This is a genomic window from Kitasatospora sp. NPDC005748, assembly GCF_040630735.1.
In the GTDB taxonomy this organism is placed as follows: domain Bacteria; phylum Actinomycetota; class Actinomycetes; order Streptomycetales; family Streptomycetaceae; genus Kitasatospora.
This window is the reverse complement of the sequence record NZ_JBEXYD010000068.1, coordinates 1-40,394: the sequence shown is the minus strand read 5'-3', so window position 1 is coordinate 40,394 and position 40,394 is coordinate 1. Positions and strand designations below refer to the sequence as shown.

Genomic DNA, 40,394 nt, shown 5'->3' with positions numbered 1-40,394 from the left:
TCGCTGCGGTCGGGGGAGAGTTCGCTCGCGCTGGCGGGTGGTGTGACGGTGATGTCGACACCGGGTACCTTCATCGACTTCTCGCGGCAGCGCGGTCTTGCGGCCGACGGCCGGTGCAAGGCGTTCGCGGAGTCCGCGGACGGAACCGGCTGGGGCGAGGGCGTCGGCGTCCTGGTGCTGGAGCGGCTGTCGGACGCGCGCCGCAACGGTCACAAGGTGCTCGCGGTCGTGCGGGGTTCGGCGGTCAACCAGGACGGTGCGTCCAACGGTCTGACGGCGCCGAACGGGCCGTCGCAGCAGCGGGTGATCCGGGCCGCGCTGGCCAACGCCGGGTTGTCCGCGGCCGAGGTGGACGTGGTCGAGGGCCACGGCACCGGGACCAGGCTGGGCGACCCGATCGAGGCGCAGGCACTGCTGGCGACCTACGGCCAGGAGCGGCCGGCCGACCGGCCGCTGCTGCTGGGCTCGGTGAAGTCGAACATCGGTCACGCGCAGGCGGCCGCCGGTGTGGCGGGTGTCATCAAGATGGTCGCCGCGATGCAGCACGGGAGCGTTCCGGCGACGCTGCACGTGGACGAGCCGTCCTCGCACGTGGACTGGGCGGCGGGCGCGGTCCGGCTGGTCACTGAGGCGCAGCCGTGGCCGGAGACGGGTGAGCGGCCGCGTCGGGCGGGCGTGTCGTCGTTCGGGTTCTCCGGGACCAACGCACATGTGATCATCGAGCAGGCTCCCGAGCAGGACATTCCGCGCCCCAGGGCGGACCACCGGACGCTCCCGGTGGTGCCGTGGGTGGTGTCGGGGCGGTCGGCGGAGGGTCTTGCCGGTCAGGCGGAGCGGTTGGCGGACTTCGTACAGCAGTCTGACGCTGATCTTCTGGACGCTGGTTGGTCGTTGGCGGTGTCGCGGGCGGCGTTGGAGCAGCGGGCGGTGGTCCTCGGTGCGGACCGCGAGGAGCTGCTGGCCTGTCTTGCGGCGCTGGCCGAGGGCCGTGAGGTTCCGGGTGTGGTGACCGGAGCCGTGGGCGGTGCGGGCAAGGTCGGGTTCGTGTTCACCGGCCAGGGTGCGCAGCGCGTTGGCATGGGGCAGGGCTTGTATGCCGCGTTCCCGGTGTTCGCCGCCGCGTTCGACGCGGTGTGCGCGGGTCTGGCCGAGCACCTGGACGGTTCCCTCGCCGCCGTCATCCGGGGTGAGGGCCCGATCGATGAGACGGGGTGGGCGCAGCCCGCACTGTTCGCCGTTGAGGTGGCCCTTCACCGTCTGCTGGAGTCGTGGGGTGTGAGTCCGCAGGTGGTGGCCGGTCATTCGATCGGTGAGCTGGCGGCGGCGCATGTGGCGGGGGTGTGGTCGCTGGAGGACGCCTGCGCTGTAGTGGCCGCACGCGGCCGGCTCATGCAGCAACTACCGTCCGGTGGTGCGATGGTCGCCGTCGAGGCCACGGAGGAGCAGGTTCTCGAAGCGATCGCGGGCCGGACTGGTGTCGGTATCGCCGCGGTGAACGGCCCCAAGGCTGTGGTGATCTCGGGCGTCGAGGACGAAGTACTGCAGGCCGCCGCACAGTTGGCCGCGTCCGGCGCACGGACGAAGCGTCTGCAGGTCTCGCACGCGTTCCACTCGCCGCTGATGGAGCCGATGCTGGAGGAGTTCACCCGCGTCGTCGCCGCCGTCAGCTACCGCGTGCCCAAGCTGACGATGGTCTCCGCCCTGACCGGCCTCCCGGTGACGGACGAGGTCACGGACCCGGCCTACTGGGTGAGGCACGTCCGCGAGGCGGTCCGCTTCCACGACGCCGCGCAGTGCCTTCGCGCCGCCGGCGTCCGGACGTTCGTCGAGATCGGGCCCGACGGTGTGCTGTCCGGCATGGGCCCGCAGACCCGCACGGACGACCAGGGCGAGCCCGAAGTCTGGCTGCCGCTGCTGCGCCGGGGCCGTGACGAACCCCGCGCCCTGTTCACCGCCCTTGCGAAGCTCTTCGTGCGCGGTGTGCCGGTCGCCTGGGAGCAGGTCTACGCGGACACCGGTGCCCAGCAGGTCGACCTGCCCACCTACGCCTTCCAGCGTCAGCGCTACTGGTTGACCGCGACGGCGGGCAGCCGCGCCGAGGACCTCGGTCTGGAGAACCCCGGACACCCGCTGCTCGGCGCCGCCGTCACCCTGCCGGCCACCGGCGGCGTCGCCCTGACCGGGCAGCTGTCACTGGCCGCGCAACCGTGGCTGGCCCAGTCGCTCCTCAGGGACCGGGTCATGGTCCCCACGGCGGCGCTGGTCGAGATGGCCGTGCGCGCGGGCGACGAGGTCGGCTGCGGACGGGTCGAGGAACTGACCGTCGAGATGCCGGTCGTGCTGCCGGAGCGCGGCGGCGTGCGCGTCCAGGTGACCGTCGGGGAGAGCGGTCCCGCCGGGCGCCGGGAGGTCGCGCTGTTCGCGCGGGCGGACGACGGGGAGTGGGTGCGGCACGCGTCCGGCACCCTGGCCCCGGACGAGCCCGGCGAGCCGGCCGGCCACTCCGGAGCGGACACGGCGGCGTGGAGCGTGCAGTGGCCGCCGGTGGGTGCCGAGGCGGCCGACGTGGACGCGATGTACGCACGGCTGGCGGCGGCCGGGCTCGGCTACCGGCAGGCGGTCCGGGCCGCGTGGCGGCGCGGCGACGAGGTGTTCGCCGAGGTGGCGTCGGCCGAGGGGACCGAGGTGTCCGGGTTCGGGGTGCACCCCGCCCTGCTGGACGCCGCGCTGCATCTCATCGGCCTGGAACAGGCCGCCGAGGAGGGCCCGCTGCTGCCCCTCGGGTGGGCCGACGTGACGGTCCACGCCTCGGGCGCCCCGGCGGCGCGCGTACGGGTGGCGCCGTCGCCCTCGGGTGAGGGCGTCTCGGTGGCCCTGGCCGACCAGTCCGGACAGCCGATCGTCTCGGTCGGCTCGGTGGTGCTCGGAGCGCCGGCCGTCGGCTTGCTGGACCGGGCCGCGGGGGCGGTCGGTGACGGACTCTTCCGGGTGGACTGGGTGCCGGTCGCCGCGCCGGAGACGGCCGGCGAGCCGGGTCGGGCGTGGGCGGTGCTGGGCGACGACGGTGGCCTGGCCGTGCCCGGCGCCGCGGCGTACGCGGACGTGGCGGATCTGGTCGCCGCGGTGGAGGCGGGGGCTGCGGTCCCGGATGTCGTGCTGGTCTGCGGCGTTCCCGGAACAGCATCCTTCGGAACAACCACCGGCGAAGGCGCGGACGACGTCCCGGCCGCGGCGCGGGCCGCCGTGCTGCGTGTGCTGGCAGTGCTCCGGGACTGGCTGGCGGCGGGCTCGCTCGACGGGACGCGGCTGGTCGTGGTGACCGAGCGCGGTGTGGATGCCGGCTGCGGCGCGAGCGTGCGACTGGACAGCGCGGGCGTGGTCGGACTGGTGCGGGCGGCGGCCGGTGAGCATCCGGAGCGGATCGTGTCGGCGGACGTGGCGGAGCTGGCGGGCTCCGGGCCGCTCGTCGTGGCCGGAACGGCGCTGGGGGAGGCCGGGTTCGCGGTGCGGGACAGCACCGTGCGAGTGCCGCGCCTGACGCGTGCGGCCGATCAGGACCGGCAGGAGCCGGGCGAGCAGGCCTCCAACCGGAACGACCGGAACGACCAGAACGACCGGAACGACCGGAACAACCGGAACAACCAGAACGGCCGGGACGACCGGCACCGGCTCCACGCCACCGACCGCCCGCGCACCGTCCTCGTGACCGGCGCCTCCGGTGCGCTGGGCGGTCTGGTCGCCCGGCACCTGGCGGCGAGCGGACAGGCCGGACGGCTCCTGCTGGCCTCCCGTCGCGGCCCGGCCGCCGCCCAGCTGTCCGCGCTGGCGGCCGAGTTGGCCGGTGCCGGGACGAGCGTGCGGGTGGTGGCGTGCGATGCCGCCGACCGCGCGCAACTGGCGGGCGTACTGAACGGCGAGCCGCTCACCGGGGTCGTCCATACGGCGGGCGTTCTCGACGACGGTGTCGTGGGCTCGCTCACCGACGACCGCGTCGAGCGGGTCATGCGGCCGAAGACCGACGCCGCCTGGCACCTGCACGAGCTGACCCGCCACCTGGACCTGGACACCTTCACCCTCTTCTCCTCGGTGGCCGGTGTCTGGGGCACCCCGGGGCAGGCCAACTACGCGGCCGGCAACACCTTCCTGGACGCGCTGGCCGCCCACCGGCGGCACGAGAGCCTGCCCGGTGTGTCGCTGGCGTGGGGCCCCTGGGAGCAGGGCATGGCCGGTGAGCTCACCGAGGCCGACCGCCGTCGGATGGCCCGGCAGGGCCTGAAGCCGCTGTCCGCCTCCGAAGGGCTCGCGCTGCTCGACGCGGCCGCGCACGCCGTCGACCCCCTGCTGGTCGCGGCCCGGCTGGACCTGCCCGCGATGCGTCGCCCCGGGAGCGTCGTGCCGGCGCTGGTGACCGGGCTCGTCCGCCCCGGTCGGCGCTCGGTGGGGCGCGGGGCCGGTCCGGAGGGCGGGAGGAGCCTCCTGAACCAGCTGGTCGCCCTCCCGCCGGAGCAGCTGGAGGGCGCGGTCCTGAACCTGGTGCTGACCCAGGCGGCCCTGGTGCTCAGCCGGCCGGGCTCCGAATCCATCGAGGCCAGCCGGTACTTCCGTCAGCTCGGCTTCGACTCGCTGACGGCGCTGGAGTTCCGCAACCGGATCAGCGGCGCCCTCGGGCTGCGGCTGCCCGCGGCGGTGGTCTTCGACTACCCCACCCCCGCGGAGCTGGCCCGGTACCTCCGGGACCGGGTCGCCGAGCAGGAGATCGACTACGAGCCGGTGCTGGGCGAGCTCGACCGGCTCAAGTCCCTGCTGACCGCGATCGCCCGGCGGGGCGGCGGCCAGAACGCGAAGATCACGAGCCGTCTCGAACTGCTCCTGGAGGAGTTCCGCGGTGCGGACGCGAACGGCGCGCCCTCCGACGAGGACATCATCGGGGCGACGGACGACGAGATCTTCGACCTGATCGACAAAGAGCTGGGGATCTGAGCGGTCGGGCAGCAGCGGGAACGCCGGCGGACCCAACGGACTGGTAACGGGTAGAGGAGTGACGTGATGATTTCCGCGGAAGGGCGTACGCCTGCGGATCCGGCTGACGACGCGGGAGTCTCCCCCAGGGAAGAGGCGCTGTGGCTGCTGGAGTCGCTGGTGCCGGGCACGCCCGTGAACAACGTGTCCGCGGCGTTCGCCGTCGCGGGCCGGCTGGACCCGTTGCGGCTGGACGCGGCGCTGGCCGTCGTGCTGCGGGGCCACGCGGCCCTGCGCACCGTCTACCGCGCCGACGGCACCCGGCTGACCAAGCGGGTGGTCGCCGCGGCCGACTTCCGGCTGGAGCTCGCCCAGGTCGTGCTCGCGGGCGAACCCGGCGAGGCCGACCTGGCATCGGTGGCCGCCGTGCCGTTCCGGCTGGACGGGGGGCCGATGCTGCGGGCGGTGCTCCTCCGCTCGCCGGAGTCGGACGTCCTCTGCGTCACGGCGCACCAGTTGGTCTTCGACGAGGTGTCCGTCCCGGTGTTCCTGGCGGACCTGGCATCGGCCTACGAGAACGCCGACGCCGCCGCCGACACCGACAGGAACGCAGCGCCCGCGTCCGTGCCCGGCTGGACCGAGCCGGACCCGACCCCGGAGAGCCTCGCCCACTGGCGCGCGGAGCTGGCGGGCGCGAGCACCGGCACCATGGAGCTGGCCTGCACCGAGCCCGAGCCGGACCGCCCGACGCTGGCGGCGGCGCAGCTCGACCGCACCCTGCCGCCCGGTACGGTGGCCGGGGTCCGCCGCCTCGCCGAGGACCTCGGCGTCCCGGAGTCCGCCGTCCTGCTGGCCGCCTACTACGTGCTGCTGGAGGCGTCCGGCGCCGGGCCCGACCTGCTGGTCGGGTGCCCGGTCGATCTCCGGCCGCCGCACGCCGCCCGCACGATCGGGTACCACGTGACCCATGTGCCGCTGCGGCTGCGGCTGGACCGCGCGGAGAGCGTCCGCGCGCTGGTGCGCCGCAGCGGCGAGCGGCTGCGCACGGGCGCGGCGCACGCCGACGTGGCCGTGGACGCCCGGGCGGACCTCATGCCCGCGGCGCGGACCGGCCGGTGGTCGCTGCCCTTCCGGCACGTGTTCGACCACCGGACGGCGAGCGGCGCCGCGCCGGCCCTGGACGGGCTGCCGGTCAGGCCGTTCGCCGTCGGGAGCGGCTTCGGCAAGTTCGACCTCCAGCTCTGCGCCACCTCGACGGCGGACGCCGTCTCGCTGCGGGCCGTGTACCGGACGGAGCTCTTCGAACGGGCCCATGCCGAGCTGCTGTTGGGCCGCTTCGAGGCGGTGCTGGCCTCCTTCGCCGAGGACCCGGACCGCGCGGTCGGCGACGTGCGGTGCTGGAGCGACCGGGACCACGCGATCATCGGCGCGGCGAACGACACCGCCCGGCCCGTGCGGCCCGGCTCCGTCCTGGAAGCCGTCCACGCCCAGGTCCTGCGCTCGCCCGACGCGGTCGCCGTCGTCGAGGGCGACCGTTCGGTGCGGTACCGGCAGCTGTGGAGCGCGGCGCACGCGATGGGCGCCCTCCTCCGGGGCGCCGGGGTCCGGGCCGGCGACGTGGTGGCGACGGCCCTTCCGCGCGGGCCCGAACTGGTCGCGTCCGTCCTGGGGGCGTGGCTCGCGGGTGCGGCGTACCTGCCGGTCGACACGGCCCACCCCGAGGAGCGGATCCGCCACCAGCTCTCCGACTCCGGCGCGAAGGTGCTGGTCGCGGGCCCGGCCGGGGCAATGGACGGGACCGGTGGCCCGGAGCAGGCGGCCGGGACCGGCCCGGTGGTGCTGACCGCGCCGGCCGTCGAGGACGCGCCGGACCGGGTGCCGGCCGAGGCCCGGCCCGCGGCGGTGGATCCGGCGGCCTGCGCGTACCTGATGTACACCTCGGGCTCGACCGGCCTGCCCAAGGGCACGCTGGTCGACCACGCGGCGCTGGCCAACGTGGTCGCGCACTTCGCCGAGCAGTTCGGCGCGGCGGCCGGGGACACGACGCTGTGGACGACCACCTTCGCGTTCGACATCTCCGGCCTCGAACTGTTCGTGTCGCTGAGCTCCGGTGGCCGGCTGGTGGCCGCCCCCGACCGGGCCAGGAGCGACGGCCGGGTCCTGCGGGAGCTGATCGAGCGGTACGGGGCACGGTTCGTCCAGGCGACGCCGACCACCTGGCGGCTGGTGATCGACCGGGTGGCGGACTGCCTGCGCGGCCGCGGCGTCGTCGTGGGCGGCGAGCCCGTGCCGCTGTCCCTCGCCCGGCGGCTGGTGGCGGCCGGCTGCGTGCTGCACCACGCCTACGGGCCGACCGAGACGACCATCTGGTCGACGTCACGCGTCGTCACCGAGGCGCCGGCCGGCCGCCTGGACGTCGGCGCGCCCATCCGCAACACCCGGGTCCACGTGCTCGACCGCCACGGCCGCGAGCTGCCGGTCGGCGTCCGCGGCGAGCTCTGCATCTCGGGCGTCGGGGTGGCGATCGGGTACCACGGCCGGCCGGACCTCAACGCCCAGCGCTTCGGCGAGCACCCCGGGTTCGGCCGGTTCTACCGGACGGGCGACGTGGCCTGCTGGCGCGCGGACGGCCTGCTCGACCTGTTCGGCCGCAGCGACCGGCAGGTCAAGCTCCGGGGCAACCGCATCGAACTGGGCGAGATCGAGGCGACCCTGCTGGCGCACCCCGAGGTCGGCGGCGCCGCGGTGGTCATGGTCGGCGACCCGAGCGCGGACGCCGTGCTGATCGGCTGCCTGGAGCCGGCCGCCGGGCCGATCGACACCGGGAGCGTCTGGGCGCACGCCCGCGCCCGGCTGTCCCGGTCGATGCTGCCGGGGGACCTCGTGACGGTCGACTCGCTGCCGGTCAACGGCAGCGGGAAGGTCGACTACCCCGCGCTGCAGCGGATGGTCGAAGCCCGGCGCGCGGCCGCCACCCGGTCCGGCCCGGACCGCCCGGAGCGGCGCGACGTCGACGACCTGACGGCCGAGCTGACGGGGCTGTGGCGGAGCATCCTGCGGGACGAGGCGCTCGACGCCGACACCGACTTCTTCGCCAACGGCGGGAACTCGATGCTCGCCGCGCTGGCGATGCAGGAGTTCCAGAACATCAGCGGGGTGTCGGTCAGCCTGGCCGAGGTGTTCGAGCGCCGTACGCCGCGCGAACTGGCCGCCGCCGTCCGGGACTCGGCACGGGCGCAGGCGCCGGCCGGCTGACCGTCCCGCGCACACGGCAGCGGCCCTGCGGGAGGACATCCCGCAGGGCCGCTGCCGTGTGCTGTCCGGCTGTCCGGCTGCCCGGTGCTCAGTCCTCGCCCTGCCCGTCGGCGCCGAGGTAGGTGAGGACGGCGCGGACCCGGCGGTTGGTGTCGTCGTCGTTGGCGAGCCCGAGCTTGGCGAAGATCGCCGTCGTGTACTTGCTGATGGAGCCCTCGCTGAGGAACAGCTGGTTGGCGATCGCCGTGTTGGAGAGCCCCTCGGCCATCAGCGCGAGGACGGAGCGCTCCCGTTCGGTGAGGGTGGCGAGCGGGTCGGCCCGCATCGGCCGGCCCAGCAGCTTGGCGACCACCGTGGGGTCGAGCGCGGTGCCGCCGTCGGCCACCCGCTGGACCGCGTCCATGAACTGGTTGGCGTCCAGGACACGGTCCTTGAGCTGGTAGCCGATGCCGCCGTGGCCGTCGGCGAGCAGCTCGCGCGCGTACAGCTGCTCCACGTGCTGGGAGAGGATCAGCACCGGCAGGCCGGGGACGACCCGGCGGGCGGAGAGTGCGGCCTGGAGTCCTTCGTCGGAGAACGTCGGCGGCAGCCGGACGTCCACGATCGCCGCGTCCGGTTTGTGGGTGACCAGCGCGTCGAGCGCGGCCGGCCCCGAGTCGACGGCCGCGACGACGGTGTGGCCGTACGCCTCGACGAGGCGCACCAGCCCGTCGCGGAGCAGGAAGAGGTCTTCGGCTACGACAATTCGCACGGCACCGCCACGGTGATACGAGTGGGTCCACCGGCCGGGCTGTCGATCTCCAGACGTCCGCCGAACGCCGCCATGCGGCGCTCGATGCCACTCAGCCCGGACCCTGTGGATGCGGCCGCTCCGCCGATTCCGTCGTCGCTCACGGTAGCAGTCAGCAACCGTGCCGCGTAGTTCAGTTCGACCTTGACCCGTTCGGCGCGGGAGTGCTTCGCGACGTTCGCCAGCAGTTCCGCGACGGAGAAGTAGACGGCCGACTCGACGGGGCGTTCGGGCCGGGCCGGCACCTCGCTGAAGACGTTGACCTTCACCGAGGAGTCCAGGGCCAGGGCCCGCAGGGCGTCGACCAGTCCGCGTTCGGCGAGGACGGGCGGGTTGATGCCGCGGACGAGCGAGCGCAGCTCGGCGAGCGCGGTGGCGGAGGTGGCCCGGGCCTCGGCGAGGATCGCCTTCGCGGCGTCGGGGTTGGTGTCCACCAGCTGCTCGGCGGCGCCCATCGACATCCCCATGGCCACCAGCCGGGCCTGGGCGCCGTCGTGCAGGCCCCGTTCGATGCGCTCCAGCTCGGCGGCCTGGGTCTGGGTCAGGTCGGCGCGGATGGCCTCCAGCTCCTCGACCCGCCGCCCGAGCCGGGTGCTCGGGACCGGCCCGAGGAACCGCCGGGCCATCGGGCCCAGGATCCGCCAGGCGAAGGGGGCGCCGACCAGGCCGGCCACGATCACGGCGACGCCGTAACCGGTGAGGGCGGGCGTCAGCGCCATGTAGCCGCCGTAGCCGAGCGCGAGCAGCGGCAGGGCCGCGACCGGGAGTACGGTGACCGAGGCGACCAGGGACCAGACGCCGTCCCAGTGCAGCTGCGGGTCGTGGAACCGGGCGTGCACCTTGGCCCGCCGGCGGGCCTCCCGCTCGGACTTGTGGTACTCGTGACCGTCCCACCAGAAGCCCGTGGCCATCCTGGTGACCGGCGGGACGGGGCGGTAGGCCACCCGGATCTCCAGGTCGAGCCACTTCTTCGCGCAGTGGCGCGCGCCCCTGGCGAGGGCCCGGCTGGTCAGCGGGTGGACCACCCAGAGCGACACGGCGACCCAGAGGACCACCACCAGGGTCTCCCCGAGGGTGGCCAGCGCGCGGACGGCCAGCGGGGCGGACAGTCCGTCGGACCAGGAGTAGGCGAGGGCGGAGCCGGCCACCGCGACGGGCACGGCGACCAGGGCCATCACACAGGTGAGGCCGGTCAGCACGACGGACCGGTACAGCCCGAGCCCGATCCCGGCGCCCCACCGCAGGGGATTGCCTCCGAGCGGTATCCGCATCTGCCAGTTCCTTTCGCAAGGGTGATCATTGTGTCAGCCGGGCGCCGGTTCCTCAGGCGGTACCTGCGAACGTACGCCGGGCGGGTCCCCCACCGGGGCTGCCGGTACGCCACGCGCGCGGGTGTCCCGCGCGCACCGGGGGCCCGGACGCCGGATGGCCGGATGCCCAGGGGGGTCCGGCCATCGGAGGGGCGGAGCAGGTCCTCAGCACGTCACTTCTTGTCGGGGGCGGGGAAGACGGCGCTCAGCGCGGAGCCGCGGGTGAGGACGGCGACGCCGATCAGGGCCAGCGCGGACAGGCCCTGGAGGACGGCGTACCAGACCGGGCAGAGGCCGGGGATCAGGTCGACGACGATGATCGCGATCGGCATGATCGTGGAGAGGGTGCGCACCCGGTCGAAGGCCTTGTAGGAGCCCTGGGCGGCGCGGGCCGTCATCCGGTGCAGCAGGAAGGTGATCAGGAAGAGGATCGCGCCGCGGATCCACATGAACGGCGAGGCCTCGTGGCCGGTGAACGCCATGACGGCGACCGTGCCCAGGACGATGGCGCCGACGGCGCCGAAGAGCGTGATGCACTTCTTCACGGTGTCGAATGCGTCCTGCGTGCGGGACTCGCCGAGCTGCGCCGCCGAGGCCGTGATGTCGCTGGTGTTCGCCATGGTTCCTGCTCCTTCGTGTCGTTGTGCTAACGACATTACGGATCGCCGGCCCGCCCCGACATGGGTCTGTCCGTACGGGTGGGTGGGTCTGGACCCACTCCCCGCGGAGCCCTCCCGAGCAGGCCGTTCGACTGTTCAACTGCCGCACGGCCAAGGGCGATTGGGATTGTTACGATCATGCGCAAGGCCAGGGCCGGGTGCGCTCCCCCGAAGCACCCGGCCCTTCCCTCTTCCGGCCGGGCCGACCCGGCCCCGGGGGAGAGCGGAACCACCGCGCGCGCCTCGTCGAGGGACGTCGAGGAACCGAGACCGGAGAAGAACAGGAATCCCGAACCCCAGAGAAGTGAGGGTGATCATGAACGACAACGGTGCACCCAACGTGTTCCTCACCGGCGCCCCCGTGCTCACCGGTGCGGAGCGGCTGCGCCATGTGGCGGATACCGGTGCGACCAAGGTGAAGGTCCCGCTCGGTAACCGCTACGAGCACTTCGAGGCCAGTTCCGAGACCACTCTCGTCGACGACCGCGAGCTGCGGGTCTTCGTCTGGACCCACAGCACGTACGTGGCCGAGTAGCGCGACCGGGACGCCGAACGACCCGCACGTCGACGGCGTACGGCAGAGCGGAACCGTGCACCGGAGCCGTGCACCGACCGGGACCGTCCGGTCGGTGCACGGCTCCGGCGTGTTGGGGGTCCGCGGGCGGCCGGCGTCGATCGGCCGGCGAACGGTCGGCGAGCCGGCGGCGGAGCGCGGCGGGCGCGAGGGGCCCGGCGGGACGGACGGCGAAGGCCCCGCAACCGCCCGGACGTGTAGGGCGGTTGCGGGGCCGGAGGGCCATGGAGGCCCCGGGGGGCGGGAGTCGCCGGGTGGTGCGGCCGGACCGTCAGCCGGCGGTCCGGGCACCCGCACCCCGGAAGTGCTCGACGAGGACCTGCATGACGTCCTTGCTCCGCTCGCTGATGAAGAAGTGCCCGCCCTCGAACACCCGCAGGTCGAGCTCCGCCGTCGTGTGCTCGGCCCAGGCCTTCGCCTCGTCCAGGGTGGTCTTGGGGTCGTTGTCGCCGGTCAGCACGGTGATCGGGCTGTTCACCGTGATCCCGGGCGCGCAGCGGTAGCCCTCGACCGCCGTGTAGTCGGCCCGGAGGGCGGGCAGCGCGGCCCGCATCATCTCCTCGTCCCCGAGCAGGGCCGACGCGGTGCCGCTCAGCCGGCGGACCTCGGCCAGGATGGCGTCGTCACTGCGGAAGGTGTTCTCCTGCCGGACCGTCGACGGCGCGCGGCGCCCGGAGGCGAACAGCCGCACCGGAGCGTGCCCGTCAGCCTCCAGCCGACGGGTCAGCTCGAACCCGATGACGGCCCCCATGCTGTGGCCGAGGAAGGTGAGCGGGAGTTCCGGCTGGCGCCGGAGCACCTCGTAGAGGCGGTCGACGAGGACCGCCAGGTCGTCGATGGCCGGCTCCATCCGCCGGTCCTGCCGTCCCGGGTACTGGATGGCGAGGACGTCGACCGCGGGGCTCAGTGCCGCCGAGACCGGAAGGTAGAAGGAGGCCGAGCCGCCCGCGTGCGGGAGGCATACGAGTCGGGCGGTCGCGTTTTCGGCAGGGTGAAAACGTCGGCACCACAGTTCATCTCCGGGCGAAGGCCGAGACATGCCACTCCAGAAGGTCGTCATACCGGATTGTCAATTGAACCCGAACATAGCGAATTGCCGGAACGGCGGCAAGGAGATCGGCGGGCCCGGCCCCGCGTTATCCGCTCAACTGGCGAGCGGGCGGCAGTTGAACGGTGGCCGGGCGGCCGGCCGACTGGTATTCCTTTGGACCGAGGGAGCGTGGCTGCCTGTTGCGTTGCCCCGATGATCCCGGTTACTGTTCCAAAATACGCGGCGACATTGAGAGGTGACGTACGTGGGACACAAGTTCTCTCTGGTGCTCAGTCGGGAGATCTCCGACGAGGAATCGACGATCCTGCAGGACGCGGGTTTCGCCGGCGCGACTTTCTCGACCGATGCGCTTCCGACCAACGCGGAGGTCCCGGTCACGAGGATCGAGTTCGACGACGAGGTCGCGCCCTCCCTGGCCGAGGCCATCGAGTCGGCCCTGGAGACGGTGAAGACGGTTCCGGACCTCACGGTCCCGGGCCTCAGCGTCCCGGCGGTGCCGCAGGCGCCGGTCGAGGAGGCGGCCGCCGAGGCGGCCTAGCCTGTCGGCACGAGACGAAGAAACCGCCCAGGTGGCGGTGGGTGTGAGCGCGGCGGAGCTCCGGCCGAGGGTGAACTTTCGAGTCACCCCGACCGGAGCTTCGCCGCGTTTTCCGTGCGGCCGGCGGTCGGCCGCCGCGGCCACCCCGTGGAGCACCTCCGGCCACGCCGTGGAGCACCCCCTGCCACCCCGTCGAGCACCTCCGGCCCTCCCCGGGCAGGGGCCGGCCGCGGCCGGAGCAGGCCGGCAGGAGGGGGGAATCGGGGGGCCCTTACATCCGGTGAGGGGACCCCTATATCCCCAGGCGGAAGCTTCCGGGGCGGTGTCCGGGGCTGCTAGCGTGCGGTTCTGGTTAATCCGATCGAACGCTATTGACTTTTGGGGGTCGGTGCGACGTTCCTCCGGCTGCCGACCTGCCGGAACAGACAGCTTCCGCTTCCGCTGCAAATGACTCGACCGAGTTGTCATGGGGGTGCAGTATGGGACTTCTAGCCCACAGTGTCATGCCGCTCAGAATTGATGAGCACTGGATTGGCGAGTCGGAAATCGTCTCGGTTCCGATCATGCAGATCCTGCCCGGGGACTCACCGCGTCTGGAGGGTGAGGACAAGATTCACGTCCTGCGGCTGGCGGCGATCGAGAGTCCGCTGCCGCCGATTCTGGTCGACCGGCGGACGATGCGGGTGATCGACGGAATCCACCGGCTGATGGCGGCCTCCCTCAAGGGGCGCCACGCGATCGACGTCAGGTTCTTCGACGGCAGCAGCGAGGAGGCGTTCCTCAAGGCGGTCGAGTCGAACATCGAGCACGGCCTTCCGCTGTCGCAGGCCGATCGCAACGCGGCCGCGCTGCGGATCCTCAAGTCGCACCCCACCATGTCGGACCGCGCCGTCGCCAAGTCGACCGGACTGGGCGCCAGGGCGGTCGCCGAGCTGCGCCGCTCCTCCGACTGCGTGCCCGCCTCGAACTTCCGGGTGGGGCGCGACGGCAAGGTCCGACCGCTGAACGGCGCGACGGGGCGGCTGCGGGTGGCGGAGCTGATCAGGGAGAACCCCGAGGCCTCGCTGCGCCAGGTGGCCCGGTCGGCCGGCGTCTCGCCCGCGACGGCGCTCGACGTGCGCCGGCGGCTGGAGCGCGGGGAGGGTCCCGTGCCCTGTCAGCGGACCCCCGCCGGGACCCCGGCGGGCTCCGCCCGGGAGCAGCAGCCGGACCGCACCCCGGTCGTCGTCGGTCCGCCCTCGACCGTCACGCTGGAGAAGCTCATGCGGGACCCGTCGCTGCGTCAGAACGAGCTGGGCCGACGGCTGCTGCGGATGTTCAAGGAGAACGTGCTGGGCGCCAAGGAGATGTCGGACATCTGCGCGTCCGTGCCCTCGCACTGCATCGAGCTGATCGTCCAGCTCTCCCGTCAGAACTCCCAGATCTGGGAGGACTTCGCCCAGGAGCTGAACCGGCGGGCCCAGGTCGTCGCCGCCGAGTAGGGCGGCACCGGGCCGGACGGTGTCCGGGGGCGCCGCGGTCCGCGCGCCCCCGTGCGGGCTCAGGCGGAGCGCCTGCTGATCAGACCGAGGAACGCCTCCAGGGCGTCCTGGTCGACGCGGAGGTTCTCGGCCAGGACCTGGTGCCGCGCCAGCAGCGAGGTGACCTTCCCCAGTGCCTCGTCCGTGCCGGTCACCACGACGTGGTCGCCCTGGCGGTTGACGCCGCTGACCTCGGGCAGCCGCGCCAGCAGGCGGTGGTCGAACGGGGCGGACGGGCGGAACTGGATCCGCTGCCCGCTCCGGACGCGCTCCAGCAGCCTGGCCGGCGTGTCGGTGACGGTAAGCCGGCCCCGGTCGATCAGCGCGACCCGGTCGCACAGGCGCTCGGCCTCCTCCCAGGAACCGGTGACCAGCAGGATGGTGACGCCACTGGCGCGAACGGCCTCGATCAGCTCCCAGGTGTCTCGCCGCGACCGCGGGTCCAGCCCGGTGGTCAGCTCGTCGAAGACCGCCACCTTCGGGTTCCCGACCTGCTCCAGCGCGCTCGCCAGCACCTGGTCCGGCCGCTGGTCCGGCCGACCGGACGCCGGACCGGCCACCTCGGTCCCGTTCCCGGTGGTCTCGGTCCCGCTCCCGGCGGTGAAGCCGAGCGCGTCCATGAGCCGCTGCCAGTCGCCGGGGTCGCGGTAGAACGAGCTGAAGAGCGACAGCGCCTCCGCGATCCGCGGGTGGTCGGGTGCCCGGTCGTCCTGGAGGCGGGCGTCGATCTGCCGCGTCACCCCGGTCCGTTCCGGCCGGGGATCGCGGCCGAGCACCTCGATCCGGCCGCCGTCCCGGTCCCGGAGCCCTTCGAGGCATTCCAGGATCGTGGTCTTGCCCGCACCAGCCGGCCCGAGAATCCCGAAGATCTCACCTTCCTCGACGGAGAAGGAGACGTCATCGACCGCGACCCGGTCACCGTACGTCTTGTGCAGGTTCCGCACCTCGATCACCACGGACATCGGTTGTCCTTTCGAATGCTGGCTGCGCGTGCCGGTGTCGGCCCGGACTGGAAAACCTACGGTTCGCCCGGCCGCCCGGCCACCCCGCTATGCCCCGTACGCAGTGGGCCTACCCCCACCGGCTTTCCTGACTGTTCGATTTCAAGACGCCCCAGGGATATCCCACCGAATCGATTCCGTGCACAAGACGACCGGTGGAATGGGCAGGAGGAGGGAAAACGATCGGAAATCGCCGAATCCGGGGGAGGGGCGAGTGTGCTCCCGGCGGATCGGTCGAACGGACCGGCGAGCGGAACGACCTCGGTGCACGAACCACGGGAAGGCGCGGGACCGGACACCGGGCGCCGGCCGTGCGGTGGCGAACCCCTGACTTCGCGACGGGCACCCCTGTTCCGGGGCCCGCGAACAGGGGTCGGGGCCGCCGCTACCCCTAAGGGGTGGCCGAGTGGCTCTTGGCCGCCGCCCGTGCGCCCTACTGTCGGAGCCGAAGGTCCCGGAGCGACCACCGCAGTGGACGGCGTCGAGCGGACGCTACCGAACCGACCGCCGGAGGAGCCGTGAGCAGCATGCCGTCCCCAGCGGCCGAGCGGCCGACGGGCCTGCCCGCCGTCGCCCGGGCGCGGGGGCACGCGACGGCCCTCGGCCGGCTGGCGGTGCTGGCCGTCCTCGTCCCGCCCGCGCTCGGACTGCTCGTCACGACCCTGCTCGGCTTCGTGCTCTGGTTCTGCCTCGGGGTCTTCCCGCTGTTCCCCGCGGTCACCGGACTCACCAGGGCGGCGGCCGGCCTCGCCCGGCGGCTGGCCGGGGCGTGGTCCGGGGTGCCCGTGCCGTCGCCCTACCTGCCGCGCCCGGAGCCGGAGCGCCCGCCGCCCCTCCGGAGGACGACCGCGGGGGAGCACCAGCGGTGCGGCCGGCCCACCGGGGACACCCGCACCGTCCGCTGGCTCTGGACCGACCCGGCGACCTGGCGGGACTACCTCTGGGTGCTGCTGAACCCGCTGATCGGCGGCGCGACCGCCGCCGTCCCGCTGCTCCTGGTCGGCTGCGGCCTGGCCGGCCTCGCGCAGCCGGCCCTGCACACCGCCCTCCTCCCGCTGGACGGCGCCGACACCGCGCTCCTCGGCTTCGCCTTGGCGGCGGCCGGCCTCGGTCTGGCGGAGCGGGTGCTGCGCCTGCACGGCCGCTGGACCCGCGCCCTGCTCGGGCCCACCGAGCGGGCTGTGCCGACCTCCCTGCTCGGGCCCACCGAGCGGGCCGCGCCGACCGGCCGGGGCGAGCCGCCGGTCGGGGGCCGCCCGGACCTCGGCGAGGTCCGGGCTCCCGAACTGCGCCGGATCGAACGCGACCTGCACGACGGCGCCCAGGCCCGGCTGGTCGCGGTCGGCCTGCGCCTCGGCGCGGTCGGGGCGCTGATCGACCGCGATCCGCAGGCGGCGAAGGAGCTGGTGTCGGAGACCCAGGCGAACGTCGTCCGGGCCCTCCAGGAGCTGCGCGACCTGGTCCGGGGCATCCACCCCCCGGTCCTCGCCGAGCGGGGACTCGTCGCCGCGGTGCGCGCCCTCGCCCTGGACGTCCCGCTGAAGGTCGAGGTGCGGGCCGACGTCCCCGGCCGGGCCGAGGCGCCGGTCGAGTCGGCCGTCTACTTCGCCGTCAGCGAGGCGCTCGCCAACGCCGTGAAGCACGGGGGTGCCCGGCGCGCCAGCGTGGAGTTCTCGCACGCCGCCGGGCGGTTGCGGGCCGAGGTGGCCGACGACGGCCACGGCGGCGCGGACCCCCGGCTGGGCAGCGGGCTGCGGGGCATCCAGTGCCGGCTCGCCGCGTTCGACGGCACGCTCACCCTGAGCAGCCCGCCCGGCGGCCCGACCCGGCTGACCATGGAGCTGCCGTGCGCGCTGTCCGCGCCCGGGGCCGCCACCTCGGGCGGGGCGGGCCGCCCCTGCCGCTGACCGCCCACGGGGTTCGCGGCCGCCCCGGGCACCGATCGCGAGAAATCCCGCACCTAAGCGGGGCTTTAGCGGTCCGCGCGACCATCGGGGCGTACGACGGGCCCGGTGTGCGGGACCCGCAGGACCGGAGACGACCCGAGGGGGTGTCATGTCACATTCCGTCAGCTTCCCGGGGCGCGCGCGGGCCCGGGCCGTCGTGCGCCGCGCTCCGGGGCGTCGACGGACCCCGCCCACCGCACGATCACCCGTCACCGCGTCCCCACCCGTCACCGCGCCCTCCCGCAGGCGCGCGGCCCCGCAACGACCCACCCAGTTCTGGAGCGACGAGCATGACCGACCCGGGAAACTCCACGATCGGACCGCCGGTCGGCCGGCCCAGGCGGGTGGCCGCCCTCGGCGGGTCCTGGGACGGGGTGCGCGCCGACCTGGCCGCGTACGGCACCGCCGTGGTCCACGCCGATCTCGCCGACCTGGTGCCCGTCCCGCCGGGCGGCGGGGAACCGCGCGGGCCGCTCGACCGGGACCGGTCGCGCTACCTGGACCTCGCCCACCCCGAGGTGCGCCACCGCCACGCCGCCTCCAGGGCGCTGCTCGAACACGCCGCCGCCGCCCTCCCGGACGGTGGCCCGGACGCCCCGGAGCTGGCGTACGGCCCCACCGGCCGGCCGTACCTGCGCGGCTGCGACCGGGTGGACATCAGCCTCAGCCAGGCCGACGGCCTGCTGCTGCTGGGCATCACCACCCGGGGCCTGATCGGGGTGGACGCCGAGCCCGCCGAGCGCCCGATGCACCAGGGCGGCCTGAGCCGCCAGGTGTGCACCGCGTACGAGCTGATCACGCTGGCGGCGCAGGCCGAGGAGGAGCGCAACCCGGCCCTGGTGCGGCTGTGGACCCTCAAGGAGGCGTACCGGAAGGCGACCGGGCAGGGCATGCGGTTCGACTTCACGGAGTTCGGCTTCGGTCCGGACGGCCGGCCCGTCCCGGTGCGGCGACCCGACGGCAGCACCGGGACCGGCGAGGAGTGGGGGTTCCACACCTTCGAACTGGACAGCGGGTACCGGGTCGGCGTCGCGGTCTACGACGCCGGGCCCGACTCCCTCGAAGACATGAATATGACAACCGGGCCCGATCACGACCGCGCGTGATGCGAGCCCGTGACCGGTCAGGCGGGCGGCTTCGGCGGCGGTTCGGCGCCCGCCGGACCCTTCCCGAGCAGACCCGCCATCGCCACGTTGTACCCGGCCTGGAAGCGGCTGGTGGCCTCCAGCTCCTCGGTGATCTCCGATATGTGACGACGACAGGTGCGCACCGACATGCCCAGCCGGCGTGCCACCATCTCGTCCTTGTAGCCCCGGGCCATCAGCCGGATGATCGACTGCTTGAGGTCGTCCGTGGTCGGGGTGTCGTAGACGAACGGGGTCGCGCTGTCCCACAGGTGCTCGAACACCGCGCAGAGGAAGGCCACCAGGGTCGGCTCACGGACGATCGCCGCGCCCGTCGACTCCTCCTCGTCCGCGGTGCGCACCGGCAGGAACACCGTCTCGCGGTCGTAGATCAGCATCCGGTCGATCACTTGGTCCGCGGTGCGGATCTCGGCACCCATCGCGGTGACGTCACGGACGTACGCCTTGGTCGGGAGGTCGCTGCGGGCGGTGTGCTGGTAGATGGTGTGCATCCGCACCCCGCGCTCCAGCATGCCTTCGGCGGACTTGCGCGCGGCCGGCAGCAGCGTGGAGGGGCGGGCGCCGCCCGGCTGGACGGTGAGCACCTCCTTGCGACAGGTCTGCCCCAGGTGGTCGAGCATGTTCTGGATCGCGTCGACGTCGGTGACCACGTCGAACGCCTCGAACCGGTTGCGCAGCCGGCGGCCCTCGAAGTACAGGGGGCTGAGCGACAGCAACTTGCTGCGGACGTCGGTGACCGCCTGCCGCAGGTCGCGGATCTGATGCTCCGCCGGCCCGACCAGGTCGGCCGCGGCCACGTCCGGGCTGACCGGCACCAGGACGTTCGGGTCGCCCGGTCTCGGCTGCAGCAGGTGCATCAGCCGCAGCACCTGCTCGATGCGGCTGACCTCGGCCTCGTCCAGTTTCAGCACGGCGGCGATGGCATTCCGGTCGAAGCGGCCCGACTCGACGGCGTGTCCATAGGCGCTCGCACTCAGATCGTCTAGTTCGGCGAAGCCGGTCTGAAGCTGTGGGTGTCCGAACACTCTGAAGCCCCCGTCGGAATGCGAAGTTCCTGCCATGCAACTTTACGCCATGGTGATCCGCTCGGACCGGGCGTCGTCCGCGCGGCAGAGTAGAGCCCAGGCAAGCGGTGAAAGGCTGTGCGGCCGTCGCCCTGCCGGAGTTTCCGACCTGTTCCGACTGCTTGGGGGACAAGATGAAGGTCTCGACCATCAGGATTCGGGTGGCGGCGAAGAGCGCCCTGCTCGCGGTGGGTGTCGCAACCCTGCTCGGGCTCGGCCACAGCTCGGCCTCCGGCGTCGGTGTCACCGGCCCCGGAGACGACCGTTGGGGGATCACCCACCTCATACCGTCCCCCGTCGCGAGCGACGACTGGGGCCTGAAGAAGGAACTGCTCATCAAGGCCGCCGACGCGCGCCTGGGCTTCAAGGTCACCGCGACCGAGGACGACGACCGCTGGGGCTGATCCCCCGCGAACACCCGTCGGACCGGCCGGGGGTGCGGGGCGGTGCCCGGACGCCCCCGGCCCGGCCGGCGGCCGCCCGGCGGCACCCCGCCCGCCGGCTGACGGCCCACCGGGGCGGGCGCGGTGAGTCGTTCCCCGCCCGCCGATCACGACCCGCTCCGAGCGCCCCGAGGTGTGTACTCCCTCGCCCCGGCGCTCGCGCCGCCGCCGGTGCCCTTCCCGGCCCGCGGCCCGCGGCCCCCGCTCCGCTCTCCGGTCCCGGCCCGCCCGTCACGCACCGGGTGGCCCGGCGGCCCGCCGTCGAACTCCGCGCTGCCGCGGCCCGACCGGTCGTCGCCGCCGACGTGGGCCGGCCCGCCGGCGCGCGGCCCGGACCTGACGGCCACTCGCCCCGGACGCGGCGCCCGGCAGCCTCCCGCCCGCCGGTGCGCCGGCGCCCGGGTGCCACCCCTTCCCCGACACCCGCCGGAACCACCGCGTCCGGTCGCGGCAAGTCGGTCCGCGCGCAGACCGCTCCGCGCGCAGGCCGGTCGGCTCGTAGGCCGATCGGCGGGCAGGCCGGTCCGCACACAAGTCGGTCCGCACACAAGTCGGTCCGCGCGCAGGCCGGTCGGGCCCCCGCCGTACCCGACCCGACCCCTCGTCACCCCGCCCCGGACAGCCGCCGTCGAGGCGGGGGGAAGTTGTTGCCGTGCAGCTTTCGGACGGCCCTCGGCGGCCCGTCCGGGCGGTCCCGCCTGCCTAGACTCGAACCGCCGGCGGATCACTTTCCGGGTGGCAAGTCTCAACCGCGCCCACGACTCTCCGGCGATCGCCGTGAGGCGGGCGCGCCGACCGTGACGCGGACGAAGCCGGGGGCCGAAAGTGCTGATGGACCGTGAACGAGAACTGGCCGTACTGGACTCCGCCCTCGCGGACAGCCTGCAGGGGACCCCCAGGATCGTCCTGATCGAGGGCGCGGTCGGCTGCGGGAAGAGCGAACTCGTCGAGACGGTCGCCGAACGCGCGGCCGCCTCCGGCGCGGTGGTGCTGCGCGCCATCGGCACCGCCGTCGAGCACGACCTCCCGCTCGGTGTGCTGGGCCAGTTGCTCGCCGCCGCCCCCGCCGGATCCCTGCCGGACCCGGCGGGGGCGCCGGACCCGTCCCGGATCGACGTGATGCAGTCCCTGTGCGCCGCCGTGCACCGGCTGGCCGAGACCACGCCGGCCGTGATCTGCATCGACGACCTGCACCACATCGACGACCTGTCCTGCCAGTACCTGCTCCACCTGGTCCGCCGCACCCGCGCCGCCCGCGTCCTGCTGGTCTGCACCGAGTCGGTCCACGAGCGCGGCGACGACCCCGTCTACGGCACCGAGTTGCTGCGCCAGCGCAGCTTCGTCCGGATCCGGGCCGAGCGGCTGCGCCCCGAGGCCGTCGACCGGCTGGTCCGCACGGAACTCGCCGCCTCCCCGGCCGACGGCAGAACCCCGCCGCCCGCCGACGCCGCCGGCGGCAACCCGCTGCTGCTGCGCGCCCTGATCGAGGAGCACCGGGCCGGCGGCCGCGCCCCCGAACTCGGCGGCGCCTTCACCCAGGCCGTCCTCGCCTGCCTGACCCGCTGCGGACCGGTCGCGCGCCGCCTCGCCGAGGTGGTCGCGGTCCTCGGCGAGCTCGGCTCGCGCGAACTGGCCGTCCGCCTGCTCGGCGGCACCGACGGCGCCGTCGTCCGGGGCAGCGCCACGCTCGGCGCCGCCGGCATCCTGGACGGCTACCGCTTCCGCCACCCCGTCGCCCGGCAGGCGGTGCTCGACCGGATGGACCCGGACGACCGGGCCGCCCTGCACCGCCGCGCCGCCGAACTCGCCTACCAGGACGGCGCCCCGACCACCGCCGTGGCCGCCCAGCTCCTCGCCGTCGGCCCCACCGAGCTGCCGTGGGCGGTGGCGGTGCTCTCCACCGCCGCCGAGCAACTGCTCGCCGACGGCGCGACCGACCGGGCCGCCGCCTGCCTCGAACTCGCCCACCGCGGCCGGGCCGACGACGAACAGCGCGCCCAGTTCCGCACCATGCTCGCCGCCATCACCTGGCGGACCAACCCCAGTGCCGCCGAGCGCAGCCTCGCCGGACCGCTGGAGACCCTCAGGGCCGGCCGGCTCGGCCCGGCCCGGCTCGGACCGCTCGCCCGGCTGCTCACCGAACAGGGCCGGATCGACGAGGCCGGCCAGGCCCTGGAACGGCTGGCCGCCGCCCGCGAGGCCGAGCGCGCCGGACAGCCCGCCCGGCTCGGCCGCGGCGCCGACCCGCTGGACGGCCTCTCGGCGTTCCCCCGGTGGGCCGGCCCGGCCCCGTCGGCCGCGGGCGCCCGGCCCGGCGAACCGCTGCCCGCCCGCACCCAGGGGCCCGCGACCCTGTGGGCGGTCCCCGAGTACACCGCGGACGGGGCGGCCGGGGCCGCGGCCGAGACCTTCCTGCGCGGCGCCACGCTCGGCGACGGCACCGCCGCCCCGATCGTGCAGGCCGTCCGGGCACTGCTCGCCACCGACGGCCCGGCCCGCGCCCTGCCCTGGTGCCAGGTGTTCCTGGAGGAGGCCGTCCGGCGCGGCGCACCCGGCTGGCAGACCACCTTCACCGCCCTGCACGCCGAGGCCCTGCTCCGGCAGGGCGACCTGGCGGGCGCCCAGCGGCGGGCCGAGGCCGCCCTGGCCTTGCTGCCCGAACGCGGCGGCAGCGTCTACGCCGGGGGCGTGGCGGCCACCCTGATCCGGGCCGCCACCGCCGCCGGCCGCCACGACACCGCCGCCCGCGAACTCGGCCGCCCGCTGCCCGAAGGCCTGACCGGCAGCATCCACGGCCTCGCCCACCTGCGGGCCCGCGGCGAGTACCACCTCGCCACCCACCGCTTCCACGCCGCACTCGGCGACTTCCTCGACATCGGCCGCAGCCTGAAGCGCTGGGGCCTGGACCGGCCGCTGCTGATGCCCTGGCGCAGCGGCGCGGCCGAGGCACTGATCCGGCTCGGCGAAGTCCCGCAGGCCGCCCGGCTCATCGCCGAGCAGCTCGCCCACCGGGACGCCGCCCACCCGTGGATCTGCGGCCTCACCCTGCGCGTACGGGCGGGCCTGTGCGAGCCCCGCGAGCGGCACGCGCTGCTCGCCCGCGCGGTGGACGAGCTGCACGAGGCCGAGGACCGCTACGAACTCGCCCGCACGCTCGCCGACTTCGCGCGGGTGCTGAAGGAACTCGGCGACACCAACCGGGCCGGCATGGTCGGCCGCCGCGCCTGGCAACTCGCCAAGGAGTGCGGCGCCCAAGCCCTGTGCGAGCAGATCGCCCCCGGCCCTGGCGGACCCGGCGGGCCGTCCGAGGACACCCGGTGCGGGGGCGTCGACTTCGCCGAACTCCACGCCAGGCTCAGCGACTCGGAGAAGCGGGTGGCGATGCTCGCGGTGCACGGCCACACCAACCGCGAGATCGCGATGAAGCTCTACATCACCGTCAGCACGGTCGAGCAGCACCTCACCCGGGTCTACCGCAAGCTCAACATCACCTGCCGGCGGGAACTGCCCGCGGAACTCCACCTGCTCGGCTCGGGCGGCCGGGTGTGACGGCCCGGCGGACCGGGTGACGGGAGTCCGGCACCGCGGTGAACAGCCAGGACCGGCGGCGGGAGACCCCCGGGCCCGCGGCGTCGGCCGGACCGGCCGACCGCCGGACCGGCCCGGTGCGACGCCGCGCCTACCCACGGAGACACCATGACGACGCACACCGGTCCGCCGGACGCGGCCCTGCCCGAGGTGCTGCGCACCGGCATGCTGGCCCGGGTCGAGAAGCGGCTGCGGGGTCAGCTCCATGCCGAGCACGCTCGCTGCCGGGCCGTCGACCCGCCGGCCGCGGGCATGGTGGAGGCGCTGGCCGACCTGGTCGCCGCCGGTGGCGAACGGATCCGGCCGACCGTGCTGCTCACCGGCTACCTCGCGGCGGGCGGCGATCCGGCGGGCGGCCCCGCCGTCGACGCGGCGGCGGCCCTCGAACTCCTCGACACCTGCTACCTGATCCGCCGCGACGCCCGGGAGAACGCCCCGCTCCGGCAGGGCGCGCCGACCCTGCACGTCCGGCACGCGGCCGAGCACGAGCGCAACGGCTGGTGCGGTGACGCCCAGGGGTTCGGCGTCGGCATGGCCTCCCTGATCGGGGACCTCGCGACGGCCCTCGCCGACCGGCTCGCCGCAGGCCTGCCGGACGCCGCCCGGCAGGTCTGGCACGACCTGCGGATCGGCCGGCTGGGCGGCAGTTACGTCGACTCCGAGCTGTCCAGCAGCTACCTCGCCGACCCGTGGCCGGCCGGCTGCCTCGCGGGCTGCGCCCGAGGCTGCGGCACCGGCTGGTACGCGCTCCAGCACCCGCTGCTGATGGGTGCCGCGCTGGCGGGCCGCGGCGACCTGGCGGTGGTGTACCAGGACTACGCCCGCCTGCTGCACGCCGCCTGGCGGGTGCGCGGCTTCCTCAGCGGCAGCGGGGACCGCGACTGGTACGGCGACCTGCTGCGGGAGATGCTGCTGGGCGGCGAGGACCCGGACCGCGCCGAGCGCACCATCGGCCACCTCCTCGACCGCACCCGGCGGGTCGTCGCCGCAGCCCCGCTGACCATCGCCTGGCGCACCGAACTCGCCACCCTGGCCACCCGCCTGGCCGGACCCTGACCGGCCCGGCCGGCGTGTGATCTCGCCCGCCCGCCGCCGGGGCACTCGGCCCGGTCCCGACGGTCGGCGCTCCGATGCCCCTCGTACCTCGGACCGGCCGGCCCACCCCGCCGGGCCCGGCCGCCCTTCGGCTACCCCTTCGGCTACCCCGCCGGCTCGGCCCGGCGGCCGGGGGCGGGCAGGCGCCAGACGCCGGGGCGGACCTCCAGGTGGTCGCCCGGGCCGGGCCGGGCGGTGCGCAGGGCGCGGTGGGCGAAGGACTCCAGCCGGCGGTCGTGGAGGGTGCGGGCGAGGTCCAGGCAGTCGGTGAACCGGGCGTGTGCCCGGGCGTGGTCACCGGCCGCGAGCGCGTGGAGTCCGAGGGCGCGCAGCACGTCGAACCGGGCCCGCGGGTCGGCCGGTCCGGAGTCGTCGGCGAGCGCGGTGGCGTGGGCGGAGGCGAGCAGGGCGTCGGCGTCGGCGCCGTCCCCGGCGTCCATCCGCAGTTCGGCCAGGCCGACCAGGGCCCGGCTCAGCTCGGCCCGGTGACCGGTCTCCTCGGCGACCCGGCGAGCCAGCCCGTAGTACTCCCCGGCCTCCTCCGGGCGCCGTTGCTGCCAGGCGAGATCGCCGAGCGAGCGGAGCGTCCGGGCCTCGGCCCCGCGGTCGCCGCCGCGCCGGGCCGCGTCCAGGGCGAGCGCGTGCGTCTCGGCCCAGGCGTCCCAGGCGGCGTGCGTCTCCAGGTGGCCGTCCAGCGCCGCCACCAGCCGGACGACGGCGGCCGGCCGCCCCGCCCGGTGGGCCTGCCGGACGGCGCGGACGAGCGCCTCCCGCTCACGGGTGAACCAGCCGGCGGGCTCGTGCGGCTCCTCCCCGGTGGGCCGGGCGTGCGTCAGCGCGGCGGTGACCCGCTCGGCCGCGCGGGCGTGCTCCGCACAGAGCCGCTCGATCGCGTCCCCGATGTCCTGGGGGTCCTCCTCCTCCGTGAGCCGTTCGACGGCCAGGACCCGCAGCAGCTCGGGGAGGTGGTGGCCGGTCCGGTCGGTGGCCAGCAGCCGGTCGTCGAGCAGCCCGTCCAGCAGGCGAGCGGTCTCGGCGGGGGAGCGGCCCAGCACCGCAGCGGCCGTCGCGCGGTCGAACCGGCCGGCCGGTAGCAGCCCGAGCAGCCGGAAGGCTTGCCGCAGCTCCGGCCGGGCGTCCCGGTAGGCCCGCAACAGCGGCTCCCGGACGTCGAGTTCGCCGATCCGCAGCTCGCCGAGCCGGTACCGTTCGTCCCGCAGCCGGTCCACCAGGCAGGCGACCTTCCAGTGCGGGCGCGCCGTCAGCTGGGCGGCGGCGACCCGGACGGCCAGCGGCAGCCGCCCGCACAGCTCCAGCAGTTCGCGGACGGCGGCGGGCTCGGCCGCCTCCCGCTCCGGGCCGGCGGCCGCCGCGAACAGCAGCCGCGCCTCCTCGGGATCGAGGGTGTCCAGCAGCACCGGCCGGATGCCGCCGAGCCCGGCGGGCAGCCGGCGGGCGGTGACGATCGCGCTGCTCCCGCCGGTGGTCGGCAGCAGCGGGCGCAGCTGCGCCTCGGAGTCGGCGTTGTCGAGGACCAGGAGGAGTTGACGACCGGCCAGCTGGGCCTGCCAGGCGGCGCGGAGCTCGCCCGCCCCGGCGCCCTTCGCCGGCCGTACCCCGCGCCGTCGCAGCAGGGTGGACATCGCCTCGGTGGCGCGCAACGGCCGCCCTCGTTCGGGGTGGAGGTCCAGGAAGAGCCGGCCGTCGGGGAAGGACGGGTCACTGCGGCGGGCGGCCTCCAGGGCGAACGCGGTCTTGCCGACCCCCGGCTGCCCGGCGACCGCGACGAACGATCCGGCCGGGGCGTCCCGCAGCAGCTCCTCGACCTGGGCGAGGGCCGTGCCGCGGCCCGCGAAGACCGGGTCGGCGGGCGGCATCGCCCTCTCGTGCCCGGGCCGGACGGCCACGGCGGCGGCCCGGCCGCCGCCCGCCGCCGTGCGTAGCAGCCCGGGATCGCCCGCCAGGATCCGCCGGTGCAGGCGTTGCAGCGGCGGCGCGGGTTCGATCGCCAGCTCCGCGACCAGCGTCCGGCGCAGCTCGGCGAAGGCCTCCAGCGCCTCGGCCTGCCGCCCGGCCCGGTACAGGGCCAGGATCAGGTGGCCGTGCAGTTCCTCCCGCAACGGGTGTTCGGCGGCCAGCGACCGTAGTTCGGCGATCAGTTCGTGGTGCCGGCCGAGTTCGAGGTCGGCCCGGATCCGCTGGTCCAGGGCGGCGACGCCGGCCTCGGCGAGCCGGGCGGCGGCCCCTTCGAGCAGCGGCCCGTGCGGGGTGTCGGAGAGCAGCGGGCCGCGCCGGAGCGCGAGGGCCCGGCGCTGGAGGTCGGCGGCGGCGCGGTGGCGGCCGGCGGCGAGCGCCTCCCGGCCGCGCCGGTGCAGCCGCTCGAACTCGGACAGGTCGAGCCGGTCCGGCGGGACGCAGAGCCGGTAGCCCGGGGACTGGGTGCGCAGCAGCTCCCGGCCCCGGTCGGGGTCGGCGGCGTGCAGCAGCTTGCGCAGCTGTGAGACGTAGACGTGCACGGTGGCGGTGGCCGTGCGGGGCGGCTCGTCCCGCCACAGCTCGGCGACCAGGCTGTCGACCGAGACCACCCGGTCGGCGTGGACCAGCAGGGTGCCGAGGACGACCCGCAGCTTGGCCGCCCGCGGTGTGTGCGGGCCCGTGCCGCCCTCGATCTCCATCGGTCCCAGGATCCGGAACCTCACCGGGCCCACCCCTCGTACTCGCTGTGCTCTCGTGCGCCGGGTCCCCGGCGGTGACGACGGTGACGGTGGCCCGTCGGCCGGCGGCGGGTCAGAAGTCCTGCACCACGGTGGTGCGTGCCTCGGCGACGGTCCGCCGGTGCTGGGTCAGCGTCAGGGTGACCGGGACGGCCGGCCGCCCCGCCGTGTCCCGCCCGACCGGCCCGGCGACGGCCGCGCAGTGCACCGGCGGGTCCACCTCGGCGAGGCCGCGGACGCGCACGTCGCAGGAGGCCGGCAGGGTCCGCCCGGGGACCAGCCCGCCGGCGCGCCCGGCGACCAGCACCGAGGCCTGCCGCACCGCCTCCAGCAGTGACGGAGCGGGGAGCCGGCCGTCGGCCGGGTGGTCCCGGCGGAGGAGGACCCAGGTGTCGAGCCGGCCGCGGGAGTCCCAGGCGGGCTCGCTCAGCACCACGTCCGCCGCCGAGGCGAGGCCGACCGAACCGGGGTCGGCCGGGGCGCCCGTCGGCCCGGGGGCGGCGCGCACCGCCCACCGACCGGCCCGCTCGCGGGGCGGCCCGGGCGGGTCGAACGCCAGGCTCGCGGTGCCCGTCGCGCACGGTACGTCGTCGAGCGACACCTCCAGGCGGAGGTCGAGGCCGCGCGGTACCCCGTCGACCGGCGCGGTCGGGGTGGCCCGCAGCTCGGCGGTCAGCCGGGCCGGACCGCGCCCGGCCCGCCAGGCGGCCACCTCGGTCACGTCGAGTCCGAACCGGCGGAACCATCCGGCCCGGTCCGGGGGCCCGCCGAAGTACTGCCGTCCGACGAACTCGGCGGTCTCCCGGACCGCCTCGGCGACCAGCAGCGGATCGTGGAAGTGGCCCGGCCCGTCGTCGGCCGCCGGGACCTCCCCGATCAGCCGGAACCGCTCCTCACCGCGGCTCGGCGCCTCCAGCAGGCAGTGGTCCCAGGACGGCGGACAGTGGACCAGGTGCCGGGCGGCCCCCGGCCCGGGCGCCCCGCGGTCCCGCACGGTGCTCCCGACGGCCATGGCCGCGCCTCCCCGGGTCGTCCGACGGCCGCCCCCTCGACAGCCCTCCCCCCAGCATGGCCCCACCGGGCGGTACGCGGGCACCCCGCCCCCGTGGCAGCAAGTTGCGCGACCGCTACTCCCACCCGGTCCGTGCGGGGCCCGTGCCGGGGCCGGTGGACCGGGAACCGGGCGGGCGCGCGGGTCGGGCGCCGGGCGCGGGTAGGCGCCGTACGGGGTGGAGGGAGGGCGGGACGGGCGGCTCGGACGCGCTGTCGGGCTACCACCGCAAGCGCGACTTCGACAGGACCGCCGAAGCCGAGGGCGGCGGCCGCGCCGCACCGGGCGCGCGGCCCGGGTTCGTGGTGCAGATCCACGACGCCCGCACCCTGCACTTCGAATTCCGCCTGGAGGTCGACGGCGTGCTCAAGTCCTGGGCGGTCCCCTAGGGGCCGTCCGGTGACCCGCACGACAAGCGGCTGGCGATGCCGACCGAGGACCACCCGATGGGGTACCGCGACTTCGAGGGGGTCATCGCCGAGGCCGAGTACGGCGGCGGCACGGTGATCATCTGGGACGAGGGCGGACACGAGAACCGCGGTACGGACCGGCGCGGCCACGAGCTCCCGTTCGCGGAGGCGCTTGACGCCGGTCACGCGTCGTTCCGGCTGGCCGGCCGCAGGCTTCGCGGGGACCGGGCACTCACCCGGTTCCGCGAGGACGGCGCCGGCGAGCGCGCGGCCTGGCTGCTGGTGCGGCACGGCCACGGTGGTGGCCGGCCCGCCCCCGGCCCCCGGCGGGCCCGCTCGGTGCGCAGCGGACGGACGCTGCGGCAGGTCACCGAAGAGGCGGGCGGGGCCTGACCACGACCGGCCCCCAGGAGCGCTTCGGCGCAGGGGCTCCCCGGCGGCGGCCGCCGCCGGGGAGCGCTCGCCGGTCCCGGTCCCGCATGACGAGACCTGTCAGAAGACGGGTTCCGGTGCCGGGCCCGGGCCCGGGAGGGGGCCGGGGCGGGGGTGCGGATCCGGTCCCGGGGCGGGTGTCGGCTGCGGGTCCGGACCCGGCCGGGGCGGTGCGGGCGGTACCGGGTCCGGCCCGCCCGGGCCGGGGACCGGACCGGGCAGGGGACCGGGCTGCGGGCCGGGGCCGGGGCCCGGGGCCGGTGTGGGACTGGGCGGTACGGGGTCGTTCGGGGATGTCCCCATAGGGCTGCTCCTGGGCTCGATTCGATCGTTCGGCATCGTCTTCTCGGCACCGCCTACCCGGGCTGCGCCCGGGGACACGGGGCCGAACGGGGTTCGGCGGGCCCGGGCGTCAGCCGGCCCCCGGCAGCCGTACCTCCAGGTGGCCCGAGAGCACCCTGGTCTCCAGGACCGGCTGGGGCGCGGTGGCCGGGCCGCGCACCACCTCGCCGTCCCGCAACCGGAACTCGCTGCCGTGCCAGGGGCAGCGCAGGCAGCCGTCCACCACCGTCCCGGCGGACAGCGGCCCGGACAGGTGCGCGCAGCGCTCGGCGAGCACGTGGTAGCGCTCGCCCTCGTGGACCACGACCACCGTCAGTTCGCCCGCCGTCCGGCGGACCGGCTCGCCGTCGGGGAAGTCGTCGACCGGACCGAGGCCGACCCAGTCGGGCGGCGCCAGCCGGGGCACCGCGGCGGACCGGTCGGGCCCGGCGGCCAGCCGGTAGGAGAGGTGCCCGCCGAGCGCCCCACCGAGCGAGACGGCGGTCAGCCCGGCCAGGCCGAGCAGCCGGCCGCGGGCGCGGTGCCCCCGGCAGCGGGCCAGCAGCGATCCGGCGTACAGCAGCACACCGGTGGTGTTGGACAGCGCGTGCACCAGGCCGGTGCGCCGGCGCGGCGGGTCGAGTCGCGCCCAGTCCACCCAGCCGGCGAGCGCGGCCGGCCCGGCGGTCAGCAGCCCGGCCGCCACCAGGGTGCCGGCCGCCCGGCGGCCGCCCGGAGTGAAGTCCAGCAGACCCGCGGACATCCAGCAGCCGATCGGGAGCTGGACCAGCACGGGGTGGAGCGGGTGGCCGAGCCACACCCCGTGCAGGGCGTCGCGGGACGGCCCGAGCGGGACGGACTCCACGGCGTCGGCGAGCGAGGAGGCCGGGGCGTCGAGGAACTCCCAGTGCGCCGGGGCGTCCAGCGCCCGGCGCAGTCGACGGGACCACGGGTGCAGGTGCAGAGCTGAGGCATCCATACCGGGCGGCTTGCCGGGCACCGCTCCGCCAAACCCGAATCCGGCCGCCGGTGAGACGACACGCGGTCGGGTCCACACCGCCGGGTGTACCGCCACCGGCGGCGTTTGGGCGGGCCGCTACGGGGGACCCGCCCGGGTACCGGAGGAGTTCCGGAAGGCCCGGAGGTCCGGACGGCGGTCCCGACCGGATCGCCGGCCCGTCGGCGTCGGCCGTGGTGTCGGGTGATCGTGCCCGCCCCCGACCGGGTGCCGCGGGTACGGGTACGGGCCGGTCAGCCGGGGGTGGGGAGCAGGAGCCCGCCATGCGAAGCCTCGAACGCCGTTACGCGGTGACACTGCCCGGCCCGGTCGGCGGCCACGCCCCGCCCACCACCGTCGTCGTCCACGCGACCGACGCGACGGGCCCCGACGGCGAACCGGTCTGGGAGAGCGCGGACGGGAGCCTGCGGGTGGAGATCACCGGCGGCGTGGCCACCGTCCTCACGGCGCCGGCCGGCAGCGGCCGGCACCCCTGCCTCCAGGCGTACGCGCTGCCGTGATCGACGGTGCGGCGACGAACGGCGCCGTGACCGACGGCGCCGGGAACCCGGCACCGTCGGTCGACGCGGGCCTCCGGCCGGTGCCGGGGCCGCCCTCAGGGTGCGGCGCTGTCGGCGGCCGGAGGCCCCGGCCGGTCCTCACCGCGCCCCGCCGCCGGTGCGTCGGCGGACGACGGGGCGGCGCCCGGTGGGCCTGTGCCGTCCGTCGGGCGCCGTCGCAGGCCACCCGTACCAGCCGCACCACTCGCACCCTCCCGCTCCCGCCCGTGCTGCTCCCGCCCGTCCCGCTCCCGCCCGTCCCGCTCCCGGCCGGACCGGTTCTGCACCGCCAGGGCCCAGGACCGTCGTCTGATGCTCACCACTGCCTCCCGGTGGTCCGGAGCGGGCGCCACCCGCCCGCCGATGCCGCGCGGCTACCCGAACCGGACGCCACCAATCCGGCATGCCGGGCGCGAAGCCGGGTACCCGCCGGCTCCCGGGGCGCGGAGGGGTGCGGGCGGCCGCGTCCCCGCCCACCGGCCGCGCCCGCCCACCGAACGGCCGAGCCCCGAGGAACGTCTCCGCCCACCCAATCCCGACCTTCAGGAGGAACGATGACCAGCGACACCAAGGTCCTCGCGATCGTGACGAACTACGGGGTCGAACAGGACGAGCTCCTCGTCCCCGCCCAGCACCTGCGCGACGACGGCGTGCGGGTCGACATCGCCGCCCCCACCGCGGACGACATCCGCACGCTCGTCGGGGACGAGGAGCCGGGGGAGCGGGTGCGCCCGACCCACACCCTCGACGAGGTCGACCCCGCCGACTACGACCTGCTGCTCATCCCCGGCGGGACCATCAACGCGGACACCCTCCGACTCCACCGGAAGGCGGTCGACGCGGTGCTCGCCTTCACCACCTCCGGCCGCCCGGTCGCCGCCATCTGCCACGGGCCCTGGCTGCTCGCCGAGGCCGGGGTGGCGTTCGGCAAGCGGCTCACCTCGTACCCGTCGCTGCGCACCGACCTCGCCAACGCCGGCGCGACCTGGCTCGACGAACCGCTGGTCACGGACGATGCCAACGGCTGGCGACTGGTGACCTCCCGCAATCCCGGTGACCTCGACCACTTCCTGCGGGGCATCGACGTCGCCCTGCGGGTGACGGCCGGGGCCGCCGGTCCGTCCTGACCGCGGCCCGTCCCGACGGGGCGCGTCGAGGCGGCCCGCCCCACGAGGGGCGGGCCGCCTCGACGCCTGGCGGCGCCGGTCCGGATCAGTCCGGGTGGGGCTCGTGCGGGAGGTCGTCCCAGCCGGGGGCGTCCTGGTCGTCGAGCTGCTCGCGCAGCCGGGCCAGGGTGGTGGTGAGCAGCCGGGAGACGTGCATCTGGGAGACGCCGATGCGTTCGGCGATCTGGGACTGGGTGCAGCCGTCCCAGAACCGGAGCTTCAGGACGGTCTGTTCACGGGCGGGCAGCTGGGCCAGCAGCGGCCGGACGGCGGTGCGGAAGTCGGCGAGTTCGATGCCGGGGTCGCAGCTGCCGATGCGGTCCAGGATGGCGCTGCCGGTGTCGTCGGTGTCCTGGTCGCGCGGGGCGTCGAGGGAGTCCGGCCGGTACACGCGGCCGGCGACGAGCCCCTCGGTGGCCTGGTCCACGGTGAGGTGGAGGTCCTCGGCGATCTCCTCGGGCTGGGGGAGGCGGCCGAGCCGCTGTTCGAGGCGGTCGGAGCCGCGGGCGACGGTGAGGTAGAGCTCCTGCATGCTGCGCGGTACGCGCACGGGCCAGGAGGTGTCGCGGAAGAAGCGCTTGATCTCGCCCGCGATGGTGGGGATCGCGTAGGTGACGAACTCGACGCCGCGGCCGGGATCGTAGCCGTCGACGGCCTTGATCAGGCCGATGGTGCCGACCTGCAGGATGTCGTCCATGTCCTCGGCGCGGTGCCGGAAGCGGGCGGCGATGAAGCGCACCAGCGGCATGTTCAGCTCGATGACGGTGCCGCGCACGTAGCTGTAGGCGTGCGACTCCCGGGGCAGCGCGATCAGACGGTCGAAGAGCGCGTCACTCAGTTCGCGGGCCTCGGTCTTGCCCATCGAGCGCAACTCGGCCTCGGTCGGCCGGGGTGGCAGGTCGGCCGGCAGGCCGGGGGGCACGGGGGCTCGGGGAACGTTCTCCAGGGTGGTGGACACGTGTATCTCCAGGGCATCGGGGGAACGCCCGGCGGCGGCGCGTGACGTGCGCCGACCCCGGGTCTCTTTCCCTCCGGAACCGGTGGCCGGATTCGGCCGGAGGTCCCGGTGGCACCCGGCAGGGTGCGCAGCGGCGTAGGCCGGGCGAACGCCGCACGGGTGTTCTACCCGACATGCGACACCTGATTCACGTTTTGCGCGATTTATATCGTTCTATCCGATTCACCCCTTTGGGGGCCCGGTGGCCCGCACGGCCGAGACCGTCCGCCCCCGGCCGCCTACGGGCCCGAGATCGGCCGCCCGCGGGCCCGCCTCCGGCCGCCTACCGGCCCGAGACCCGCCGTCTAGGGGGCCGAGACTCGCCGCCCCCGATCGGAGGCGGCCCGGAGAAGTACGGTCGCGAGCGCCCCGTCCAGCGCGGCGGAGAGCTCGGCGTCGTCCCGGTCGGTGCCCGCCCAGGCGACGTGCCCGTCGGGGCGGACCAGCGCCGCGCGTACGCCGGCCCACGCGGCCGGGGGCCCGTCGAGGACGGCGGAGCGGACGGCGAGCCCGGGCCGGGCGCGGTCGCCGAGGGCGCCGTCGGGCGTCAGGTCGAGCAGCAGGTACGCGGTCGGGTCCAGCAGGGCGAACAGGCCCGCCTCCGAACCGGCGAGCGCGAGGTCGGGTGCGCGGGTGCCGGTGAGCGGGTGGGCCGCCGGGTCCTGGGCGGGGTAGGCGACGGCGAGCCCGGTGAGCCGTTCGGCCAGCGCGCGGCCGAAGGCGGGCTGGGTGGCGATCAGCTCGCTCAGCAGGGCGCGCAGGTCGAGGCCCTCGGGTGTGAAGGTGGTCATCAGGGCGGTCTGGGCGCGGCTGTGTTCCAGCAGCTGTACGCCGACCGGGTGACGTTCGGCGTGGTAGGTGTCGAGCAGGCCCTCCGGTGCCCAGCCGTTCAGCGTCGCGTTCAGCTTCCAGCCGAGGTTGTGCGCGTCCTGGATGCCCACGTTCATGCCGACGCCGCCCGCCGGGTAGTGCTGGTGGGCGGCGTCGCCCGCGAGCAGGACGCGCCCGCGCCGGTACTCGGCGGCCAGCCGGCCGGCGTTGCCGAACCGGGAGAGCCACGAGGGGTCCCGCATGCCGAAGTCGTCCCCGGTCACGGCGACGGTCTTCGCCCGGAACTCGTCCATCGTGAGGTCGCCGGGCCACTCCGTGGTGAGGCTGTCCGGGTCGATGCCGAGCACGCGGAACCGCCCGCCGGGCAGCGGCGCGACCATCACCGCGCCCTGGAGGGTGTGGATGCCGAAGCCCGGTCGCGGCGGGCGGTCGAGCGTGACGTCGCCGAGCCGGCCGAGCACGGTGGAGGGCGTGCCGGGGAAGTCGATCCCGGCGGCCTGCCGGACGGTGCTGCGGGTCCCGTCGCAGCCGACCAGGTAGGTGGCCTCCGCCTCGTACGGACCCCGCGGCCCCTCCACGTGGACGGTCACCGACCGGTCGTGAGCGGTGAATCCGGTGACGCGGTGCCCGCGGACGATCCGCGCGCCCAGGCGCAGTGCGTGCTCCTGGAGCAGTTCTTCGGTGCGGGCCTGGGGCAGGGCGAGGGTGAACGGGAACGGGGTGTCCAGGCCCCGGAAGTCGAGCCGGGTGTCGAGCATCGCGAAGTGCCCGTTCGGGATCCGCAGGCCTTCGGCGAGGAAGGCCGTGTGCACTCCTCGGGAGGCCAGCACCTCGATGGTGCGGGGGTGGACGGTGAGCGCCTTGGACCGCTCGTCGATCGCCGTGCGCTCCTCGACGACGGTGACGGCGGTCCCGCCCAGCCGCAGTTCGGCGGCGAGCCAGAGCCCGACGGGGCCGCCTCCGGCGATGACGACGTGCTGCTCGGTCATGGGGTCCACCTCTCTTGGTCACTGACCAAATCAATTGGTCGCAGTAAACTAGGTCAATGACCAATGCGCAAGCGGCCGGACGCCTCGACCCCGGCACCGTCATCCGGGCCGCCCTGAAGCTGCTGGACGAGACCGGCCTGGACGCCCTGTCCACCCGCGCGGTCGCCGAACGGCTCGGCGTGCGGATGAACACCGTGCTGTGGCACGTGAAGACCAAGACCCGGATGCTGGAGCTGATGGCGGACGCCGTGATCGGGGAGATCTCCCTCGGCGACCTGCCCGCCGCGCCGGACGCCCGCGCCCGGGAGCTGGTCCGCCGCTACCGCCGCGCACTGCTGGCCCACCGCGACGGCGCCGCGCTCGTCGTCGGCACCTATGCCGCCGAGCCGCACACCCTGGGCCTCGCCGACGCCCTGGTCGGCGCGCTCCTGGACGGCGGACGGGACGAACGCGGGGCGGCCTGGACGACCTGGTCGGTCATCTACTTCACCCTCGGCCTCACCCAGGAGGAGCAGGCCGCCGCGCGCCGCCCGCTGGGCGACCGGCTGGCCGACGCGCTCTCGGAGACGGCCCACCCCGCCCTCCGGCGCGTCCTCGGCCACCTCGCCGCCGACTCCTTCGACGAGCGCTTCGAGTACGGCCTCACCGCGATCCTCGGCGGGGCTCCGGGCCGGCGGTGACGGTCGCGCCGACGGGTCGGCCCAGGCCGGCGACGGCGCCCGGGCGCCCGGTGGTGAGGGCCCCGTAGGGTCCGGCGGTGACGGCCCCGGCGTCCGGTGGTGACGGCCCCGCAGCGTCCGGTGGCGGCGCGTCGTACGAGGCCGGATCGTGCGGCGTGCCGTCGGGGTCCGGAGCCCCGCCGATTGATGTTCGCCCGCCCGCCGATTCTTTGTTACCCGCGGGTATTGGCTCGCCCCGTCGGCTGGTGTACGTTCTCGCCCGGGCGGAATGACTGCCCCGGGTTCAGGGACCTTCCGGTGGACCGCGCCTGACGCCCCCTCACGGGACGCCGGGCCCGGCCGCGCGGGGCGACCCGGCTGCACTGACCCGGTCGGCGGCGACTTCGGCCCCCTCCCGTCCGGCTCCCGCCGGACGGAAGGCGCTCGGCCCCCCGGTGGCGACTCCTGCCGACAGCCGGCCGTTCGGCATGCCCTCGACCCTCCGTCGACCGGCGCCCGCGGCGGCCCCGTCGAGCGACCTCGTCCGAGGGAGGCCCGCTCCGCCCGGCCACCACGTCGTCGCGACTCGCGCCACCGACCGACCCCCACCGCCGCGCCGACCGACGACCCCCCCAGACGAAAGGCCACCTCCCCGATATGAGCATCAAGGCACGGCTCGTTGCCGCAGCGGCCCTCACGGCCGCGATCACCGCCGGTCTCGCCACCCCGGCGGTCGCGGCCCCGAAGGCCCCGGCGGCCCCGGTTGCTCCGGTCAAGGCCCCGGCCGTCGCCGCCGCCGCGAGCAGCGGTGCGGTGACCGAGGCGCAGTGGCTGGCCGACGTCGGCGCCGCGATCGCGCCCGCCCGCGCGTACGTCGAGCAGCGCACGGCCTCGCCCAGCGGCGAGAAGCCCGCGATCGTGTTCGACATCGACAACACCACGCTCGCCACGCACTTCCACCCGTTCGCGATGTCGGGCATCGCGCCGGTCGTGGAGCTGGCGCAGTACGCCCACAGCCGAGGGGTCGCGATCATCTTCGTCACCGCGCGGGTGGACTTCATCGACCCGATCACCCGGCACAGCCTGGCCGCGGCCGGCTACACCGTGGACGAGCTGCACGGGCGCGACCTGTGCGACCTGTTCAAGCCGGTCCAGCAGTACAAGACGGACGAGCGGGTCGAGGTCGAGAACGAGGGCTACACGATCATCGCCAGCGTCGGCAACAACTGGACCGACCTGGACGGCGGCCACGCCGAGCGCACCTTCAAGCTGCCGGACTACAACGGCCTGCTCTCCTGACCCACCCCGCCGGGCGGTCGCCCCACGCCGTCCGGCGGACCGACACCGCCCGGGGCGGGTGGGCACGCCGAGCCCCGGGCGGGACGCGGACGCGGTGCCCGGGGCGGGAGGCCGTGCCCGGGGAGAGGCAGCGCGACGGGCAAAGAAGAACCCCCGGACGACAGACGTCCGGGGGTTCCAGCGGTGGGCCTAACAGGACTTGAACCTGTGGCCTCTTCCTTATCAGGGAAGCGCTCTAACCGTCTGAGCTATAGGCCCGCGCTGATGTTGCCCGCCAACATTAGCAGAGCTCGGACCGAGCCCCGACCGGGTTGACCCCGGCCCCGGCCGGCCCCCGGATGCGCCCGGCGCCCGGCCGACTCCGCCGTGGGCCGTCGCGGCAGCACGGTGGTGGCCGGGCCGACGCCGCGCAGCTGTGTGGGCCGGGGGCGGCCCCGGCCCCTGTCCCGACCCCCGAGCGGAACAGGGGCGCTGCCGACCGTCGGCCCGGCGGGTCTCGGGGCGGCAGCGCCGACGTGTCAGCCGGCGAGCTGGTCGACGGTGGGGACCACGATGCCGAAGAGGTCGGTGATCGTGGTCAGGCTCGCCGCCTGCAGTCCGGCGGCGGGCACGAGGCCGCCCTCGGGCGCGGCCAGTGAGCGGGCGGCGGTCGCCTCGGCGACGACGGTGGGCCGGTAGCCGAGGTTGAACGCCCCCTGGGCGGTGGAGGTGACGCACATGTGGGTCATGAAGCCGGCCAGCACCAGGTCGAGTCCGGAGCCCAGGTCGCGCAGTGTCTTCTCCAGCTCCGTCTGGTGGAAGGCGTTGGGGAACTGCTTGACGACGACCGGCTCGCCGTCGATCGGTGCCACCTCGGGGCTGATCGCACCGATCTCGGCGCGGATGTCATAAGGGGTGCCCTCGCCGCCGTCGTTGACGATGTGGACGACCGGCGTGCCGGCCGCGCGGGCGGCGGCGAGCAGACGGGCCCCGGCGGCCAGGGCGCGCTCGACGCCGTCGAGCGCCATCACGCCACCGCGGTAGGTGTTCTGGAAGTCGATCATGATCAGGGTGCTCTCGCCGAGGCGCGGCGGTGTGTTGTCGAGGCCGATGACGTCACGCAGGGTGGTGGAGGCAGACATGGCTGGAGGTGTCCTTTCGGGCGGATGACCGATCGGTCGGAAGCCGGACTGGAAGGTGCGACGCCGGACCGGATGGTGCGACGCCGGACCGGAACGGGGTGGACGTGAGAAGGGGTGGACAAAGAGCGGATTCGGGCGGCCCGTATCCGTGCCGGTGCCGGGAATCAGGCATGGCCGAGCCTCGGTCGCGACGACTCGCGTGCCGCGGCGGCCGGGTGAGGGAGCGGTCAGGGCGTCCGGTGATCCCGACGCAGGGGCGACGAGACCGGCGCGACCAGGACGCCGGTGCGATCAGGACGTGGTGCGGAAACGGCGACGGTAGGAGGCCGGGGTGGTGCTGATCTGCTTGCGGAAGGCGCGGTGCAGCGTTTCCACCGAGCCCATCCCGATGCCCGCCGCGATCTGCTCCAGCGGTTGGTCAGTGGTCTCCAGCAGGCGGCGGGCCGCCTCGACCCGGGCCGCCTCCACGTAGGCGGCCGGGCTGGTGCCGGTCTCCTGGCGGAAGACCCGGGCGAAATGGCGCTCGCTCAGGCACATCCGCGCGGCCAGGACGGGGGCCGACAGGTCCTCGTCGAGATGCTCGGTGATGAAGACGCGCAACTCGTCGATGTCCCTGCGGGCCGGGGCGGGCCGGCTCAGCGGCACGCTGAACTGGCTCTGGCCGCCCTGCCGCCGCAGATACATCACCAGCTGCCGGGCCACGGCCAGGGCCAGGTCCTCGCCGTGGTCCTCGGCGACCAGCGCGAGCGCCAGATCCATGCAGGTGCTGATGCCCGCGCCGGTCCACACCCGGCCCGAGCGGACGAAGATCGGGTCGGCGTCGACCCTGACCTTCGGGTGGTCGGCGGCGAGCTGGGCCGCGGTCGACCAGTGGGTGGTCGCCCGCCGCCCGTCCAACAGCCCGGCGGCCGCCAGCAGATGCGCTCCCACGCACACCGAGGCGATCCGCCGTGCGTGCGGTGCCGTCTCCCTCACCCACTCCACGACGGCCTCGTCGACCCGGGCCACCGGACCGTCGGGGCGCAGCTCCACCGCGCCGGGCACCAGCAGCGTGTCCACTGCGGCGCCCACCTCGGAGAAGGAGAGGTCCGCGACCAGGCGGACCCCGGCCGAGGTGACGACCGGCCCGCTGTCGGGGCCGGCCAGCCGGATCTCGTAGCCCGCCCGGCCGCCGGTCTCCCGGTTGGCCAGGGCGAAGACCTCGGCCGGACCGGTGACGTCGAGCAGGTCGACATCGGGGAAGACCGCGATGACGACACGGTGTGGAGTGGGCATGCATCCATCGTCACGGCAGCACCCGGACGACTGCAATGACGGCGATCTGTCACATCCGGCCATCGGCCGTCCGGGCCGCCGACGTCATGCCGGGGGCTTTCCGGGGCTCTGGCAGGCTCTGGCGGGCGGACCGCCGAGCCCCCGGTCTGGGCCGGCCGGGGAGGTTTGCCTCTGCCGCCAGGGGCGGGTAGTGTTTCCTAGTCGCTCGGCTGGGAGCACCGGACACGCAATCGCGCGGACGGTCCCGGGGCGGCCAATCCTCTTGTTCACACCTCTCTTCCTGGCTGGGTCGCGTTTCGGTGCGCCTCCGCTCGAATTGTTGTGCGTGTCTAAGTCGGTTGCGGCCGGATTCGCTTTGTGAAGCGCGGTTCGGCTAGAGTTCAGCAGGTCGGAGAGGCCCTCGGGTCGATAATCCGACAACCTCTGGAAAGCCGGAAGCGCGGAAAGACGAAGCAGAGCGATCTGCTAGAGTCGGAACCGCCGAAAGGCCGAAGGAAAGCAAATCGGATGAACGAAGCGCCGGTAAACGGAGCGGAAAGCATCTGGTAAGCTGGAAACACGAAAGAACGAAGCGCCCGGAGGGCCCGCTGGAAGGCGGTCCGAAGGAAGTGTCCGTTCCTTGAGAACTCAACAG

General features: G+C 74.9%; 27 protein-coding genes, 1 tRNA gene and 1 pseudogene. 15 read left to right on the top strand and 14 right to left on the bottom strand.

Annotated elements, in window-relative coordinates:
- Positions 1-51 precede the first annotated feature (51 nt).
- Both ABZ495_RS31680 and ABZ495_RS31675 read left to right on the top strand, forming a co-directional pair.
- On the top strand, positions 52-4,980 hold the full coding sequence (locus tag ABZ495_RS31680) for an SDR family NAD(P)-dependent oxidoreductase (protein ID WP_359839302.1): 4,929 nt from the start codon (positions 52-54) through the stop codon (positions 4,978-4,980).
- Positions 4,981-5,046: 66 nt separating this feature from the next.
- On the top strand, positions 5,047-8,214 hold the full coding sequence (locus ABZ495_RS31675; RefSeq protein WP_359839300.1) for an amino acid adenylation domain-containing protein: 3,168 nt from the start codon (positions 5,047-5,049) through the stop codon (positions 8,212-8,214).
- 88 nt (positions 8,215-8,302) lie between these two features.
- Here ABZ495_RS31675 and ABZ495_RS31670 read toward each other — a convergent pair whose 3' ends face one another.
- The 3 genes from ABZ495_RS31670 to ABZ495_RS31660 all read right to left on the bottom strand — a co-directional run bounded on the left by ABZ495_RS31670 (position 8,303) and on the right by ABZ495_RS31660 (position 10,934).
- Complete coding sequence (locus tag ABZ495_RS31670) at positions 8,303-8,965, bottom strand: response regulator transcription factor (protein WP_329490255.1); 663 nt, start codon at positions 8,963-8,965, stop codon at positions 8,303-8,305.
- Positions 8,950-10,275, bottom strand: a complete 1,326-nt coding sequence (locus ABZ495_RS31665; RefSeq protein ID WP_359839298.1) for a sensor histidine kinase — start codon at positions 10,273-10,275, stop codon at positions 8,950-8,952. The genes ABZ495_RS31670 and ABZ495_RS31665 overlap by 16 nt, the downstream gene beginning before the upstream one ends.
- Positions 10,276-10,487: 212 nt before the next feature.
- Positions 10,488-10,934: a hypothetical protein gene (locus ABZ495_RS31660; RefSeq protein WP_329490257.1), complete on the bottom strand. Its 447-nt coding sequence runs from the start codon at positions 10,932-10,934 to the stop codon at positions 10,488-10,490.
- A 355-nt stretch (positions 10,935-11,289) separates the two neighbouring features.
- Here ABZ495_RS31660 and ABZ495_RS31655 point away from each other — a divergent pair, with 355 nt between their 5' ends.
- Positions 11,290-11,508 (top strand): DUF5988 family protein, encoded by a 219-nt coding sequence (locus ABZ495_RS31655; RefSeq protein ID WP_329490258.1) that lies wholly within the window; start codon positions 11,290-11,292, stop codon positions 11,506-11,508.
- A gap of 310 nt (positions 11,509-11,818) precedes the next feature.
- Here ABZ495_RS31655 and ABZ495_RS31650 read toward each other — a convergent pair whose 3' ends face one another.
- Positions 11,819-12,586: an alpha/beta fold hydrolase gene (locus ABZ495_RS31650; protein ID WP_359839296.1), complete on the bottom strand. Its 768-nt coding sequence runs from the start codon at positions 12,584-12,586 to the stop codon at positions 11,819-11,821.
- Between the two features lie 256 nt (positions 12,587-12,842).
- Here ABZ495_RS31650 and ABZ495_RS31645 point away from each other — a divergent pair, with 256 nt between their 5' ends.
- Positions 12,843-13,136: a hypothetical protein gene (locus ABZ495_RS31645; protein ID WP_329490260.1), complete on the top strand. Its 294-nt coding sequence runs from the start codon at positions 12,843-12,845 to the stop codon at positions 13,134-13,136.
- A 563-nt stretch (positions 13,137-13,699) separates the two neighbouring features.
- The gene (locus tag ABZ495_RS31640) at positions 13,700-14,617 is read left to right on the top strand and encodes a transcriptional regulator (protein ID WP_329490261.1); all 918 of its coding nucleotides are present in this window, start codon (positions 13,700-13,702) and stop codon (positions 14,615-14,617) included.
- 59 nt (positions 14,618-14,676) lie between these two features.
- On the opposite strand, the gene ABZ495_RS31635 is transcribed toward ABZ495_RS31640, so the two are convergent.
- Positions 14,677-15,618: an ABC transporter ATP-binding protein gene (locus ABZ495_RS31635; RefSeq protein WP_359810606.1), complete on the bottom strand. Its 942-nt coding sequence runs from the start codon at positions 15,616-15,618 to the stop codon at positions 14,677-14,679.
- A gap of 566 nt (positions 15,619-16,184) precedes the next feature.
- On the opposite strand from ABZ495_RS31635, the gene ABZ495_RS31630 reads away from it, so the two are divergent.
- Both ABZ495_RS31630 and ABZ495_RS31625 read left to right on the top strand, forming a co-directional pair.
- Positions 16,185-17,564, top strand: coding sequence for a sensor histidine kinase (locus ABZ495_RS31630; RefSeq protein ID WP_359839294.1), 1,380 nt, complete (start codon positions 16,185-16,187; stop codon positions 17,562-17,564).
- A 329-nt stretch (positions 17,565-17,893) separates the two neighbouring features.
- Positions 17,894-18,709 carry a 4'-phosphopantetheinyl transferase superfamily protein gene (locus ABZ495_RS31625; RefSeq protein ID WP_359839292.1) on the top strand — a complete coding sequence of 272 codons (816 nt, stop codon included), beginning with the start codon at positions 17,894-17,896 and terminating at the stop codon, positions 18,707-18,709.
- Between the two features lie 17 nt (positions 18,710-18,726).
- Here ABZ495_RS31625 and ABZ495_RS31620 read toward each other — a convergent pair whose 3' ends face one another.
- Positions 18,727-19,659, bottom strand: coding sequence for a LuxR C-terminal-related transcriptional regulator (locus ABZ495_RS31620; RefSeq protein WP_329490265.1), 933 nt, complete (start codon positions 19,657-19,659; stop codon positions 18,727-18,729).
- Positions 19,660-19,946: 287 nt separating this feature from the next.
- Between ABZ495_RS31620 and ABZ495_RS31615 the strand changes: the two genes are divergently transcribed.
- From ABZ495_RS31615 to ABZ495_RS31605, 3 genes are all read left to right on the top strand, one after another.
- On the top strand, positions 19,947-20,216 hold the full coding sequence (locus ABZ495_RS31615; protein WP_329490266.1) for a hypothetical protein: 270 nt from the start codon (positions 19,947-19,949) through the stop codon (positions 20,214-20,216).
- An 870-nt stretch (positions 20,217-21,086) separates the two neighbouring features.
- Positions 21,087-23,804: an AAA family ATPase gene (locus ABZ495_RS31610; protein WP_359839290.1), complete on the top strand. Its 2,718-nt coding sequence runs from the start codon at positions 21,087-21,089 to the stop codon at positions 23,802-23,804.
- Positions 23,805-23,951: 147 nt separating this feature from the next.
- Positions 23,952-24,899, top strand: a complete 948-nt coding sequence (locus ABZ495_RS31605) for a hypothetical protein (RefSeq protein WP_359839288.1) — start codon at positions 23,952-23,954, stop codon at positions 24,897-24,899.
- A gap of 143 nt (positions 24,900-25,042) precedes the next feature.
- Here ABZ495_RS31605 and ABZ495_RS31600 read toward each other — a convergent pair whose 3' ends face one another.
- Both ABZ495_RS31600 and ABZ495_RS31595 read right to left on the bottom strand, forming a co-directional pair.
- Positions 25,043-27,613: a BTAD domain-containing putative transcriptional regulator gene (locus ABZ495_RS31600; RefSeq protein ID WP_359839286.1), complete on the bottom strand. Its 2,571-nt coding sequence runs from the start codon at positions 27,611-27,613 to the stop codon at positions 25,043-25,045.
- 112 nt (positions 27,614-27,725) lie between these two features.
- Complete coding sequence (locus ABZ495_RS31595; protein WP_359810587.1) at positions 27,726-28,664, bottom strand: AfsA-related hotdog domain-containing protein; 939 nt, start codon at positions 28,662-28,664, stop codon at positions 27,726-27,728.
- A 251-nt stretch (positions 28,665-28,915) separates the two neighbouring features.
- Between ABZ495_RS31595 and ABZ495_RS31590 the strand changes: the two are divergent.
- Positions 28,916-29,506: pseudogene (locus ABZ495_RS31590) on the top strand (DNA polymerase ligase N-terminal domain-containing protein).
- A gap of 451 nt (positions 29,507-29,957) precedes the next feature.
- Here ABZ495_RS31590 and ABZ495_RS31585 read toward each other — a convergent pair.
- The gene (locus tag ABZ495_RS31585) at positions 29,958-30,845 is read right to left on the bottom strand and encodes a Rieske 2Fe-2S domain-containing protein (protein ID WP_359810584.1); all 888 of its coding nucleotides are present in this window, start codon (positions 30,843-30,845) and stop codon (positions 29,958-29,960) included.
- Positions 30,846-31,147: 302 nt separating this feature from the next.
- On the opposite strand from ABZ495_RS31585, the gene ABZ495_RS31580 reads away from it, so the two are divergent.
- Both ABZ495_RS31580 and ABZ495_RS31575 read left to right on the top strand, forming a co-directional pair.
- The gene (locus ABZ495_RS31580) at positions 31,148-31,384 is read left to right on the top strand and encodes a DUF6296 family protein (protein ID WP_329490273.1); all 237 of its coding nucleotides are present in this window, start codon (positions 31,148-31,150) and stop codon (positions 31,382-31,384) included.
- Positions 31,385-31,977: 593 nt separating this feature from the next.
- Positions 31,978-32,550, top strand: a complete 573-nt coding sequence (locus tag ABZ495_RS31575) for a type 1 glutamine amidotransferase domain-containing protein (protein ID WP_359839284.1) — start codon at positions 31,978-31,980, stop codon at positions 32,548-32,550.
- 85 nt (positions 32,551-32,635) lie between these two features.
- On the opposite strand, the gene ABZ495_RS31570 is transcribed toward ABZ495_RS31575, so the two are convergent.
- Positions 32,636-33,547, bottom strand: a complete 912-nt coding sequence (locus ABZ495_RS31570) for a SigB/SigF/SigG family RNA polymerase sigma factor (RefSeq protein WP_359810580.1) — start codon at positions 33,545-33,547, stop codon at positions 32,636-32,638.
- Between the two features lie 344 nt (positions 33,548-33,891).
- A complete protein-coding gene (locus tag ABZ495_RS31565) occupies positions 33,892-35,406 on the bottom strand; it encodes an FAD-dependent monooxygenase (protein ID WP_359839282.1) in 1,515 nt (504 codons plus the stop codon).
- A gap of 56 nt (positions 35,407-35,462) precedes the next feature.
- Between ABZ495_RS31565 and ABZ495_RS31560 the strand changes: the two genes are divergently transcribed.
- The gene (locus ABZ495_RS31560) at positions 35,463-36,086 is read left to right on the top strand and encodes a TetR/AcrR family transcriptional regulator C-terminal domain-containing protein (RefSeq protein ID WP_359810575.1); all 624 of its coding nucleotides are present in this window, start codon (positions 35,463-35,465) and stop codon (positions 36,084-36,086) included.
- A 636-nt stretch (positions 36,087-36,722) separates the two neighbouring features.
- Positions 36,723-37,364 (top strand): HAD family acid phosphatase, encoded by a 642-nt coding sequence (locus tag ABZ495_RS31555; RefSeq protein ID WP_359839280.1) that lies wholly within the window; start codon positions 36,723-36,725, stop codon positions 37,362-37,364.
- A gap of 184 nt (positions 37,365-37,548) precedes the next feature.
- On the opposite strand, the gene ABZ495_RS31550 is transcribed toward ABZ495_RS31555, so the two are convergent.
- The 3 genes from ABZ495_RS31550 to ABZ495_RS31540 all read right to left on the bottom strand — a co-directional run bounded on the left by ABZ495_RS31550 (position 37,549) and on the right by ABZ495_RS31540 (position 39,760).
- Positions 37,549-37,622, bottom strand: a tRNA-Ile gene (locus ABZ495_RS31550).
- Between the two features lie 260 nt (positions 37,623-37,882).
- On the bottom strand, positions 37,883-38,485 hold the full coding sequence (locus ABZ495_RS31545) for an isochorismatase family protein (RefSeq protein ID WP_359839278.1): 603 nt from the start codon (positions 38,483-38,485) through the stop codon (positions 37,883-37,885).
- A gap of 291 nt (positions 38,486-38,776) precedes the next feature.
- Entirely contained in the window at positions 38,777-39,760 is a 984-nt protein-coding gene (locus tag ABZ495_RS31540) for a DJ-1/PfpI family protein (RefSeq protein WP_329490278.1), read from the bottom strand.
- Positions 39,761-40,394 lie beyond the last annotated feature (634 nt).

Excerpts from the sequence above, each read along its gene's own strand:
- ABZ495_RS31680 (WP_359839302.1), top strand. The coding sequence starts at position 52 with ATGTCGACACCGGGTACCTTCATCGACTTCTCGCGGCAGCGCGGTCTT.
- ABZ495_RS31675 (WP_359839300.1), top strand. The coding sequence starts at position 5,047 with ATGATTTCCGCGGAAGGGCGTACGCCTGCGGATCCGGCTGACGACGCG.
- ABZ495_RS31665 (WP_359839298.1), bottom strand. The coding sequence starts at position 10,275 with ATGCGGATACCGCTCGGAGGCAATCCCCTGCGGTGGGGCGCCGGGATC.
- ABZ495_RS31660 (WP_329490257.1), bottom strand. The coding sequence starts at position 10,934 with ATGGCGAACACCAGCGACATCACGGCCTCGGCGGCGCAGCTCGGCGAG.
- ABZ495_RS31655 (WP_329490258.1), top strand. The coding sequence starts at position 11,290 with ATGAACGACAACGGTGCACCCAACGTGTTCCTCACCGGCGCCCCCGTG.
- ABZ495_RS31650 (WP_359839296.1), bottom strand. The coding sequence starts at position 12,586 with ATGTCTCGGCCTTCGCCCGGAGATGAACTGTGGTGCCGACGTTTTCAC.
- ABZ495_RS31640 (WP_329490261.1), top strand. The coding sequence starts at position 13,700 with ATGCAGATCCTGCCCGGGGACTCACCGCGTCTGGAGGGTGAGGACAAG.
- ABZ495_RS31635 (WP_359810606.1), bottom strand. The coding sequence starts at position 15,618 with ATGTCCGTGGTGATCGAGGTGCGGAACCTGCACAAGACGTACGGTGAC.
- ABZ495_RS31630 (WP_359839294.1), top strand. The coding sequence starts at position 16,185 with ATGCCGTCCCCAGCGGCCGAGCGGCCGACGGGCCTGCCCGCCGTCGCC.
- ABZ495_RS31625 (WP_359839292.1), top strand. The coding sequence starts at position 17,894 with ATGACCGACCCGGGAAACTCCACGATCGGACCGCCGGTCGGCCGGCCC.
- ABZ495_RS31615 (WP_329490266.1), top strand. The coding sequence starts at position 19,947 with ATGAAGGTCTCGACCATCAGGATTCGGGTGGCGGCGAAGAGCGCCCTG.
- ABZ495_RS31610 (WP_359839290.1), top strand. The coding sequence starts at position 21,087 with ATGGACCGTGAACGAGAACTGGCCGTACTGGACTCCGCCCTCGCGGAC.
- ABZ495_RS31605 (WP_359839288.1), top strand. The coding sequence starts at position 23,952 with ATGACGACGCACACCGGTCCGCCGGACGCGGCCCTGCCCGAGGTGCTG.
- ABZ495_RS31600 (WP_359839286.1), bottom strand. The coding sequence starts at position 27,613 with ATGGAGATCGAGGGCGGCACGGGCCCGCACACACCGCGGGCGGCCAAG.
- ABZ495_RS31595 (WP_359810587.1), bottom strand. The coding sequence starts at position 28,664 with ATGGCCGTCGGGAGCACCGTGCGGGACCGCGGGGCGCCCGGGCCGGGG.
- ABZ495_RS31585 (WP_359810584.1), bottom strand. The coding sequence starts at position 30,845 with ATGGATGCCTCAGCTCTGCACCTGCACCCGTGGTCCCGTCGACTGCGC.
- ABZ495_RS31580 (WP_329490273.1), top strand. The coding sequence starts at position 31,148 with ATGCGAAGCCTCGAACGCCGTTACGCGGTGACACTGCCCGGCCCGGTC.
- ABZ495_RS31575 (WP_359839284.1), top strand. The coding sequence starts at position 31,978 with ATGACCAGCGACACCAAGGTCCTCGCGATCGTGACGAACTACGGGGTC.
- ABZ495_RS31565 (WP_359839282.1), bottom strand. The coding sequence starts at position 35,406 with ATGACCGAGCAGCACGTCGTCATCGCCGGAGGCGGCCCCGTCGGGCTC.
- ABZ495_RS31560 (WP_359810575.1), top strand. The coding sequence starts at position 35,463 with ATGACCAATGCGCAAGCGGCCGGACGCCTCGACCCCGGCACCGTCATC.
- ABZ495_RS31555 (WP_359839280.1), top strand. The coding sequence starts at position 36,723 with ATGAGCATCAAGGCACGGCTCGTTGCCGCAGCGGCCCTCACGGCCGCG.
- ABZ495_RS31545 (WP_359839278.1), bottom strand. The coding sequence starts at position 38,485 with ATGTCTGCCTCCACCACCCTGCGTGACGTCATCGGCCTCGACAACACA.
- ABZ495_RS31540 (WP_329490278.1), bottom strand. The coding sequence starts at position 39,760 with ATGCCCACTCCACACCGTGTCGTCATCGCGGTCTTCCCCGATGTCGAC.